At 65.0% G+C, this 52,359-nt stretch carries 50 protein-coding genes (1 of these 50 only partly in view); 16 read left to right on the top strand and 34 right to left on the bottom strand.

Going from position 1 to position 52,359, the window contains the following annotated elements:
• Positions 1 to 241 precede the first annotated feature (241 nt).
• On the bottom strand, positions 242 to 415 hold the full coding sequence (locus AC1DRO_RS04555; protein WP_476949988.1) for a hypothetical protein: 174 nt from the start codon (positions 413 to 415) through the stop codon (positions 242 to 244).
• A gap of 752 nt (positions 416 to 1,167) precedes the next feature.
• Between AC1DRO_RS04555 and AC1DRO_RS04550 the strand changes: the two genes are divergently transcribed.
• Both AC1DRO_RS04550 and AC1DRO_RS04545 read left to right on the top strand, forming a co-directional pair.
• The gene (locus AC1DRO_RS04550) at positions 1,168 to 1,608 is read left to right on the top strand and encodes a hypothetical protein (protein ID WP_476949987.1); all 441 of its coding nucleotides are present in this window, start codon (positions 1,168 to 1,170) and stop codon (positions 1,606 to 1,608) included.
• Positions 1,609 to 1,794 carry a hypothetical protein gene (locus AC1DRO_RS04545; RefSeq protein ID WP_476949986.1) on the top strand — a complete coding sequence of 62 codons (186 nt, stop codon included), beginning with the start codon at positions 1,609 to 1,611 and terminating at the stop codon, positions 1,792 to 1,794.
• Between the two features lie 39 nt (positions 1,795 to 1,833).
• Here AC1DRO_RS04545 and AC1DRO_RS04540 read toward each other — a convergent pair whose 3' ends face one another.
• The 7 genes from AC1DRO_RS04540 to AC1DRO_RS04510 form a co-directional block, all read right to left on the bottom strand.
• The gene (locus AC1DRO_RS04540; protein WP_476949985.1) at positions 1,834 to 2,220 is read right to left on the bottom strand and encodes a DUF6262 family protein; all 387 of its coding nucleotides are present in this window, start codon (positions 2,218 to 2,220) and stop codon (positions 1,834 to 1,836) included.
• The gene (locus AC1DRO_RS04535; protein WP_476949984.1) at positions 2,207 to 3,754 is read right to left on the bottom strand and encodes a tyrosine-type recombinase/integrase; all 1,548 of its coding nucleotides are present in this window, start codon (positions 3,752 to 3,754) and stop codon (positions 2,207 to 2,209) included. The genes AC1DRO_RS04540 and AC1DRO_RS04535 overlap by 14 nt, the downstream gene beginning before the upstream one ends.
• A complete protein-coding gene (locus AC1DRO_RS04530) occupies positions 3,751 to 4,701 on the bottom strand; it encodes a tyrosine-type recombinase/integrase (RefSeq protein WP_476949983.1) in 951 nt (316 codons plus the stop codon). Before AC1DRO_RS04530 ends, AC1DRO_RS04535 begins: the two co-directional genes overlap by 4 nt.
• A gap of 419 nt (positions 4,702 to 5,120) precedes the next feature.
• The gene (locus tag AC1DRO_RS04525; RefSeq protein ID WP_243181388.1) at positions 5,121 to 5,375 is read right to left on the bottom strand and encodes a hypothetical protein; all 255 of its coding nucleotides are present in this window, start codon (positions 5,373 to 5,375) and stop codon (positions 5,121 to 5,123) included.
• A gap of 177 nt (positions 5,376 to 5,552) precedes the next feature.
• The gene (locus AC1DRO_RS04520) at positions 5,553 to 6,224 is read right to left on the bottom strand and encodes an RraA family protein (RefSeq protein ID WP_243181389.1); all 672 of its coding nucleotides are present in this window, start codon (positions 6,222 to 6,224) and stop codon (positions 5,553 to 5,555) included.
• A gap of 127 nt (positions 6,225 to 6,351) precedes the next feature.
• On the bottom strand, positions 6,352 to 7,338 hold the full coding sequence (locus AC1DRO_RS04515) for a hydroxyacid dehydrogenase (RefSeq protein ID WP_476944505.1): 987 nt from the start codon (positions 7,336 to 7,338) through the stop codon (positions 6,352 to 6,354).
• 7 nt (positions 7,339 to 7,345) lie between these two features.
• Positions 7,346 to 8,671: an MFS transporter gene (locus AC1DRO_RS04510; RefSeq protein WP_243181391.1), complete on the bottom strand. Its 1,326-nt coding sequence runs from the start codon at positions 8,669 to 8,671 to the stop codon at positions 7,346 to 7,348.
• Positions 8,672 to 8,866: 195 nt separating this feature from the next.
• On the opposite strand from AC1DRO_RS04510, the gene AC1DRO_RS04505 reads away from it, so the two are divergent.
• Entirely contained in the window at positions 8,867 to 10,390 is a 1,524-nt protein-coding gene (locus AC1DRO_RS04505; RefSeq protein WP_476949982.1) for an IclR family transcriptional regulator, read from the top strand.
• A gap of 764 nt (positions 10,391 to 11,154) precedes the next feature.
• Here AC1DRO_RS04505 and AC1DRO_RS04500 read toward each other — a convergent pair.
• From AC1DRO_RS04500 to AC1DRO_RS04470, 7 genes are all read right to left on the bottom strand, one after another.
• Positions 11,155 to 11,565: a hypothetical protein gene (locus AC1DRO_RS04500; protein WP_476949981.1), complete on the bottom strand. Its 411-nt coding sequence runs from the start codon at positions 11,563 to 11,565 to the stop codon at positions 11,155 to 11,157.
• A 268-nt stretch (positions 11,566 to 11,833) separates the two neighbouring features.
• Positions 11,834 to 12,994: an alkaline phosphatase family protein gene (locus AC1DRO_RS04495; RefSeq protein WP_476949980.1), complete on the bottom strand. Its 1,161-nt coding sequence runs from the start codon at positions 12,992 to 12,994 to the stop codon at positions 11,834 to 11,836.
• A gap of 639 nt (positions 12,995 to 13,633) precedes the next feature.
• Positions 13,634 to 13,831, bottom strand: coding sequence for a hypothetical protein (locus AC1DRO_RS04490; RefSeq protein WP_476949979.1), 198 nt, complete (start codon positions 13,829 to 13,831; stop codon positions 13,634 to 13,636).
• 268 nt (positions 13,832 to 14,099) lie between these two features.
• The gene (locus AC1DRO_RS04485) at positions 14,100 to 14,486 is read right to left on the bottom strand and encodes an SHOCT domain-containing protein (protein WP_476949978.1); all 387 of its coding nucleotides are present in this window, start codon (positions 14,484 to 14,486) and stop codon (positions 14,100 to 14,102) included.
• A gap of 97 nt (positions 14,487 to 14,583) precedes the next feature.
• Positions 14,584 to 15,030, bottom strand: coding sequence for a hypothetical protein (locus AC1DRO_RS04480; RefSeq protein WP_476949977.1), 447 nt, complete (start codon positions 15,028 to 15,030; stop codon positions 14,584 to 14,586).
• A gap of 127 nt (positions 15,031 to 15,157) precedes the next feature.
• Positions 15,158 to 16,666 carry a CYTH and CHAD domain-containing protein gene (locus AC1DRO_RS04475; RefSeq protein ID WP_476949976.1) on the bottom strand — a complete coding sequence of 503 codons (1,509 nt, stop codon included), beginning with the start codon at positions 16,664 to 16,666 and terminating at the stop codon, positions 15,158 to 15,160.
• Positions 16,667 to 16,758: 92 nt separating this feature from the next.
• Positions 16,759 to 17,445 (bottom strand): TM2 domain-containing protein, encoded by a 687-nt coding sequence (locus AC1DRO_RS04470; RefSeq protein ID WP_476949975.1) that lies wholly within the window; start codon positions 17,443 to 17,445, stop codon positions 16,759 to 16,761.
• A 360-nt stretch (positions 17,446 to 17,805) separates the two neighbouring features.
• Between AC1DRO_RS04470 and AC1DRO_RS04465 the strand changes: the two genes are divergently transcribed.
• From AC1DRO_RS04465 to AC1DRO_RS04455, 3 genes are all read left to right on the top strand, one after another.
• On the top strand, positions 17,806 to 18,693 hold the full coding sequence (locus tag AC1DRO_RS04465) for a response regulator (RefSeq protein WP_476949974.1): 888 nt from the start codon (positions 17,806 to 17,808) through the stop codon (positions 18,691 to 18,693).
• 949 nt (positions 18,694 to 19,642) lie between these two features.
• Complete coding sequence (locus AC1DRO_RS04460) at positions 19,643 to 19,996, top strand: DUF6221 family protein (RefSeq protein ID WP_043434264.1); 354 nt, start codon at positions 19,643 to 19,645, stop codon at positions 19,994 to 19,996.
• Positions 19,997 to 20,059: 63 nt separating this feature from the next.
• Positions 20,060 to 20,407, top strand: coding sequence for a DUF3846 domain-containing protein (locus tag AC1DRO_RS04455; protein WP_476949973.1), 348 nt, complete (start codon positions 20,060 to 20,062; stop codon positions 20,405 to 20,407).
• A gap of 735 nt (positions 20,408 to 21,142) precedes the next feature.
• On the opposite strand, the gene AC1DRO_RS04450 is transcribed toward AC1DRO_RS04455, so the two are convergent.
• Positions 21,143 to 21,715 carry a recombinase family protein gene (locus AC1DRO_RS04450; protein WP_476949972.1) on the bottom strand — a complete coding sequence of 191 codons (573 nt, stop codon included), beginning with the start codon at positions 21,713 to 21,715 and terminating at the stop codon, positions 21,143 to 21,145.
• Between the two features lie 243 nt (positions 21,716 to 21,958).
• Here AC1DRO_RS04450 and AC1DRO_RS04445 point away from each other — a divergent pair, with 243 nt between their 5' ends.
• The gene (locus AC1DRO_RS04445) at positions 21,959 to 22,186 is read left to right on the top strand and encodes a DUF2188 domain-containing protein (RefSeq protein WP_409017299.1); all 228 of its coding nucleotides are present in this window, start codon (positions 21,959 to 21,961) and stop codon (positions 22,184 to 22,186) included.
• Between the two features lie 116 nt (positions 22,187 to 22,302).
• Here AC1DRO_RS04445 and AC1DRO_RS04440 read toward each other — a convergent pair whose 3' ends face one another.
• The 5 genes from AC1DRO_RS04440 to AC1DRO_RS04420 form a co-directional block, all read right to left on the bottom strand.
• Positions 22,303 to 23,355, bottom strand: a complete 1,053-nt coding sequence (locus AC1DRO_RS04440) for a DUF3039 domain-containing protein (RefSeq protein WP_476949971.1) — start codon at positions 23,353 to 23,355, stop codon at positions 22,303 to 22,305.
• Positions 23,356 to 23,431: 76 nt separating this feature from the next.
• A complete protein-coding gene (locus AC1DRO_RS04435; RefSeq protein ID WP_476949970.1) occupies positions 23,432 to 23,830 on the bottom strand; it encodes a helix-turn-helix domain-containing protein in 399 nt (132 codons plus the stop codon).
• Between the two features lie 301 nt (positions 23,831 to 24,131).
• Complete coding sequence (locus AC1DRO_RS04430; RefSeq protein ID WP_476949969.1) at positions 24,132 to 24,404, bottom strand: hypothetical protein; 273 nt, start codon at positions 24,402 to 24,404, stop codon at positions 24,132 to 24,134.
• A gap of 408 nt (positions 24,405 to 24,812) precedes the next feature.
• Positions 24,813 to 25,004: a YegP family protein gene (locus AC1DRO_RS04425; protein WP_476949968.1), complete on the bottom strand. Its 192-nt coding sequence runs from the start codon at positions 25,002 to 25,004 to the stop codon at positions 24,813 to 24,815.
• An 86-nt stretch (positions 25,005 to 25,090) separates the two neighbouring features.
• The gene (locus AC1DRO_RS04420; protein ID WP_476949967.1) at positions 25,091 to 25,591 is read right to left on the bottom strand and encodes a hypothetical protein; all 501 of its coding nucleotides are present in this window, start codon (positions 25,589 to 25,591) and stop codon (positions 25,091 to 25,093) included.
• Between the two features lie 186 nt (positions 25,592 to 25,777).
• Here AC1DRO_RS04420 and AC1DRO_RS04415 point away from each other — a divergent pair, with 186 nt between their 5' ends.
• From AC1DRO_RS04415 to AC1DRO_RS04405, 3 genes are all read left to right on the top strand, one after another.
• The gene (locus AC1DRO_RS04415; RefSeq protein ID WP_476949966.1) at positions 25,778 to 26,278 is read left to right on the top strand and encodes a hypothetical protein; all 501 of its coding nucleotides are present in this window, start codon (positions 25,778 to 25,780) and stop codon (positions 26,276 to 26,278) included.
• A gap of 287 nt (positions 26,279 to 26,565) precedes the next feature.
• Positions 26,566 to 27,150 carry a recombinase family protein gene (locus tag AC1DRO_RS04410; RefSeq protein ID WP_476949965.1) on the top strand — a complete coding sequence of 195 codons (585 nt, stop codon included), beginning with the start codon at positions 26,566 to 26,568 and terminating at the stop codon, positions 27,148 to 27,150.
• Between the two features lie 232 nt (positions 27,151 to 27,382).
• Positions 27,383 to 27,922, top strand: coding sequence for a recombinase family protein (locus AC1DRO_RS04405; RefSeq protein WP_476949964.1), 540 nt, complete (start codon positions 27,383 to 27,385; stop codon positions 27,920 to 27,922).
• A 445-nt stretch (positions 27,923 to 28,367) separates the two neighbouring features.
• Here AC1DRO_RS04405 and AC1DRO_RS04400 read toward each other — a convergent pair whose 3' ends face one another.
• Positions 28,368 to 29,528: an alkaline phosphatase family protein gene (locus AC1DRO_RS04400; protein WP_476949963.1), complete on the bottom strand. Its 1,161-nt coding sequence runs from the start codon at positions 29,526 to 29,528 to the stop codon at positions 28,368 to 28,370.
• Between the two features lie 1,150 nt (positions 29,529 to 30,678).
• Here AC1DRO_RS04400 and AC1DRO_RS04395 point away from each other — a divergent pair.
• From AC1DRO_RS04395 to AC1DRO_RS04380, 4 genes are all read left to right on the top strand, one after another.
• On the top strand, positions 30,679 to 31,395 hold the full coding sequence (locus AC1DRO_RS04395) for a DUF4397 domain-containing protein (protein WP_243181408.1): 717 nt from the start codon (positions 30,679 to 30,681) through the stop codon (positions 31,393 to 31,395).
• Between the two features lie 183 nt (positions 31,396 to 31,578).
• On the top strand, positions 31,579 to 32,151 hold the full coding sequence (locus AC1DRO_RS04390; RefSeq protein WP_243181409.1) for an RNA polymerase sigma factor: 573 nt from the start codon (positions 31,579 to 31,581) through the stop codon (positions 32,149 to 32,151).
• Entirely contained in the window at positions 32,138 to 32,992 is an 855-nt protein-coding gene (locus AC1DRO_RS04385; RefSeq protein WP_476949962.1) for an anti-sigma factor, read from the top strand. Before AC1DRO_RS04390 ends, AC1DRO_RS04385 begins: the two co-directional genes overlap by 14 nt.
• Positions 32,993 to 34,021: 1,029 nt before the next feature.
• Positions 34,022 to 34,189: a hypothetical protein gene (locus AC1DRO_RS04380; protein WP_476943359.1), complete on the top strand. Its 168-nt coding sequence runs from the start codon at positions 34,022 to 34,024 to the stop codon at positions 34,187 to 34,189.
• Between the two features lie 656 nt (positions 34,190 to 34,845).
• Here AC1DRO_RS04380 and AC1DRO_RS04375 read toward each other — a convergent pair.
• Together AC1DRO_RS04375 and AC1DRO_RS04370 are read right to left on the bottom strand one after the other, a co-directional pair.
• On the bottom strand, positions 34,846 to 35,352 hold the full coding sequence (locus AC1DRO_RS04375) for a MarR family winged helix-turn-helix transcriptional regulator (RefSeq protein WP_028277447.1): 507 nt from the start codon (positions 35,350 to 35,352) through the stop codon (positions 34,846 to 34,848).
• A gap of 2 nt (positions 35,353 to 35,354) precedes the next feature.
• Positions 35,355 to 37,100, bottom strand: coding sequence for an AMP-binding protein (locus tag AC1DRO_RS04370; protein WP_459383688.1), 1,746 nt, complete (start codon positions 37,098 to 37,100; stop codon positions 35,355 to 35,357).
• Between the two features lie 381 nt (positions 37,101 to 37,481).
• On the opposite strand from AC1DRO_RS04370, the gene AC1DRO_RS04365 reads away from it, so the two are divergent.
• Positions 37,482 to 38,615: an acyl-CoA dehydrogenase family protein gene (locus tag AC1DRO_RS04365; RefSeq protein WP_476949961.1), complete on the top strand. Its 1,134-nt coding sequence runs from the start codon at positions 37,482 to 37,484 to the stop codon at positions 38,613 to 38,615.
• 14 nt (positions 38,616 to 38,629) lie between these two features.
• On the opposite strand, the gene AC1DRO_RS04360 is transcribed toward AC1DRO_RS04365, so the two are convergent.
• Genes AC1DRO_RS04360 through AC1DRO_RS04330 form a run of 7 tightly spaced genes read right to left on the bottom strand, consistent with a single transcriptional unit; the run spans position 38,630 to position 48,428 of the window.
• Positions 38,630 to 40,477 carry a sensor domain-containing diguanylate cyclase gene (locus AC1DRO_RS04360; RefSeq protein ID WP_476949960.1) on the bottom strand — a complete coding sequence of 616 codons (1,848 nt, stop codon included), beginning with the start codon at positions 40,475 to 40,477 and terminating at the stop codon, positions 38,630 to 38,632.
• A gap of 40 nt (positions 40,478 to 40,517) precedes the next feature.
• Positions 40,518 to 41,192, bottom strand: coding sequence for a response regulator (locus tag AC1DRO_RS04355; RefSeq protein WP_476949959.1), 675 nt, complete (start codon positions 41,190 to 41,192; stop codon positions 40,518 to 40,520).
• On the bottom strand, positions 41,189 to 43,867 hold the full coding sequence (locus AC1DRO_RS04350) for a DUF4118 domain-containing protein (RefSeq protein WP_476949958.1): 2,679 nt from the start codon (positions 43,865 to 43,867) through the stop codon (positions 41,189 to 41,191). The genes AC1DRO_RS04355 and AC1DRO_RS04350 overlap by 4 nt, the downstream gene beginning before the upstream one ends.
• A gap of 12 nt (positions 43,868 to 43,879) precedes the next feature.
• Positions 43,880 to 44,509 carry a K(+)-transporting ATPase subunit C gene (kdpC, locus tag AC1DRO_RS04345; RefSeq protein WP_476949957.1) on the bottom strand — a complete coding sequence of 210 codons (630 nt, stop codon included), beginning with the start codon at positions 44,507 to 44,509 and terminating at the stop codon, positions 43,880 to 43,882.
• A gap of 10 nt (positions 44,510 to 44,519) precedes the next feature.
• The gene (gene kdpB, locus AC1DRO_RS04340) at positions 44,520 to 46,658 is read right to left on the bottom strand and encodes a potassium-transporting ATPase subunit KdpB (protein WP_476949956.1); all 2,139 of its coding nucleotides are present in this window, start codon (positions 46,656 to 46,658) and stop codon (positions 44,520 to 44,522) included.
• Complete coding sequence (kdpA, locus tag AC1DRO_RS04335) at positions 46,655 to 48,322, bottom strand: potassium-transporting ATPase subunit KdpA (RefSeq protein WP_476949955.1); 1,668 nt, start codon at positions 48,320 to 48,322, stop codon at positions 46,655 to 46,657. Before kdpA ends, kdpB begins: the two co-directional genes overlap by 4 nt.
• A gap of 7 nt (positions 48,323 to 48,329) precedes the next feature.
• The gene (locus tag AC1DRO_RS04330; protein ID WP_018775954.1) at positions 48,330 to 48,428 is read right to left on the bottom strand and encodes a potassium-transporting ATPase subunit F; all 99 of its coding nucleotides are present in this window, start codon (positions 48,426 to 48,428) and stop codon (positions 48,330 to 48,332) included.
• 416 nt (positions 48,429 to 48,844) lie between these two features.
• Here AC1DRO_RS04330 and AC1DRO_RS04325 point away from each other — a divergent pair, with 416 nt between their 5' ends.
• Entirely contained in the window at positions 48,845 to 50,821 is a 1,977-nt protein-coding gene (locus tag AC1DRO_RS04325; protein ID WP_476949954.1) for an APC family permease, read from the top strand.
• Positions 50,822 to 50,972: 151 nt separating this feature from the next.
• Here the strand turns inward: AC1DRO_RS04325 and AC1DRO_RS04320 are convergent, their stop codons facing one another.
• From AC1DRO_RS04320 to AC1DRO_RS04310, 3 genes are all read right to left on the bottom strand, one after another.
• Positions 50,973 to 51,176, bottom strand: coding sequence for a cold-shock protein (locus tag AC1DRO_RS04320; protein ID WP_009357211.1), 204 nt, complete (start codon positions 51,174 to 51,176; stop codon positions 50,973 to 50,975).
• Positions 51,177 to 51,323: 147 nt separating this feature from the next.
• Positions 51,324 to 52,271, bottom strand: a complete 948-nt coding sequence (locus tag AC1DRO_RS04315) for an alpha/beta fold hydrolase (RefSeq protein WP_476949953.1) — start codon at positions 52,269 to 52,271, stop codon at positions 51,324 to 51,326.
• An 87-nt stretch (positions 52,272 to 52,358) separates the two neighbouring features.
• On the bottom strand, position 52,359 holds a 1-nt sliver of the coding sequence (locus AC1DRO_RS04310) for a PEP/pyruvate-binding domain-containing protein (protein WP_476949952.1). 2,780 nt of this gene lie beyond the right edge of the window; just 1 of its 2,781 coding nucleotides falls inside the window; the start codon falls outside the window, past its right edge; its stop codon straddles the right edge of the window (only 1 of its three bases is visible, at position 52,359).

Below are 52,359 nucleotides of genomic sequence, written 5' to 3'. Positions count from 1 at the left end.
CTCTGGCGCAGAATTTCACCGGTTTCGCGGTCGATCGCGCAACCCTTGACACTGCGCGCATGGACATCCAAACCGACGTAGGTACGCTTGTTCATGGCTGGAACCTCCAGACGTTCAAATGTGGCTCTACCAGTCCACACCCGCACCAGAATGCGGAACAGACCGTGGGCCGGCAACCCACGAATCTCTTTGAACCCGGGGTTCCAGTCCTACTTCAGGCAACCACCACACTTCATATTGTCTAGGGGGCGGTATCGGCGAGAAGATCAGCGATGAACTCGGCATATCTCAGCTCACCCTCGGCGTCCTCCACGGTGAGAACCGGGCGGCGACGACCATTATCGCCACGTGGATCCGCGACCAGGTGCTGGACGACGGGAGCTTGCCTCTGGGCATTCGTTTCAAGAGCAAGCATGGCGGGGGAGATTGTTGGGCGTACTGGCTGCGCCGCAGGGATGACGGACTGGACGGCGACGATATGTCCTCCGATTCGGGCGCTGCGATCCATGCCCACAATCCGGCGCTGCTGACCGTGGCGGAACGCTTGGCATCAGGATCTGGTGAGCGGGAAAATCGCCCACTCAGCCGCCGTGGCCGCCGTCAAACGTCTCTGCACCAAACGGCAACCACTGCAGCGTCGAAGCCCAATCGGTTTCGGTCGTCTCCCTGGCATCTCAAATACGGTCGATATCTTTAGTCCGTCTCGGTCCGTGCCCAGATGACGCGGCGCATCCGTTCTGGAAACTGCCCACGACGCATCTCAGACCGGACTCCGCCTCTGAGGATCAGACGGAAAATCGTGATGCACTCGAGATGCTTCCCCGTGGGAGTACGTTCAATTTCAGAAGGTGTGGAAACCAGCGATTGCGAAGACGGCAGTGGAAATAGGATGACAGCTATCCACCGACTAAAAGGGACAGGCAGCGAGTACCCGCACTGGTTGTCACGCCCTTGAGGCACATCCAGTGCACCGGCACTGGACAGCCTTCCAAGAACTCTTGTTCGGGGTTTCGGCCGGCGATATGCTCCGCATACATTTTCGGGCAACCGACATGCGTGACCATTAAACGAGGGGACTAACTGAACATGAGTCGCCGTTACCGCTCCGCCGAGTCGTTCAGGGTCAACAGACGCCATGTCAGAGCAATCGCTTGGATGATCGTACTCATGGCTGTGCTTGTCGGCTGTGGCCCAGTCGGCGACACTCAACCACCCGTATCAGCTGCAAAGCAGGCAGCATCAACTACCACTGCAAACGTGCCTCGGACGACACCGGCGGGAGTTGGCGAAACGAACGGAACCGACTGCATCACCCGTGACGAGTCAGGCCAACAAGTATGGTTTGGCGAGGCGGATCCCAGAGTGAGCGCCCTGGGAAATGCGCTTCAGGCCATCGTTGATGAGCACAACGACCAGACAACGGGGGTTGCGCTGTGCTCGCATTACGAAGGAGCAGCGATCTTTGTTGTCTCGCCCAGTGATCAGGTGCGGCAAAGCATCGCAGAAGTAGCTTCAAAATTTCCCGATCTGCAAGTGATCACCCGTACAGCCGCAGCTTCTATTTCCCAGTTGTTCGCCGCAGGTGGCAAGGTGCTCAAAAGCCCATAAATGAAGGGCCTCGTTACGGGTGTCGCCCCAGACATGTACTCAGGCGGTCTGCGCATCACCGTCGCCCAGGACAAATGGCCATTATCGGAGGATGAAAAACGCCGAATCGACGATGCCGTAGAAGCCATAAATGGTTCACGTCTGCCTCTCACCTACGAGCAGGGAGGCACGGCGGTATTGGATTGATCGACTCAAACACGGCGATCTGTTCCGCATAGGGTTGCGTTAGCGAACATCGGGGTTCCGTCGCCGCGAGTGTCCCAAGGCGAGGGCCAGTTGGTGCCTGAGGTGTTCGATTTCCGTGGAGAGCTCGCGGTTACGTTCCAAGGATGCGTTGAGGCGGGCGCGCAGGGACTCCGTGCTGGCGTTGCTTCGGCTTGCGCGGGGCTGTCGGGGCGCGCCGTCATAGCGCAGTCCGATGATGACGGCGCGCAGGTCGGCCTGGGTGTAGAGCCAGGACCGGGATACCCCGGCGGCAGCCGCTACGGCTTCGAAGGTGACGGCTCCTCCTTGCTTTTCTAGTTCACGTAATGCCGCTACGGCTTTGGAGCGCGTGAGTTCGTGCCGGCGCTCCGCAGCCTGCCGGATGTGATGGCTGTTATCTGCCCGCACGGCTGGCCTCCTCGTGCAGATGGTCAGGGTTTGAGTGCGTTTCGTTGTCGAGAGTCTGGATGATGCGGTCCAGGTTCCCGAGTACCCGTGTGTTCATTTCGGCCAGCCGCTGCTGGCCCCGGGCTTCGGCGGCGGAGATGATCTGTACGACCTGGGTCCGGTGTTCGCGGTGTTGCGGGAGGAAGTCTGCCGTGGTGATGAACATGGGACAGGTCAGGCACGCGTTGGCATGCGGGCAGGTCTTCTGCACCGGGAGACCGCAGTAGCCGTTGGGGAGCGCCTGGGTCGCCCTGCCCAGACGCTGTTTGGACCAGGCGGCCTCGGCCAGAGGGCCGTCGGGATCCAGTTCGACGACGCTGCCGGATGCGTTGACTTTCCGTGCGGCTTCCCAGTGCCGCCGGATGGTTGTATCGCTGAGTCTGGCGTAGTGGGCGGTCATCTGGTGGGAGTCGTGGTCCAGGATCCGGCGTACGACCTCCTGCGGGACGTCGAGGTTGATCAGTCTGGTGCCCAGCGTGTGGCGGAAACGGTGCGGGCTGACCACTGCAGGGCTGCCGTTTTCATCGGTGACGTTGCAGTCTTTGACCCATCGCCGAAGAGCGGTGCTGTATGAGCCTGCGCTGATGTGTCCGGCGCCGTAAACGTCCACCATGTCATGGGCGAAAAGCAGGCGTGTCCCGGAATTGCCCGTGCCGTTGACGTAGATGATCTGCTCGGCGATGGCCCGTTCGAGTTCCTCATCGATGGGGACGAGCGCCTCGCGTTTCATCTTGTGGTTCAGATACCGCAGATACGGGGCGCCGTCTTTGTCCCGGGTGATGCAGTCCCGGGTCAGGGCCACGGTGTCGCTGATCCGCAGCCCGCAACGGATCAGAATCACGGTGATCAGCCGGTGATGCGGGCTGGCCATTTTGGCGAGATTTTCGGGGTTTTCCAGCTGGGCCATGACGTGTTCACTCAGTGCCCGGGGTTGCCGGACCGTCTCTTTGGGATAGTCCTCGGTGTAAATCTGGGCCGTACTGGGCAGATCGGACACCCATCCGTGACGGCGCATGGTGAGGAGGAAGGTGTTGAACTGGCCGATCCGGATCCGGTGCGATGGTGCTCCGGCGCTGTGGGTTTGCAGGTAAGCCAGAAACCCTTCGATCACCTCCCGGTCAATGTCGGCGGTGCCGGTGACCGGGATCCTCGTTGAATCCAGAAAGGCGTTGAAGCTTTCCACGGCTTTGGTTCCCAGCACCGCGGATTCAATCGTTAACCCGGTCGTCAGCCGCCAGCGGGCCCATTGTTTGGCTAACTGCTTTAACCAGGGCCGGGTGATGTTTTCGAAGTGAATTGTGACCTGGCTGCGGGCGTTGATACCGAGGGCTCTGGCATGCCAGACATCCTTGGGAAACTCGGTATCCCACGGCCCGGCGCCCGACCCGGTCTTCCCCATGGGGCCCATCCGGAGCGGCGGTGGGTCGAAGCTGCTGTCCGCGCCAGGGACCGCTGCCGGGTTTTTTCGTGAGGGCACGGGATGCAGGGTGGTCATATCGTCACCGTCCTGGAGACGAACCAGCCCGCATCGGTCAGCGCGCGGCGGGCGTCATCGCTGGAGATGTGGGCATAGGTGTTGACCGTCGTCGTCAGGCTCGCATGGCCCAACAGTTTGGAGACCACTTCGACCGGGACGTTCTCCCGGAGCATGCGGGTGGCATAGGTGTGTCGGAACCAGTGCGGGTCAAACGCTACGCCCGTCTGCCGCCGGAGCCGCCGCACCAGGTCGTGGACGGCGGCATATGTCATTGCCTGCCCGTAGGGCCGGCCCCACAGGTTGACGAAGACGTAGTCGGAATCCAGGTCACCGTATTCGACGTCAAGGTAGTCGGCATACAGCCGGATCAGTCCGGCGCTGACGGGGACAGCGCGCGAATGGGGCGATTTTGCGCGTGCACCATTGGTGTTGTCGCGCCGGCGGATCGTGATTTCGCGTTCGGCGACGGCGATGTCCTCATGCCGGAGGCCCAGGGCTTCACCGATCCGGACACCGGCGTCGTGCAGCAGCGCGAACAGCAGCCGGTCCCGGAGGTGTCCGCACGAATCCAGAATGCTTTGGATCTCGTCGGGGGCCAGCAGGCGGGGAATCCTTGCCATCACGGGAAGCTTCACCACCCGGCGCTGTTTCGCCGCCCCCTTGCTGATGTGGTGCAGGAAGGGTTTCCACCCTCCCTGGCGGGCGCCCGGGTCCCAGCACGTGATCAGCTCGCCCAGATCAAGGCCATGGCGGGCGGCGTGCTGATAGAAGACCGCCACGGTGGAAAGCTTGCGGTTCACCGTTGCCTCACCGCAATGGTGCCCGATCGCCGGAAGAACTGAAAAGACCTGGCCACGCATGTCCGGTGGTCGCCGCAGCCACCGGATGAACGCCCCCACGTCTTCCAGCTTCACCGACTGCCAGTTATGCCCGTATTCGTCCAGGAAGACGAACCAGTCCTTCAATCGTGGGCGTGGGCCTTGATCGTGTTCGGTGACCGCTCGGTATCGGCCAGATACCGCAGATACCGCTCCGCCGGCTCCACCACTCCGATCTGGCTTATCAGAGTGAAAGACACCGCGTTGCTTGCCGGATCTAGCACCTTTGTTACCCGCATTGCCGCTCCCGTCAGCTGCCTCGTGGACGGACAAGACGCTAACCCATCCACAACGAAGCAACCAGAGCCCCAAACCCTCGTGGGTTACATGGCGGACAGCAGCCGGAGGACTAAAGATATCGATCGTATTTGAGATGCTGGAGATAGCGCCGAAATCGACTTCAGTGGGCCTCAGCCGCTGTAGTAGCTGCCGTTTGATGCAGACGGCCGTTGACAAAATGCAGGACGGTGCACGATTTGCTGACCGCACTCCCGGCTCGAAGCGGTTTAGTCGTGAAGGGCGCCAGTGGTCATGCGGTAGGAGGAGATTCCTTCGAGTTGTCTGGGTTCAACCCAGACCTGGAAGCCTTGAGCGGCTTCGAAGAGTGTCCTGGTGGACTTTTCGTCGGATGCTATCCAGATCATGGAGGAGTCGGGCATCGCGTCGTCGACGATCCCTGTGCGGATGACGTCACCATGTTTCTGGATTTCGACCGGGGCGCCGATGAGGCGTGCCCATTCGTGATGGCGGTATCTGGTCATCTCTCGTTTTCCTCGGTCTTGGTGGGCGATGCGGAAGTGGACCTGATGCGGCGTGGCCGGGGGTGGCCTCTGGGCTTATGCCACAGAGGCCACCGGTGTTTCTGTCGATGACATCCCGGCCGGGAGTCGGGGAGGTGGTGATGGCGGCGGGTTGGACGATGAGCGCCGCTGGGGTTCTTAGTTGGTGCTTGCCATGGCCGGCGCTGCTGCATGTACGGCGGAGTTCCGTATTCTCACCCGGAGATCTTCCTCGAATTTGTCGATGTCTGCGAGCCTGGTGAGGATGCCCTGGGCGCGTTCGACGGGTATGACGGCGACCCCGTCATCGTCGGCTGTGATGAGGTCGCCGGGGTTGACGACGGTGCCGCCGCAGGCCACCGGCACGGAGACGGCGCCGGGCCCGTATTTGGCGGGTCCTGCCGGTGAGGCCCCGCGGGCCCAGACGGGCAGGCCAAGTTCCCTTATTGCCGCGCGGTCGCGGGTCAGTCCGTCGATGATGACACCGGCGATGCCTTTGGCGAGGCAGATTTCGGCCAGGAGATCGCCGAATACGGCCCGTGTTGTTCCTCCGAGGGCGTTGATGACCAGCACGTCACCGGGTTCGGCGTCGTCGAGGGCGCGGTGAATGGCCAGGTTGTCGCCCTCCCGGGTCAGCACGGTCAGTGCCGGACCCACACACCGGGCGTTGGCCCATTGTGATGCGATGCCGGTGTCCATGAGGTTGAGCCGGTCCATGGCGTCACCGACATTGGCTGTGGGGTACCTCTTCAGGCTTTTGATGAGCCCTGAGGGAGCGTTGGTTGGACGGGGGCTGACGGTGAGTGATTTGGTTGATGCGTCGATAAACATGGTGTCTCTCGCTAGCTCGATCGGTGCGAATTTGGGCCGCTGCGTCACGCAATGAAGCGGTTCTAGGGATTGGCTCGGGCCGGGCATGCGCGCCGGCTGGTGGGACGGCACGACGTTCTTCCCTCTGTTAGGCGTGGGCGGGGGCAGCGATGGTGTTCACTGCGTGTGCTGGCCGCTGGCCGGCGAGGGCCTGCCGGATGGCCTGCAGCGCGCCGCTTCCGGCGGCAAGAAAGGCCTCTTCGCTTTGGCCGGCGACATGCGGGGTCACGATCAGGTTCGGCACCCCTGCGATCTGGATCTTGGAGTGTGCGATGGGGTCCTTCATGTCCACGGACTCCCCTTCAAGGACATCGAGCCCGGCCCCGCCCAGATGGCCGTCCTGCAACGCCCGGGCCAGGGCTTGTTCATCAATGAGGCCGCCGCGGGAGGTGTTGATCAACACCGATCCTGGCTTCATTCGTGCCAGGGCCTCGGCATCAATGATTTGGGCGGTCTGTTCGGTCAGCGGCATGTGCAGGCTGAGAACGTCAGAGCCGGCGAGAACCTCATCGATAGTCGCCGGAGAGGCACCTGCGGCCTGGATGGCGGATTCTTCTACGAAGGGATCGTGGACCAGGACATGCATGCCGAATCCCTGCCCAATTCCGGCGACCATGCGGGCGATGTTGCCGAATCCGAGCAGTCCGAGGGTGCGGCCGTGCAGTTCGAAGCCGTTCATCTGGGGTTTGGCGGACGCCCATTGCCCGGAAGTGGTTTGGGCGGCCCCGTAGGGGACCTTCCTTGCCAGGGAGAGCAGGAGGGCGAAGACGTGCTCGGCGACGGCGCGGCTGTTGCTGCCCGGAGTGGTGGTCACCCAGATACCTGCGTCGGTGGCCGCCTCGATATCGACGTTGTCCGTTCCTACTCCGTGGCGGGCGATGATGCGCAGCCGGGGGGAACTGTCGATCTTTTCCCGGTCGAAGAGTTCGGCGCGCAGCAGGACGGCGTCAATACCGTCGCGGACGTCTTGGTAGCGGACGGCGTCCGGGCCGTAGCCCAGATGGACCTGGCCCAGCGCGCTGAGTTCTGCCAGCACATCGGTGTGGATCTCGTCAGAGACGTAAAAGGTCGGCACGGTGTTCCTAGCGGTAGAGATGGGAGGCAGGGGTCAGGGTGTTCTTGCGTACCGTGCCGAGCAGCACGGCCAGGCCCAGGGCGCCGAAGGCGATGAGCATGTAGGCCGGGATCATGCTGTTGCCCGTGCTGTCGATCAGCCAGGTAGCCACGTACGGGGCGCCGGCACCGCCGAGCACGGCCCCGACACTGTGGCCAAAGGCGACGCCGGTGTGGCGGACCTCGACGGGGAAGAACTCCGGCATGGCCGCGTAGGTGCCGGCCTGGCAGAGGGCGTAGGGCACCATGCCGAGGAGCAGTCCGAAGATCGCCAGCGACACCGAGCCGGCATTCATGAGCATGAAGGAGGGGAACGTGAGCGCGATGTAGGCGATGTAGGAGGCCGTCAGCAGGCGTTTGCTGCCGATGCGGCTGCCGAGTTGGCCGGCGAGGGGGATAAGAAGCGCCGCGGCGGTGACGGCGATCAGGACTATGGTCGCTGCCTCGGCTTTGGAGAAGTGCAGGACGGTGCTGAAGTAGACGGCCACGTAGACGGTGCCGAGGTAGGTGCCGATGTTCTGCACAAGGGAGATGAAGAAGACCTTCGTCAGGCGCGAGCGGTGGTTCCGGAACAATTCAGCGACGGGGGTCCGGGTCGTCTGGCCCTTGCCCGCGCTCTGGGTAAATTCAGGACTGTCCTCGATCTTGAGCCGCATGATCAGGCAGAGGATGCCCAGCGGGATCGCGAGCAGGAACGGGATCCGCCATCCCCACGACTCCATCTCCGCCGCGGGCACGAACGTGGCCGCCAGGGCGGCCAGTCCCGCAGCGCCGGCCTTGCCGAGGACACCAACACTGGGAATGAAGGAGATATAGAGGTTGCGGCGCTCGACCGGGGCCCACTCGCGGATATAGGTGGCCGCGCCGCCGATCTCACCGCCTGCGGACATACCCTGCAGCATCCGCAGCAGGCCCAGCAGGATCGGTGCCCAGATACCGATCTGCGCGTACGTCGGCAGCAGCGCAGTGAACCCGGCAGCTGCGCTCATCAGGATGACCGAGCCGATGAGGCTGGCACGCCGGCCGTAGCGGTCCCCGATGCGTCCGAAGAAGATCGCGCCCAGCGGCCGGACCAGAAAGGCCGTGCCAAAGACTAGGAAGGTATTGAGCAGGCCCGCCACCGGATCGCCGCTGGGGAAGAACACCACGGCGAGCGTCGCGGCGACATAGCCGAAGACACTGAAGTCGTAGTACTCGATGAAGGTGCCGAACGCCGCGACAGCGGTGGCCTTCTTCGCTTTTTTCAGATGAACGGCGTCCGCTACCGGGGGAACGGACTGACTAACCTGGGGCATCTTTGCTCCTATAAAAAATGGGACAGTGTCCTAATATGTATTTCAAGTGTGATGTGCGCCATGGTGTGCTGTCAAGCGCCCATGGCGGGGACGAATGCGTCTGTCCCTCCACGCTGCCGCCTTCGCTGACGGTAGCGTGGTGAAAGCAGATCCGGCCCCGAGGGGGACCCGGAGTATCAAGAGAGTGGTGGAACCGTGGTCAGCGAGAGTGGCGTAGCAGGGAACGAGCGCATTGTTGAGGTCCTGCACGCCTTGGTGACCCGCCCAGATGCGACCGGCGTACGTGAACTCGCACTGGCCTTGGGCGCGAGCCGCAGCACCGTTAACCGTGTCCTGCTCGGCCTGGAAGAACACGGGCTGGCGGCCGTCAGCGGCAACGGAAACTATCAGGTCGGACCGCGGCTGCGTGTCCTAGGTGCCGCACTGCACGCACGCCACCCGCTGCTGCGCAGCGCTGAAGCGATCATTGAACGCCTGGGCGAACAATCCGATGCGACTGTCCTTATCGCTGTTCACGACGCACCACGACCCAGCGCCGTTGTTGTCGCTTGCCGGCGGCGGCCCGGACCCATCAAGTATCTGCTCGAGCCCGGGACGGTCTTGCCCCTCCACGCCGGCGCAACCGGCCGCTCGATCCTGGGCCGACTGGGAATCGGCGCCCTGGGTGAACGGCAGCTGGAGGCGCACACTCCCGATACCGTCACCGAGCGCGCCGAACTGGAACGACTCCTCACCGAGGACCGCCGCGCCGGATACACGATCAGCGTCGGGCAGCAATTTCCCCTGGCCGCGGGTGCTGCAGCGTCATTTCAATGTCACGGACTGACCGGATCCGTCTCGATCACCCGTCCACGCTTTCTCACCGGCGACGAGGACCTTGCCCGCTTCGGCCCGATGGCGCGGCAAGCGGCCCGCGACATCGAAGCCACATGTGCCGGAAATCAAGCATCGGGGAATCTGACACCCATCACGTACCCTCCCGGTTCCACTGCCGTGGAACGCCTTGCCCGTCTGGTCACCGCGCTGGTTGCCGAACCCGACGGGCTGCCCACCGGCTACGAGCTCGCGCGCGGAATTGGAGCCAACATAGCCACCGCCAACCGCCTGGTCTCCACCGCCCTGACCACAGGACTGGCTCTGCAGCACCACGACACACTGCACCCCGGCCCCCGCCTGTTTCACTGGGCAGCCCATCTGGGTCCTTCGGTGGACACAGCTGTTGTCGCACATCCCATTCTCCGCGGACTTGCCAAGGAATCCGGTGAAACCATCGGACTCATCCAATTCCATGCCGACACCAGACAGGCCGTGATGACGACAGTGGTGGACGGCGTCCGGCCTCTGCACTACGGTCTTGCTTCAGGTGTGGCTATTCCCCTCTACGCCGGCGCAGGCGGGAAAGCCATTCTCGCCCACTGTCCCCCCGGTGATCTTGACGCGCTCACGCTCGAACCCCTCACCGAACGCACCCAAACAGACCGGCGAGCCCTCGAAAACGATCTCCAAACCATACGGGAGCGCGGATGGGCGACCGGCGAGGGTGAGCGCATTCCCGACGCCTTCGGCGTCAGTGCCCCCTACTTCGTCGACGGCACCATCGCTGGATCCATCACCGCCACCGTCACCAGACTCCGCCTGCCCGAACTCGACGTAGAGGCCCTCGCTCACATGGTCCAGCGTTCAGCCCAGCAGCTCACACGCACCCTTTCAGTCCCCTAAAACAGCGCCGGTCAGACGTCACGCCGGACTCCTCTGCTCGATGGCCGGCAGCCGACGCAGAACATCCTCGCCAGATGTTCGAGGTGTGCCGGGACCACGAAGTCCGGGTGACGCCACAGGAGCTCTCAGGCGACTTGCACTTCCGCACGACGACACAACAAATCTTCGGGAACCTCGTCAGGAGTGAAGCTCTGAAATGGCACTCGAAGTCCTCAGTCATGCATGCCACCGCCGGGCTGGCCGTACCGTCTTGAAAAGGATCGTCTGCGGAACGGCCGGCGGCACCGCGGGGCGTTCCTCATCGGCGGGTTGGTTTCGCCGCGTTGCCCCTCAGGCCGTCTCCATCATCAGCGGAGGATGGAGACGGTCTCTGGAGTGCTAATCGTCATTCTGAGGGAGAAATGACGCTGTGGCGTGCCCCTGCCTGGGCTGCTGTGCCACGACGCAACAGTAGGGCGCTGACCTGCAGGTTTCCTTGGCCTTTCCGGGCGCCCGTCTCAGGGTTAGCTGATCGGCTCAGGTCCTGAGTGCCCGTTCCGCCCGGTCCTGATGGCCCTTGAAGCCAGCCGCGAAAAGCAGCAGCATGGAGCGCCGCGCCAGGGACAGCGGTTCTTCACCCGCGCCGGGCCCCCAATACCGTCCGCCTCGGCAATCATATCTGCCAGGATTCCCCGGTTCTGCGCGAACACCGCGCGCAGGGCAGCAACAAGGGGGGCGACGGTACGCCCCGGATCTCAGGGCATTCGATGAGGGCATTCGGGCCGTTATCCTGCCAGAGTCTCCGGTGGCAGCGGCGGGGAGCCCGCTTGAAGCTGGTGTTCGGGTGGGCGCTTCAGGATCGGGGTTGCTGTTGTGTCGCTGTCTGGCTTATTCACCGCTGGCTCCAACGCGGCGCGGATCGTCCGGGCAGCTTCCCGGTACCCGTCGCCCAGACCCGCAGCCCGGATCGTGTGGTTGGAGCCGTTGCCGTCAAACTGCTCTTCGATCCGCTCGCCCCGCTCAGCGAAGTCGGATGCCACGGATTCCACCTTCTCGAGCCGGGCCAGTTGTTCCCGCACCATTGAAAGGAGGTAGCGCCGGTCCCGGACGTTCTGGTCGACGACCCCGTCCGCGTATTCGCTCTCGTCCGCGGCGAGCCGCGCTTGGATGGCGGCAAGTTCATCCGGGTCGCTCATTAGGCCCTCCTCTTTGAAGATCTTGCCAACAGGGTAATCCGAACGGAGAGGAATGGGACCGGTGCTTCAGGTTTTCCGTTCGGGCCCGAAGGTGGTCCCGGCGAGTGCCGCGGCCAGGGCGGCTGTGGCGCGCTGGCGAATGTCATAGCCCGAGATCTATCTTCCCGCCGGGCGGTCGCGCTGTGCTTCGGGCCCGGGCAGGGGGTTGTTGGCCGGAAGGCCCCGGATATGGGACCGGCAATGTGTGGAGATTCGGTGACGCGGGCGGTTACCGGGCGTTGAAGACGTCCGGGCCGAAGCTGTTCAGGCCGGCTGCCCCGGCGTATCCGAGCCGGGGTACTGAAAAGATGTCTTCGATGCTGGCAAGCAGGCTGTAGTGGTTGTACATCGTGTCCGACGTCGTTCCCCCCTTGGTGAACGGCGAGATCACCAGCGCCCCGACGCGCCCGCCCGCCGTGCCTCCGGCGACTCCCGACGGGCCGGAGGCCTTGGCTTCGGTTTCGTCGAAGGTGATCACCAGCATCCCGTCCTGTTTGTAGGCGGGGGAGTCCAGGATGGCGGGGACCTGCTGCTGCAGCCAGCCGTCGGCGCTTTCGAGACCGCCCGGGCTGCCGTCGACGCAGGGGCTGTCGTGCCCGTCGTTGCACAGGTTGGGTGTGATGTAGGAAAGGTTTGGTGTCGTGTCCGTGGACTTCAGGTCATCAGCGAAGTGGGTGTAGTCCACCACGTTGTTCTGGCAGTCCGGGGACGAGGTGATTTCCTCAAAATACACGAACGGGTTGTGGCGCGTTGCGTACTGGTCGCCCGCCGTCGCCTTATGGTGATCGTCCTTGGAGCCGGGTTCGGGATGTTGGCAGGGCGTGCCCATGTCCTCCATGTAGCCTTTCCAGGTCTTGCCGGCGGAACTGAGCTGGCCTGCAAGGGTGGGAACCGAGGCCGGGTACACACAGCCGGTACCCTGCACCTGGCCCGGCTCGGATGTCCCGGTTTGTTGGAACTCGGCATATACAGGGCAATCGGCGCGCGTCATGGCGTTCGAGCCCTGCCCGGAAATCTGGGCCAGGTAGTCGGGGAGGGAGTTGTGGTCTATCCCGTAGTACTGGGAGAGCAGCACGCCCTGTGCGCGCAGGGTCTTCGACAAGTAGGTGGCCGCCGACTCGGCGCCCCAGGCATCCTGGTAGTCGTGGTTTTCCAGGTTGATCACGAAAACGTGGCCGGGCTTCCCCGAGGCCTGTGTGGGTTGTGAGGAGGGGGTTGTCGTAGGAGTGCCGGGGGTGGCCGTTGTGTTGCCCGTTCCCGGCGGTGGTCCGCCCTCTGGCGGCGTGGGCTCACAGGCCGTGGCCGCCACGGCGAGGAGCGCAGCAAGAATCAGCGCCGCGGGTCGTGCCGCGCGGCCCAGCCCCAGAAATTTGAAGGTATTCCGGCTCATCGGTTCCGGCTTTCTCTCTGGCCCGGCTCCCGATGGGCCAGGTGCCAAGTGGCGTCTACCGTTCCACACCAGAATCAACATTGTGTCTGTAGCCCCTGAGTAGTCCCGGTGAAGCCCTTCGGGCGCCGGCCCCCGAGGTTCTCGGCCGCCGCCGAAGGGGGCTTCCTTTTCGGTGCTGGAGGTTTCGCTGCAGCTGGAGGACCGGACACGGGCTGGATTGACCCTCCACGCCGCCGGGCCCCTTCTGCGTTGGCACTGGCGGCATTGTGCAGGCCGGAGAGTTCTCCGTCGGGCGGCAAGGATGGCATCGGCCCAGCGCGTGCGCAGGGCGCGGCGGCGGTAATTGCAAAGCTGAATTATTTGTTTAGTGTGGTGCCGGGATGTGGCCCGCCTTGCGAACGTGGGCCTCCGACACACGCCTCTTGCCGACTTCGTGACGGACCGGCTCCGCGTCCAAGCGCGGAGCCGGTCTGGGCGGGAGCCTTCGCTGGATGTGGCACCAGCGACGAAGAAACCCCCGCGCGGGCCCGGGGGAGGTTCCGGCGCGAGGGCGCTCATTGGTATCCGTCGTCTCTGGTTCCCGTGCTTGGGGTCAGTGCCGGTCCGGCGGCCCGGGGTAGGGCGGGCTGATGTGGCGGGTTAGACGTCTGGAGATTTTTCCGTGGCCGGAGGGTGTTCTCCGGCCAGGTGGTGTGCTTCCTTGAGATGGCGAGCGAGCTTTTCCTCAGCGGCAGCGCGCCGTTGCCCGATAGTGCGCATCTGGTGTGTGGTCAGGTCCTCGCGGCGCGTCCGCGGGGCGGCACGTTGTGCCGGCCCGGGTTCGGTGTATTCGCTCATGACCGCATCGTCGCACACGATCTTTCTGGGCAAAAGGCACAATTTTGCAACGTCCCGGAAGCGACGGCATTCCCCGACAGGTCGGGGAATCGGCCAGGCTCTACGCAGCCGGAGCCGCTGCCGGGCCGTTTCCTTCCGCGGGTTTCCGGCCGATCGGGGTGATTCCGTCGTCGACGTTCCCTTGGATGTCCTGGGGGAGCGAGCACCACTTTCAGGGTCAATGCTTGGCCTTGGGCAATTTTTTCTGCCTCACGGGGCCGTGGCGGTCTCAAATGAGTGCTTTGCTCTTGATCCTTTCGTACTCGTCGGCGCTGATGGTTCCGGAGTCCAAAAGTGCCTTGGCTTTCGAGATCTCGTCGGTTGGACTGGGCGCGGTGACGCTGCGGATGTACGCGTCCGAGGCTTCCCTGTGGGACCTTGCCCGTTCCATCGACCGCTCGGCCATGCCTTTGCCGCGGGCGATCACGTACACCAGAACGCCCAGAATGGGCACGAAGACCAGGAAGAGGACCCAGACTACTTTCCACCATCCGCTCAGCGTGTGATCGCGGAACAGGTCACCGAAAACGGCGAACAACGCCCAGAGGAAGGCGATGAACGCGTAGAAGAAGAAAAACCACCAGAAAATCTCCCAAAAGTTTTCCCAGAAACTCATGTCCTCTTCCCTTCTTTCGGTAGGAACGGTGGTGTTAGGGACTGCAGCCGGGAGAGATCTGAGGCTGGCTGCGGATCTTCCGAAAGGGGCATGGGCGTCAGCATTTAGTTGCTGTCTGGAGGTCACTGACCGCGGCCTGGACGTTGGCTGCGTCGTCGCGCAGGGACGCGGCCGCCTGCGTCAGGGTGGCGTCATCCGGGACGGCTCTGACGGCTTGGTCGAACTTGTTGTCGGCCTTCTTGACGGCGTCCATCTCGTCTTTGGCTACGTCCTGGCTGGCTTTGACCAGGTCGTCGTAGGTCTTCGCGACCTGTTCCCGGGCCGATTTGATCTGTTCTATCGTGGCACCAGGTTTAAGTGTCTGTTTGAAATTTGTCAGGGATCCGGCGAAGGCACTGGCAGCCGCGCAGGCCTGCGAAACGTTTTTTTCCGCTCTGGCGCTGCTGACACTGGTGCCGGGGCTGGACGTGCCGCAGCCGGTGAGCAGTGCGATGGCTGCGCCGGCTGCGATAGATCCTGCAAGGATCGGGTGTGCTCTGGACACTGGAGGCTCCTCTCCGAAAGGGGTGCGGCAGGCGCTCCTGCCACTGGCAGGTACACCTATTCTCTGTCCGTACCGGGGTGCGGACCTCATCCCGGGAAGGTGATCCCGATGAGTATGCAGGGTCTGCTCAGAGCGGGGTGGCCGGGAATTTCTTCCAGTCGCGGTGGAATTGTGCCTCGGCTTCGAGTGCAACGGTTTGTTCCAACGCGTGCAGCCGTCCGTAGCTGAATCCGTTCTCGCCCAGGGTGAAGGCCTCGGCGCCGAGCCTGCGCAGAAGCTGGCGGGTGACGACGCTGTCCTGGTGGTCACCGAGAATTTTCTGGACGCCGTGGGCGGCGTCGGCGAGGCGGGCGGCCTGCTTGGGGTTGACGGGGGCGGCTGCTTCGGCTGCGTACCGCAGGCGTTTTCCGTCTTTCCGTGCCTCGTGCAGGGCCGGATGGTCACCGGTGCCGGCAGGATGCCGCTTGGTTTCCTTGACCGCGGTGCGCAGTCGTTTGACGTCGCGTTGGACCATGCCGGGGATGACCTTGTGCGCCGGTTCGGAGGCCAGCGCGGAGAGGTGCGGTGCGGTGATGAGGGCATCGAGGGAATCGAGCAGCCGGAAGTAGCGCTTTCCGTCCAATGCTTTCAGTGCCTTCTCATGGGCTTTTTGGTAGGCCCCGCCGAGTTCAAGATCAACCCGGCGGGTGACCGGTCCCATGACCAGCTCGCTGGGTTCCTGGCCAACCATCTCCTTCAGGCGTGCGTGCATGACCTCGGCGTCGCGGGCCTCACCGAGCAGGCCGGCGAGCCACTTTAGTTCGTTGCGCAGGGTTTTCACCGTCTCGGCGTCGTCCAGCAGTTTCCGGTAGGTGGCCAGCACTGAACGCATGCGTCTGGTGGCTACCCTCATTTTGTGGACCGCATCGTGGGCGTCCTGGCGCACCATCGGGTCCTGTTGCTTGAGCTCTTTCACCTGGTCCCTGAGGTAGGCGAGCATGACATCGCCGGCGGGTCCTTTCCGCTTCGGCACCGGCAGCGGCCCGGGTGCCGGGTCCCGGTTCAGGGCGCGGGCGAGTTTTGAATCATGGGTGGACGGACTGGCTCCGGCGCTGGCGAGCCGGTCCTGTCCGGCCTCGAGCAGGGTCCGGGGGGCCGCGGTGATTTCTATTTCCCATTCCCTCCAGTGCCGTGTGCCATGGGTGGGGGCCAGTACCTCAGCCTGGACCCGGTCATCGCTGATGTCTGCGAGAACGGCGTCCTTTTTGTTCCTGAGCCGGTATACGGTGCGCGTAGTCATCAGCCGTGCCACCGGGACCAGGGCGTCCCCCCTGGTGTGCGCGCGGACCAGCCGGAGGAGGGTTTCGGGGACGCCGTCGGCCTGCTCTCCAAGGAGTTCGCGGAATTCCGTCCGGTCGTCCGGTCCCTTGGGCAGTTTCAGGTGCCATCCGCCGTCTTCACCGCCGCTCCCGCGGTGCAGGGTGATCGCTGCGGAGGCCAGGCGCAGGTCTTTGGTGTCGAAGTACTCGGCCTCCAGCCGGTGTTCCACGGGCTGGTCTATCCGGGCAACACCGGGCAAATCCTGCAGCGAAGGAAGGAGGGTCTCTTCCTCGACATCAAATTTCCGTTCGATCTCAACGACACGTCTCGCGGCCATACCGGAAGTGTACGTCCGGCGCCCCTGGTAAGGCAGTACCAAAGCCGGTGGTCGCCTGGCCGTTGCCGTACAGGACGGCACGTACCGTGACGCTACCCGGGGAGCCGGTATTCCTGGACCGTGAGGTGCCAGACGGCTCCGGTTGTGCTGACTATCAGCGCGTATGTCCCCGGAGCCAGGCTGATGCCGATCGCCCCGGCGCCGGCCTTGGCCAGGGACAACACGGTGAGGGCCGGTCCATTCACGGGYTGGAGATAGGCAATGGCGGCCCCGGTGAAGGTGTACTCGATGTGRAGCCTGCCGGTGAKGGTTACGAGTGGGCCCGGGGGTTTCGTGCCGGAGGCCTCCGCGACGGTGRCCCATTCTTTCACCGGGGGCGGCGGGGCCGGATGCAGCACTGCGTTTATCGCGGCAACTGTGGCGGTGACAGTCCCGGTGACGGGGGCGGCGCTGACGCAGACCACCGCACCGGCGAGGGTGACGACCAGGRCAGTCGAGGCCAGGCGCAGGCCGCGTCGCAGGGAGTTGGTCCCGGCCAACGGCATGGATGCCCCGTCGGCGGCGTACTCATTGGTGATCCGGAATAGGTCAATGAGCCACCAGATGCCGGCGCCGCCCAGCGTCAGCAGCTTCAGGGTGCCGGTACCCGGCTTGTGGAGGTAGAACCTGTCCGCGCCGCTGAAGCCCAGGAACAATGCCAGCAGCCACGCCGTGCGCAGGGAACGCATCGGCGGCAGTTCACCGTCGAAGACAAGCCCGTACTGCTCGGTCCTGGGCACATTCCCGATTCTGGAACAGCCACGTCCGGATGTCCACAGGCATCCGGTGTGCGCTTGCGACATGCACCGGTCCGCGGAACGAGGAAGGGGAACCGGGGTTAGAAGCACGCCACCATTGGCCGCCGGAAGGGAGGACCCGGCTGCGGGACCCGGGCGTGGAGATCCCGGCTTCCGGGTGTGGGCGCTTTTGTCCGGGTGTTGATTGGTCTACCGTGGGGATCCTCAGGTCAGCGGGCAGGAACGCGCGGAGACTGGGACACCGGGTGGGGCGGTGGGTTTCGGCTTCGCGGCTGCGGAGCCGGACTCAAACCTCCAGTACCAACGCCTTCTGGGTCTCAAAGGCGAAGGAACGGAGCAGCAATGATGGCAGATCCGGAAGTCCCCCCGCAGCACCCGTGGGCCGGCCGGGGCGTGTACTTGCTGGATGACCACGAGGTCGTCAGGCGGGGCCTGCGCCACGTATTGGAATCCGAAGGTTTCAGTATCGTCGGGGAATCAGCGTCCGCGCGCGAAGCTATCCGGAGGATCCCCGATCTTTGCCCGGAGCTGGCCGTCATTGACGATGATCTCCCCGACGGGTCCGGTGCGGAGGTATGCCGGGCCGTCGCCGCGGCCGGTCTTGCTACCCGGTGTGTTCTCCTGACCGGGGACGCCGACGAAAAGGTGCTGATCGACTCCATCCTGGCCGGCGCGTGGGGGTGCCTGTCCAAACAGGATGACAGCAGCGAACAGCTACGGCTCATCCGCCGCGCACTGGCCGGGCACACCGCTTACAGCGCCCGGTTCCAGCCGGCGCTCCTCGGCGAGGTTCCCCGCCCCAGACTCAGTACCCCGGATGAGCGGCTCCTTAACCTCACGAGACAGGAAATGAATGTCGCCGTCCGTCTGGGCCGAGGGCTGACCAACCGTCAGATCAGCCAGGAGATGGGGCTCTCAGAAAAGACGATAAAGAACATGGTCTCGGCCCTGCTGACGAAACTCGGCATGGGGCGCAGGACACAGGTCGCCGTGTTGATCGTTGGGGCGCTGGATCACGTCGAGGACTCCGGCTATGGCAGCTACCGGCTCAGCCTGTTCCCGGACCGGGTCGCGGAGGTCACGGCGGCGCTGCTGAACTGCACCAGCGAGACCCGCACCGTCCCGCCCACGGACGCCGAACGGGCAGAGGACGCCCGCCGGCTTGCCGAGGCACTTGCCGCAACCTGGACCGGCCCGATGGGCCGCCGCCCACGGCTCAGCCGGGCGTAGCCGCTATGGCCCTGGCAACACGGGGTGCCGCATCCCGGAAGACCCAGCCGGGCGTCAGGTCTTGGCGCCGGTCGTCGACCCGGGCGCACAGGATCTTTTACGGCAGCTGTTTACGGGAGCCTGAGAGCATGCGGCGATGTGGAGACTGGCCGAGGAGCTCGGCGCGCTTCCTGACCGCGTTGACGATGTCGTTGAGTTCGTAGCGCTGAAGGGAGAACGGATGAGCCGGCCAGCGGGCCTTTGGTCTCGGCCCAGACCGGCAGCCGTGTCATGCCGTCGTGACGAGGCAATCCCCGACCAGTTGTCCCGGAGTAAGTTCCCCTCTTTGACACGGTGGATGGAACGGGATGCTCACGGCGGTGGGTTCGTGGGGCAGCGTCCTGGATGTGCCATTTTCCGCAGCCAAACACACTAAAAGGGCTGGAGCCCCGCACCGATGAGAAGAATCGACCTGCGGGAGAACCAGGGAGATCCGCATCGCCGGGCGCGGTTGGTGCCTGGACCTGTTCTTTCGGTGGCCTGTTGCCGGGTCGATTGACTCTGGCAGTGCTAAGGGCCCGGGCCTAACATCCGGCTATTATTCCGTTCGAACAAAGGACAGTCTCATGTTCGAAGACCTGTAAAGGTCCATGCGCGTGCGGTGTGGTGGTCGCAGACGAATTCACTGGGGAGTGTGTCAGGAACACGGCGCCGGCGCGGCATGCTCCCGGAAATCGTCCCCGGCACGAACCAGGCACTCATCGACTTCGTCGGCGCCGTGCGCGGGCCGCCGTAATTATTGGCGGAAACCCGCGGGCCACGGGACGTTGGCGGCGCAGAAGCCCCCGAAGCATCTGCTGGGAGGGCCGCCCCCGATTCTGACGGCCCGGGGGACTGTCTTCCAGGACCGGCAGCGGCCACACCATAGCTATTGCCACGAGAACACTTTGGGGTCGAAAGGACAAGGGCCATGGCGGACGTCATTGGTTTCCTGAAGGCACGGATCGCCGAGGACGAATCCGCCGCCCGCGCAACGGCCCCGGACACGCCGGGAACCGACGACACGGCAGGGTCCCCGGGATGGCCCCTGTCGGCCGGGCGCGTCCTGTCGGAGTGCGCGGCAAAACGGAAGATTCTGGACAACGTCCCGCTCGTGACTGACATTTCATCACAAACAGGCGGAACCAGCGGGTATGTGCTCATGTGCCTCGCATCGGTCTACAGCCATCATCCGGACTACCAGGAGGGCTGGCGGGTGGACGGGCTGGACGAAGCGCCCCAGACGGATACACAACGGATGAGCACACGCAGCGCACAGCTCTGATGCCGGTCCACTTCGGCAGGAACAGCGCGAAACGCACCATTGTTATTAACAACGGGATTGAAAATGAGAACCATCTGCACAGCACTGATAGTTCCGGTCAGGACCAGCGAACCTGTCCGGGTCCAGAACATTGTCGTTGGCCGGAGGGCCCTGGAGGATCTGGTCGGCGGGGAGATTGAAACCGTAACCCGGGGCGACTGGGATGTCTGCCTCAATGCCGACGGGGTGATCGCCAGCCTTCCGCCGAACCTGCGCGCCGCGGAGCTGATGCGCGACTGCGGCCTGGACCTTGCCGATGCGGCCCGGGGTACTGTCGTCTTCCTCGGACGCGGCAGCCACGGCGAGCCAGCCGACGCGCCCGGCCACCTGGTCAAACGGGCCGAAGACCTCTACGGCGGACTCGCCGCGTAGCGGTCCGGCAAATGTTCCTCGCCCGCCTGGCGCCAAGAAGGGCTACGTTTTCGGTCACCGCGGCGGGGCGGCCCCGGGTCCTCCCCGCCCGTCACCCGGAACCGCGTCGTCCAGGAGCCTGACCTTCACGGCATCCGGATCACCCGGGACGCTGGTATGGATCCACACCCCGAGGGCCTGCTCACGCTCCCACGCGCAGTCCTTGTGGCCCGCCCAGTCATTGCTTTCCCCGGTAGGCCGCGAGCTTGGGCGGCGCAGCGGGCTTCGTCCTAGGATTTCCTGCGGTCGCCGGACCACTCTGGCATCTGGGCCAGCAGCTGACTATTGATTGGGCGTTTAGGCTGAAAAATGCAAGGCGATGGGAAGCCTCAGAAGCACCGGACCGTTGCCCGACTCTCCGGATCCGACATCCCCTGTGCCGGGGCCGGGGTCTCCCGACCCGACTTTCCCTGGCGCTTCACCTCGCCTTCCCGACCTCACAGCGTAGGCCTACGTCATCGTCGGCGAGACTATTGCGTGCTTCGCGCGCGTGTCGTCGTCACCTAACTAAGTCGACTTGGGAGCCGCCTGGCTCGGCGGCCACGAGCGAACGAAGGGCGGACTGGGCGGGCCATTCTCATCGAGGTCCGGGTCTGCTGAATGATCGTGCAATTCCCCGGATGATGCACGCCGTCAGCCAAGTGATGCCGGCAAGAACCAGAAGAATCCCCGCCGCGGTCAACTGCCCAATAAACATCAGCAATGCCACAACCAGCGAAGGTGCCGATACAGGGTGGTACGTTTCAGCCCCGTCTTGGCGGTGATCTCCTTCATGGACAAGCCTTTGTCCCGCAGCAGAACCGCGTGTTCCAGCTTGTCCGCGTCGATCACGGAAGGCCGTCCCGTACGCCGCCCGTTGGCCGAGGCTACCGCCCTGGCATGCGAGGCGCGTTCGGCCGCATAAGTACGTTCCATTTCCGCGAAGAGTGCCAGCATGACCACCGCCAGCTGCGCCATGGGATTGTCAGGGTTGGATGTGTCGATAGGCAGGGGGTCAGCCAGCGTTCGAACGCCAACGCCGCGTTCCTTTAGTTCGTGGACCAGATTCAGTGTGTCGCGCACGGTCCGTCCCAGCCGGTCGAGGGTGTGGACCACAAGCACGTCACCGGCCCTGGCATGACGCAAAGCGTCCTGGAGTCCCACGCGGTCCGTGGTGGCCCCGGACTTCTTATCCGAGAAGACCGTCTCGATGCCAGCGGACGTTAAGGCGTCCAGCTGCCGGGTGAGGTCCTGCTTCACCGTTGACACGCGGGCGTAACCAATTTCCATGCCTAAACCGTACCGAAAGTTATCCCTGTGACGGGCGAATGAGTCGGGAGTTTTGGAACAACATCCGGGACGCTCGGATTGCGCGGTCTGCTGCGGATCCAGATCTGTGAGGGAGTGTCCCGTCAAGGGTGTCCCAGTTCCAAGGAACTGGGACACGCCATGCCGTTGCCTGTAACCACAAGCCTGCGCTGTACGTTAACGCTCAACGCCGGGATCGGCCTGGGGCTGGATAGGGGAGCGCTAATGGCAAAGACAGGAATTGAAACCTACAACGAAGACGGGCAGTGGAAGAGCCGCAGGGTTGGTAGGGATAAAGCATTCTCCGCAGGTGGCACAAAGGCCGAACAGCAGGCCGCGGGCAGAGACGCTGCCAAGCGGGATGCGGTAGAGCACACGATCAAGAAGCTCGACGGGACCATTGGCGAGAAGAACTCCTACGGCAACGACCCGAATCCTCCCAAGGACAAGTAGCCGCTGATTTTGAGGTGGCCCGCTCATGGGCGGGCCACCTCGTCTGCACAGGATTAGCATTGTTCCCCTGCCGTCCTGGAAGCCGACTGAGCCCGGGCGGCAGTGCCGCGATGAGGTTAGACCACACCCATCTGGTCATGCCGTTGGGAGCATTCGCTGCAGGTCTCGAGATCCGTGTGATCGACCGTGGGTACGAACCAGTAGCCACAGAGACTGAGAACCGATGATCCTTCAACCTGGGCGTCAACCAGCCCATGTTTCCGGGCGTAGTGGGCGCGGAGGCCAATGCGGAGGCCCCCCGGAACCGATTCCGCGGGAAGGTTTCCTGAGCGGGCGAGTTCCTCTGAATGTGCCCGGGCGATGGGGTCGATCAGAGCTGAAAATGCATAGGAGTCGTCTGTGTAAGTCGTCGAATGCCATACTTCCGCGTCGCTCTGCAGAGCCGCGCGAGCGATCTGAACGGCAAGGTCAACTGCTTGTATTTGCTTGCGGTTGAGGATCGAGGCAAGGAGGAAGACTTCCCCTAACTCAACGCCGTCGACGTCCACTGATTCGATACTCATTGATATTTGCCCGATAGCGGCTTTCGAGGAAGCGCGGGATGGCGCTGGAAATTCCAGCGTGGACGTCTCGCCGGGGCTCTGGACTGCCTCGGCTAGCAGTGCCAGGGCGCCGCAATGTATCTGAAGTTTCCAAGCATCCAAGGCCAGAATTTTGTCGTCGACCTTTCCAGCCAGGAGATCTTCTGCTGAGGGTAACCAGGGATGTGGACCCGAGCGGGTTACGTCACGCATAAAGGCAGCGTAAAAATCATCGGCGTCGCCTTGGCGGCGGATTCCGGCGGCGCACAGCCAAACGGCGCTCGGGCCAACGACTGAATGGTCTGTAGCGGCACCCCTCCAACGGGAGGTCTTCTGCTTCCACCAATGCGGTGCTGAAAGGCCGGAGATGCTTTCCCGCGACTCCGAACGCTGGTCGCGGCCAAAAGAGGCGTCGAAGTGCCTGACCAGCGGGTGATCGAGGGCGTTGAGGCGTGGCATGTTTCGGAGCTGGGCAGCTACTGAGGATTCCGGAACTTCGCCGGCGATACATTTGCTGAGAAGTGCACGGAGAGTCTTTGCGTGACGGTGATGGTTCGCATCATCCCAATCGGCAGTAAGGTCCTCCACCAAACACCTCAGGGTAACTCGTCTATCCAGCAGCATCCGCCCAGCTTAGCTGGAGATCGAAACGCCGGCCGCCGACCTACTCCATCGAGTCAAGCAGGTCGTCTTCAAGCTGCTGACGCTTGGCGATGGACTGCGCATCTGCCGCACGGAACGCCATCGTGCGGGTCAGGTATTCGCGGACATCGACCATCAATATCCTGCGGTCACGCTCACCCACAATGTGGAAGGGGAGCAGCCCGGCATCCAGAATCTTATAGAGGTGTGTACGGCTGATCCCCAGCATCGCTGCAGCCCGGGCGGGGGTCAACTGGTCATCGTCACGTGCGACAGTGACGCCAACACCGCTACGTAAGCCATCGCTCATCGCTCCCAGGACCTTGCCCAATTCCGAACCATCCGGAAGTGATGCCCGCAGTCTGCTCAGCGCATCAATTTCATTTTCGGGCACGACGGAAGCGGACAAAGTGGTAGTCATGTTGAGTTCGCCTTCATAAGAGAACGCACTGCGTTCCTGGTCCAGGAAAATAATTTCTAGGTGTCACAAGTGTCACAGCCGTCGTGTCGCACGTCAAGTCGACGAGAACTGAATTCTTTTTCATTGCGTTTCATTTTCATGAGCGGCGGAAAAATGCTGAGCAGGGAAATCTTCCCTGCTCAGATGAATCTGGGCACGGGTGCCCCACATAAATTCGGATGCGCCTATGCCGGAGCGGCCAGGCAGTTGAGCTCGTGAGCTCGTGAGCGCGTTGGGCACGCCCGACCGGGGGGCCCAGAACCTACAAGGCCTCCAGCGCGTCCATCTCGGCGGCGTCCAGTAGCGCTGCGGAGTCTGCGCCGGTGGCCCGGGCCAGATCGTCCAGGGATTTGAAATGGACCCGGGCGAGGGTGATGGCCACCAGCTCCAGGTAGGCGGTGCCGTTGCGTTGCTCCAGCTCGCCCAGATAGTCACGCATGCGCCTCTCCAGGGCGCCGGGTCCTTCGGATTCTTCCGCGGCGAGCCGCGTCAGCGTGAGGGCCGCCAGGTCCGGGTCGTCGTAGATGAGTCCCATGGACCACGCTACGCACCCCGCCGGCGTGGTCAACGGCCAGTTCTAGCGCCAGCGGTAGGATTCCAGTGCCCGGAGCAGGGGAGCGGGCTCGCTTTCCAGGTGGCCTCCGCCGCGGCGCTGGTCTCAGACCGCCCTAACCACGCTCATATGCGAAGTGCCACTAAAATGCGCACCCAACCCAAAAACCGGGCTGCATGACCTTTCGGCACGCCCTTTCCGCGCGCGCCCTTGAAGATGGAGAGCCGGAGCCAGGCTGAGGTCGTAGTCGAACTCGTCCAGAAGCCCGGCGCGGCCGATGACCTCCGGTGGGTGGCTCCGGGGGTCGGGCGGAACGGGTTCTCCATCTCAGTTACGCCAGCTACCCCAAAGCAGGAGGGCCGGGCTTCGTCGTGGCCGCGGGTCGACCGGTCAGGTCTCCTCGGTGAGGTCCACGACCTCGGAGCCGGCGTTCTTCTTCACGGACTCGACCCCGTTCATCGCGCTGGCCTTGGTCTTATAGCTTTCCGAAGACGCGATCGTTTCACCGTTGCCGGCCTTGAGCCGGAACCGGTAGCCGCCGGACTTGTCCTTGTAGACCTCAAACTTGCCTGCGATGAGCACTCCTTTGTATCGGGTGGATCATCGGGCCGGACGGCCGCTGGGCCTCACACTACCGGCGGCCCGGGCCGGGAAGTGTAACAGCGCGACTAAGGCGCCAGCAGCGCACAGACGTCCGTTACTTGGCCCGGCCCGGTGAGCCCACCATTCGGATACACCGGACCGAGCTGAGTCCACGTCACCTTGCCCACTGACAGGAAAATGCCCGGAATGCCGTAACTTGCCTGGACCACCAGCAGATTTCTTCCGGTGGCCGTAAAGACCAAGTCAACGGGGTCGAGCTGAAGTGCCGTCTTCCTGCTCCCGTTGATTGAGTAACTGACAGTCTTCGGTGTCGACGTCAGGGCCGTCAGAGTGACAGTGGAAGCGACCCCCGTTTCGGTCCAGAGCATGTAGGGCTTCGAATCGTGAAGGTGATGGAGCTGAAGTATGAACTTGTAAGAGCCCGAGAACGTGGCCTCGACCTTGAACCCAGGGCAGTCGAGTATTTCCGTTGACGTGCCCTCTGGAATCGGTGGCGCGGCGGCGGCCGGACCAGATCCTGCGAAAAGGGCGAGCAGGAGGGTGATGGGTATGAGGGCGCGTTTCATGGGGTGCTCCTTGGTGGCTTGCGAAAAAGTCCCCCCACGGCACGGGAAAATCCCTGACGGATGTCCGCGCATCATAGGCCCGCCCCACGTGGCCGACAAGCGTAGTACGTACTTGCTGGAGAGCAGCAGGTACGTGCCGGCAGACCAGTGATGAGCCCGGAGGGACCGGCCGCACACATCAGGCCCATGACGACACTTCGCCAGGAAGCCCAGAACCCGGCCACGGCGCCCGAGCGCCTTCACGAGCTGATCCACCTCGCGGGCAACCGCGGCAACGGAGACGAGGACGCCGGCTGGTGCCGCGAAGATTTGGCCGCCAACCCCGGCGCGGCATTGGACACTCTCCGGGAGCTCGCCGGCGACCAGGACGACACCATGGCCCGGTTCAACGCGGCCCGGAACCCGTCTCTGGACGACGCCACCTTGCAGATGCTTGCCGAGGACCGTCTCGATTTCATCGCCAACGCTGCCAAGGAACGCCTCGGGATGCCGCTGCGGCCCCGTCCCGGATTCCGCATCCCCGGCGTGCCCTCCTTCGACCCGAGAACCGGGCGGATGACCCCGGCAGCATCCAGACCATCGAGGGCCGCCAGGGTCTCTTTTGGTATTGGTTTGCTTGGTCGCTACCAATTCAAAGAGGCCCTGACCTCTTTCCCGCCGCACCATGCCGCACCGGAAACGGCCTAACCCGCGGGCCAGTCTCAGACCGCCTAACCACGCTCATATGCGGAAGGGCCGCTAAACGGCTCCGGTTTCGGGAGCCTCGGTGTTCCCAGCTGGAGCACCCGGCAGTCTCGTAACCCTTGGGATATGAGGCGTCTCATCGACTGAACGACCGCGACAACCGGTAGGACTAAATTTTCGTGGAAACGAACGTGTTCGTGAACGGCCGGCGAGTCTCGTAACTATGTATCGAAAGCTTCTGATTGAATCGGTGTATTCACCGTTAGTTACGAGACACGTCGGAGCATCCCATGACGAAACTGATCGGCTACGCACGTGTTTCGACGAGGCAACAGTCCACCGACCGGCAGCAGGTGGATCTTATGGCCGCCGGCGTCCGACGCGATGACCTCTACGTTGATCACGGTGTGTCCGGGGCGCGAGCATCACGACCCCAGTTCGATCGGGCACTCGACGCGCTGATCGATGGCGACACCCTCGTCATCACGACACTGGACCGGCTTGGACGATCCACACAGAACATGCTTGCCTTCGCCGACGAACTCCGCGGCAGAGGCGCGGGCCTGCGCGTACTGAACCTCGGCGGCGGCGGCGACGTCGATACTGCGACACCCATGGGTTCGATGTTGTTCACGATTATGGCCGCTCTCGCGCAGATGGAACACGAAATCAAGCGCGAACGCGTTACCGATTCCATCAGCAAACGGCGCGAAGCGGGAAAGGACCTGGGTGGCCGACCCCGTCGGCTTACTGACAGTCAGATTAGAAGCGCTGTCCGCCTGGTTGAAGGCGGCGACCCCGCTGCGCAGGTTGCCCGCGATCTCGGAATGTCCCGAGCAACATTCTATAGACGGTCGCGAGCACTCAAGGACTAGCCGCATCGCATCATCCTCCCTGAAGGGGAGACCAAGCGATCACGGAACGCCGCCAAGGAGCGATTAGATCCACCAGGCCAACTGCGAAAACCGCCAAACCGAGCTGTGAAAAAACCGCCATTCCCGGTTAACAGTCACACGACACGTTGCTGGCTGTCTCGAAATGCCGTCCAACAACAGGTAGTCGCACAACTGCGAATTGTTCGGGATTAAGAGAATAGTGAGGGCGGCCATGGCCGTGATCGGGTACGCGAGGGTCTCCACCACGGAACAGAACCTTGATCTGCAGCTCACGGCACTCCAGGCCGCCGGCGCGGACCGGACCTTTGCCGACAACGGAGTCAGCGGATCCACGCTGGAGCGTCCTCAGCTGGCCAAGGCCCTGGACCGGCTTGAAGCTCGCGACGTGCTCACCGTGTGGAAGCTCGACCGTCTGGGACGCAACACCCGGCACGTCCTGGACGTAATCGAGAACATCAGAGAACAGGGCGCAGGTTTCCGGTCCTTGACTGAGGGACTGGACACAACCGGGCCCATGGGCACCGCCATGCTCACGATCATGGCCGCATTCGCACAACTGGAGCGCGACACGATGATCGAACGCACCAGGGCGGGACTCGCCGCGGCCGCGGCCAACAACGGCCACGGCGGCAGACCACGCAAAGTCGTCTACGCTGCCGCCGACAGGGCCAAAGAACTCAAAGGCAAAGGAATCAACGCCTCCGACATCGGCAAGATGGTCGGAGTCTCCCGCGCCACGGTCTACCGATAGCTCATATAGGCGACGCGCAGACATCTGGCACAGCAGGCATGGCGGTGAGTAGGTCAGCAGCCGAATCCTCGCTGGAGCCGGAGGGAAACTTTTTGTGGGTCTCTCCGGGAGACAAACGTTCTACTTCGCTGGCACGTGCGGACCCAATTCAGCACCTTCATTGAGAGCCCGTGCTGCCGTTGAGCGAAGTCGATCGCTAACTGCGGGGCATCGCTGCGCGCGTTTCTCCATGGGCGGCTCAGGCCGGCTCCATCTTTAAGGAAGGTGGAGCCGGTCTCTGGGGTGCGCTTCGTCATTCTGAGGGAGAAATGACGTTGTGGCGTGCCCCTGACTGGGCTGCTGTGCCACAACGCAACAGTAGGTTCTGAAGCTGCGGTTTTTCTTGCCGTGTGGGAGCCCCGGGTCGGGGGAGCGGCGATGCTTGGAGATTCGGTGCCACGGGCGATTACAGGGCGTTGAAGACGTCCGGGCCGAAGCTGTTCAGCCCCGGCGCGCCTGCGTAGCCGAGCCGGGGTACTGAAAAGATGTCCTCGATGCTGGCAAGCAGGCTGTAGTGGTTGTACATCCTGTCCGACGTCGTGCCCCCCTTGGTGAACGGCGAGATCACCAGCGCCCCGACCCGGCCGCCGGCCGTGCCCCCGGGGATGCCCGACGGGCCGGGGGTCTTGGCTTCGGTTTCGTCGAAGGTGATCACCAGCATCCCGTCCTTTTTGTAGGCCGGGGAGTCGAGGATGACCGGAACCTGCTGCTGCAGCCAGCCGTCGGCGCTTTCGAGACCGCCCGGGTTCCCGTCGACGCAGGGGCTGTCGTGCCCGTCATTGCACAGGTTGGGTGTGATGTAGGAAAGGTTCGGTGTCGCGTCCGTGGACTTCAGGTCATCGGCGAAGTGGGTGTAATCCACCACGTTTTTCTGGCAGTCCGGGGACGATGTTATTTCCTCAAAATACACGAACGGGTTGTGGCGCGTTGCGTATTGGTCGCCCTCCTTCGCCTTGTGGTGATCGTCCTTAGAGCCGGGCTCGGGATGCTGGCAGGGAGTGCCCATGTCCTCCATGTAGCCTTTCCAGGTCTTGCCGGCGGAACTGAGCTGGCCTGCAAGTGTCGGAACCGAGGCCGGGTACACACAGCCGGTACCCTGCACCTGGCTAAGTTCGGATGTTCCGGTTTGTTTGAACCCGGCATACACCGGGCAATCGGCGCGCGTCATGGCGTTCGAGCCCTGCCCCGAAATCTGGGCCAGGTAGTCCGGGAGGGAATTGTGGTCTATCCCGTAGTACCGGGAGAGCAGCACACCCTCGGCGCGCAGGGTCTTCGACAAGTAAGGGGCCGCCGAACCAGCACCCCAGACATCGTTGTAATCGTGGTTCTCCAGGTTGATCACGAAGACGTGGCCGGGCTTCCCCTGGGCCTGTGTGGGTTCTGCAGAGGGGGTTGTCGCAGGAGTTCCGGGGGCGGCCGTTGTCTTGTCCTGCCCCGGCGATGGCCCGCCTCCTGGCGGGGTGGGCTCACAGGCCGTGGCCGCGACCGCGAGGGTCGCAGCGAGAATCAGCGCCGCGGGTCGCGCCGCGCTGTCCAGCACCAGAATTTTGAAGGTATTTCGGCTCATCCGTTCCGGCTTCTCTCTGGCCCAGCCCCCGGCGGACCGATTACCAAGTGGCGTTTGATGCCCACGCTAGAATCAACATTTTGTCTGTACGCGCTGAGTAATACCTGTGGAGCCCTGCGGGCCCACGTTGCATAGGTGTAAATGATGTCGAAGAAGACTGGTCGACTCTCGTTCGTGAACGTCACGCATGTGACTACCGTCCAACCCGTCTCGGTGGGCTCCGTTCAGAACGACATCTTCAGCTCCCGCTGGCCTAGACGATATGAACTGTGGTGCTCGCTGACGTAGGACTGGAACCCCGGGTTCATATCGTCTAGGACCAGGAATCCGGAACGATCTCGCCGGGAATCACCCCCAGGCCGTCCCGGATCCCATCAAGGGCAAAACGGGCCTCGCTGCGCTCGGACAGCACAAGCATTTTCATTCTTTTTGCTGCTGTCCGTTGGATCATATGTGCCCGCTACACGGGCGCAACCGTCCTGCGGACGACCGCGCACCGGATGCGTTGTGGTCGGCGCTGCGCTTATTTCCTCCCCGCAATCCATCAGGTGCTTGCCCTTCGGGTTGCGCGGGCTCCGTCGGGCACAGCTCCGCGATGCTCCGCCAGCAGGCAAAAGAACATGGTGGGGGAGAAGGAGCTGCTGATGGAATACCCGGGAACGTCGTGCGCAAGGCCGAAATCGTGAACCACGTCTGGCCCTGAAAACCCCGACCGGCGCGGCAACAACGTCGAGCTCTACATCTCCTATCTCCGGCGGAAGACCAACGCCGCCGGCCCCCCACGTTCCACACCCTGCGCGGCATCGGCTAGCTGATCAAACCGGCCCCAACTGGCCCGGATTTCGTCGCATCAAGCAACTAGAACACCGCTGGCACCGCCTCCTCCACCCAAATTCCCCCGTCCTGACGGCCCGCACCCTCCGCGCCGCGTGCGATGCAAGGTCCGATCGTAGAAGCGGACGTGGGCAGGGTGCCCCCGCGTGGTAAATCAGCCCGGTTACGCTGTGGACCGCGGAACCATGCCCCTGCGCCAGGCAGCCGGTCCGTTAAAAAACTTCCATGCGGGTGCATCCGGGTACGGGCTTTGGCCGGTAGTAAGGGTGTAAGCACAACCACCGCCCCCATGCGGGCACCTTATGAGGAGTTGGAAATGCGCAAGACACTTACTGCAGCCGCCGGAGCGATGACGCTGCTGGCAGCACTGACCCTGGCTGCCCCCGCCCAGGCCGGCACCTGGCACCACCACGACGAAGGCACAGCGAAACTGTCCGTCCTCCATGGCGTCCCGGGCCTGACCGTGGACGTCTGGGTCGACGGCAAGCGCGCCCTGGACAACTTCACGCCGGGGAAGGTGGCCGGGCCGTTGAACGTCCCCGATGGAGACCACAAGATTGCCATCACCGGGGCGAACGCCACCAGCGCGGCCAACCCCGTCATTGGCCCCGTCACGGTCGACCTGGAAGCAGGCCAGGACTACACCGCGGTCGCGCACCTGGCCGCCAACGGCAAACCGACGGCCACACTTTTCACCAATGACACCTCGACCAGCCCGGATGGAAAGGGCAAGCTGACCGTCCGGCACGTTGCCGCCGCCCCGGCCGTCGACGTCCTCGCCGGAAGGACCGCCGTCGTCAAAGAACTCACCAACCCGCATCAAAAGACCCTCACCCTTAAGGCCGGTACTGTCTCCGCGTCGGTCGCAGCGGCCGGAACCACGTCCCCGCTGATCGGCCCGGCCAACGTCCGGATCACCGAGGGGAAAAACACTATCGTCTACGCCTGGGGCAGCCTCGCCGCCAAGAACCTCAAAGTCGCCGTACAGGTTGTGGACTCCGCCTCGCAAGGAGACGAGTGCGACGACGAGTAGGCTCCTAGGGCTCGTGCCGCCATCACGTCCTCTTGCCCGGTGGGACCGCTTCGACTGCGGCCCCACCGGCAGGCGTGCGAAATGACGTCCCGGACCACCGCCGCCATTCGACCGTGGCGGAGCTCCCGCGCGAGCGGCATAATGTGGGTCAACAGGGCCGCTTATCGCTCAAAGGAGCGCCCGATGGAGGCTGCCGCAACGCATGACTGGGACCCCGGTCTCGATCGCGCATTTGTCGGCGGCGACGAACGCGCCCTCGCGGAGGCATACCGACGGTTTGGTCCGCTGGTCTACACGCTGGCGCTGAGATCCCTAGGAGAGCGTGCCGCTGCCGACGACGTCACCCAGGAGGTCTTCATCCGCGCTTGGAAATCACGGACCACTTACCGGCCTGAGGCGGCACGGCTGCCAGCCTGGCTGATCGGGATCACGCGCAATGCCATCTCCGACGCGTTGTCCGCCCGCGCCCGCCAGCGTCATCTCGAACAAGCGGCCACGCTCCTGGTCGTTGACCCCGCCGCCCAGCCAGATGCGGGGGACGTCGACGAGGTCGCCGACCGCCTAACCCTGGACGAAGAACTGGAAAAATTAGGGGACCCACAGCAAGCAATAATGCGGCTGGCATTCTATGAAGACCTGACCCACGACCAAATCTCGTCGCGCCTCAACCTGCCGCTCGGCACCGTCAAAAGCCACATCCGGCGCAGCCTCGCCCGTTTGCGCACCCGCCTGGAGGTGGAACATGGAACACCTTGACGCGGACCTTCTCAGTCTGCTGGCCCTGGGCGAGCCCGTAGGCACAGACGCCGACGCCGCCCACCTCGCCGGCTGCCCCACGTGCAGCGATACCCTGCGAGGGCTGCGGCACGCCGTGCACATTGCCACCCTCGACCCGGGAGGCGTTGAACTCGAAAAACCCGGCAGCCAGAACTGGACCGCCATCCATCAGGCCCTCGGGCTCTCCCCGGCGCTGGCGACGGATCCCCTGAGCCAGCACTCCGTACCGCGCGGTGCACCTCCGGAGCGGTCGGCCATCGACCCGGCCACGGCGCAAGCGCCCCTGAACCATGGCAGCAAGACAGCGTCGGCACCGGCTCCCATTCGGCCCAGCGCCAAAAACCGGGCCGCCCGTCCCGGACTCTGGATGATGGCGGCCGCGGCCGGCATCATTCTCGGCACGGCCGCCGGATGGGTCGCCGCCGGAGTCATCGGACACACCGGCACGCCGTCCCCTTCCTCCACCCAGACGGCTCCAGCATCCATTGTCCTCGCCCAAACGTCCCTGTCCCCCCTGCCCGCGCACACCGGCAGCGGAGACGCGCGGGTGGAGCAACTCCCGGATGGAACCCGCCAACTGATGATCCGGCTCTCCAACGACCACATCACCGGATTCCGGGGAGTGTGGGTCGGTTCCGCCGACCTGACCAAAATGGTCAGCCTCGGCGTCCTCGCCAACGAATCCGGCAACTTCACCATCCCTGCCGGCATCGACCTGGCCCAGTACCCCATCGTCGACATCTCCAATCAGCCGTACAACGGGGATCCCGCCCACTCCGCCGACAGCATCGCCCGCGGAAAGCTCAACCTGAAAAACTGACCCTGCGGGGGCCGGACCGTCCGCCCCGGAAGAATCTTTACCCTGGGCTTCTCGCCGTCCCAGCGTTCAGAACCGTTGTCGGCCACTTGTAGTCTGGCCTCAGTATCTTCGAAGAGGATTCCATGCACGAACCCCTGCTGGTCCTGTCCGGCGCATCGCTCTTGGCATTGGCTGTGGCAGGCGGGTTCTAGCGGAGCGCTCCTCCTTGCGGTGGGGCCACACTAATTGGCGTCCCCGGCACCGGCAGCTAAGTCTCGCAGTGTGCGCGCTCCTGGGTTCCGTTGGCCTATACATCGTATTGGTACCCGGGACAGGGATCGATTCAACGGGAACGGGAAACAGTGTGGACCTTGGAGTTGGGATGCTGCTGTTGGCGGGGATCTGGTTCATCTTCCGGCGGGAGGTAGTCCGCTACCAGCTCTGGGTGACGCCGAGGACCGCTAACCGGGCGAATTCGGAGGCTATTCGTTGAGAAGCTACTCAACGGATTACCGATACTTCTCAGCCGCTGGATTCAGTATGGGGGAGGGCTCCGACAATCAACTGGTTGCACGCCAATGGGGACAGCCTGAGCTGCGCGGAGGGCTCCACCTGACCCCAGTGGGCACAACCCCTGCGGGCCTTGCTGCGGCTCTCCTTCAGGGTTGTGGACTGCCCCACGGCTCCGTGCGGGCAGGCCTGGCTCGCTCCGGAAAATCTGGTTGACAGTGGGGATTGGTGCTTCTAGATTTTTTAGTGTTTCTGGGTTGGTCATGCTTCACATTCATGCTGTTGCTGTTTCATTTGAGCGGCTTTGCCGCCAGGATGCAGGAGGCCACGATGACGAAGACACCACTGGAAGATTTCCTCACTGAGTGCGTCGCACCGGATCCGGACGGCGGTCTCAGCGTGGAGGAACTGTATGGCTTGTATCTGAGCTGGTGCGGGCTTGGAGGGTTTGCACCAGTTAGTGGCAGGGCGTTCAGAGCAGGTTTGCGCGCAGCCGATGTCCACATTGAATACCGTGGACGCAGGTGCCCGGGCCTGAGGATGACCGGCCCGGCCGCGTGCGATTACCTGGTCCACCGCGAACTCCCGCTCGCCGTGCTCGAGGCACCTGCCGGTCCTCAACTCATCTCACACCAGGGCCCGGAAAAGGTCACGCCGCTTCCCGGCCGGCCGGCCGCGGGAGTCCGCGGCGCCGTGCCGGCCGCCTGACGTGCGCCGGCCCGGCCCTTGATGGCACTTTGAGCGCGGTCTTGGTCGGGAGTATGAGGAAAGCCTCCGCGCGAATCCAGGGACTCAAGCGCGGAGGCTCCCGGTTCTCCAAGCTGGGGGGACTGGAGAACCACTCTAAGGGTACTAGCCGGCGTGACGTCCTGGCCGCTGGCCCCCCGGGAAGCGCGGCCTTCCAGGTCACCGCCGGGGCGGGCGGCCCCCGGTCCTCCCGGCCTGCCAACCGGGAGCGGCAGCGTCCAGGAGTTTGACCTTCACCGGGTCCAGTTCATTGCGGCGGTTTTTGTACCGCTGGGTGTGGATCCACACCCCGAGAGTGTGCTCACGCTCTGAGTCACAGTCCTCATGGCGGGGCCAGTCGTATGCCGTTCTGGCGTTATTCGACGAGGCTGTCGCCTGGCTGGCGGATGACGAGACCAAGCGCTTGGGTGTGCCGCTCCTGCGGGTTGACTGCTAGGGGGGAGGCCAGGGCGACCTGGTCCGCTTCTACGAATCCGCCGGCTACCGGCGCACCGAAACGTTCAAGGTCAAGGAATGGCCCGGGCAGATCCTCGAACGCCGGTTCGTCTCAAGCTGACGCCGGGCAGGCAGAAGGAATACCGCCGAAGGAACGCTCCCGATCGCCCGGCACCCGGGCGTCAGCCGCTGAAATCACCGGCGTTCCGGCGGAATGTGCCCAGGATCCGGATCAGCTGGTCCACGTCCTGGTCCGCGAAGCCGGACTGGCCAAAGACCTCGGAGTTCAGCACCGCCGTCGCCCGTTTGGCCAGGGTGCGGCCTTCCGGGGTGAGCTCGATCAGGGTGGTGCGGCCGTCCGTGGGGTGCGGCGAGCGGATCACCAGCCCGGCCTCCTGGAGCCGGTCCACAGCGTTGGTCACGGAGGTGGGATGGACCTGCAGCAGCGCGCTCGCCTTGTTCATGGGCAGCGCCCCGCTGCGGGCGAAGCTGAGCAACGCGAGCAGCTCGTACCGGGCAAACGTGAGCCCGAACGGCTTGAGCACCGCCTCGATCCGGCCGAGCAGGATCTGCTGGGTCCGCATGATGGCGGTGATGGCGGCCATCGGGGCGGCGACGTCGGACCAGCCGTGGCGCTCCCAGTTCAGCCGGGCGTCGGCAATCGGATCTCGCGGCAGCGGTGTTCCCATGTTCAGCCCTGCCCCTTGAGCCCGGGGAAATCGGAGTCGGAGTACTCGATGCCGAGGCCTTCCGGGACGGGCCCGCCGCCGTGGCGCACTTCCTCGCTGTGCCGCAGCTCCACGCGCCTGATCTTGCCAGAGATCGTCTTGGGGAGCTCGGCAAACTCCAGCCGGCGGATCCTTTTGAACGGCGCCAGGTGCTCCCGGCAGTACCGCAGGATGTCTTCGGCCAGCTCGGGGCCCGGCTGGTGGCCAGCGGCCAGGACCACAAACGCCTTCGGCACTGACAGCTTGAGCGGGTCAGGGGAGGGGACGACGGCGGCCTCCGCCACTGCGGGGTGCTCAATCAGCACGCTCTCCAGTTCGAACGGGGACAGCCGGTAGTCGGAGGACTTGAAGACGTCGTCGCCGCGGCCCACATACGTGATGATGCCGCGCTCGTCCCGGCTCGCCATGTCCCCCGTGTGGTAGTAGCCGTCACGGAAAGCCTCCGCCGTCTTGTCCGGGTCGCCGTAGTACGCCTTCATGAGCCCCACGGGGCGGGGGTCGAGGCGCAGGCAGAGCTCGCCGTCGTCGGCCTCCTCACCCGTGGCGGGGTCCACAAGCACGACGTCGTAGCCGGGCAGCGGCTTGCCCATGGCGCCGATCTTGATCGGCTGGCCCGGCGTGTTCGCGATCTGCACGGTGGATTCGGTTTGGCCGAAGCCGTCCCGGATGGTTTGCCCCCATGCGCGGTGGACCTGGTCGATCACCTCGGCGTTGAGCGGTTCGCCGGCGGACACCACCTTGGTGGGCGGATTCTTGAGCAGTGTGAGATCGGCCTGGATCAGCATCCGCCAGACCGTCGGCGGGGCGCAGAAGCTGGTCACGGATTCGCGGTCCATCTGCTCCATGAGCGCCCTGGCGTCGAAGCGTTCGTAGTTATAAATGAACACGCACGCCTCGGCGATCCAGGGGGTGAACACATTGGACCAGGCATGCTTGGCCCAGCCCGGCGAGGCCACGTTGAGGTGCACGTCGCCCGGTTCCATACCGATCCAGAACATCGTGGACAGATGTCCCACCGGGTAGGAGGTGTGCGTGTGTTCGACGAGTTTGGCCTTGGACGTGGTGCCCGAGGTGAAGTACAGCAGGAGCGTCTCGTCGGCCGGGGTGGGGGCGTCCGGGGTGAAATCCGCACCGGCCGCGGCAGCATCTGCCCCGTAGTACTGCAGGGCATTGGCCTGGGCAGCAGCGGGGTCCCCGGCGCTGGCGCCAACTTCAATCAGCGTGTACTGGCCGGCGACGTCGGCGAACTTCGCGATGTTGGCACTGCCGACGGCGGCCCAGGCCGCACCGCCGCGTTCCACCCGGTCCTGGAGGTCGGCCGGTCCCATCAGTGTGGTGGTGGGAATCATGACGATCCCCAGCTTGATGCCGGCCAGCATCAGTTCCCAGAGCTCCACCTGGTTGCCGAGCATGATGATCATCCGGTCCCCGCGCCGCACACCTGCCCCGCGCAGCCAGTTGGCCACCTGGGACGAGCGCCGGGAGAGGTCAGCGAAGCTGCGCCGGGTCGCGGACCCGTCCTGTTCAACGATCACCAGCGCAGGCTTGTCCGCCTTGGCCGGGTCCGCGGCGAGCTGGTCGAACCAGTCCAGTGCGAAGTTGAACTCCTCAAAGCGGGGCCACTGGAATTCGTTGCGGGCGCCGTCGTAGTCCCCGCGCAGGGCAAGCAGCCGGTCTCGCGCGGCCCGGAATTCCTCAGTCACGGTCATGGTGCACCTTTCGAAGTCCTCTGGCGCTGCCGTTCCGGGCGGTCGGTGGCACGGCGCCGTTGCCTGGGATCCACCGGCCCGGCACGGTGCCTGCCTAGTGATCCCCGTCACTGTGCAATATACTAGGACATCCAAGGGTTTGGAAGGGCGGCGCTGCTCCGCAGGCGTTGCATGACGAAGGGATACGTGCCCGTGCAGCCACAAGGACGTGCCAGCGGACCGTCGGCGCCAGCCGAAAACACAGCGGAAGACAGAGCCGAATCAAATAGAACCGAAAACACAGCGGGATCAGACACGGCGGGATCAGAGACAGCCGAATCCGCTACCGCGGGCGCCGCCCCCGAAGCCGCGGCGGAGCCGCCGTTTCCCGACGCCGACCTCATGTACATCGTTGACCTGTTGCCGCCGGACGAACAGCTCCGCTACCAGGAGGTCCGGGAATTCCTGCAGTCCCGGATCCGGGCCGCATCAATCGACTACTGGAACCGCGAGGAGTTTCCCTTCGGGCTGCTCGCCGAACTCGGCAAATACGGTTTGGGCGGGCTGCAGACGGACGGCACGTCCAAGCTCTTCAAGGGGCTCATGTATGTCGAGGTGGCGCGCGCCGACGTGTCCCTCTCGGCGCTCGTCGGGATCCACAACGAGCTGATCGTCGGCATGATCGACGAGCTGGGCTCGGCGGAACAGAAGGCGCGCTGGCTCCCTGGCCTCACCGCGTTCACCCAGCTCGGGGCGTTCGCCCTGACGGAGCCGGACCACGGCTCGGACATCGCCGGCGGCCTGGAAACCACCGCCCGGCTGGACGGCGACGAGTGGGTCCTCAACGGCGCCAAGCGTTGGATCGGCGCCGGCACCATCGCGGACTTCGCCCTCGTTTGGGCCCGGGACGTCGCTGACCAGCACATCAAGGGCTTCATCGTGGAGACGGACCGTCCGGGCTACACCGCAACGAAGATCGCCAACAAGATCGGCCTGCGCATCATGCAGAACGCGGACATCGTCCTCGACGAGGTCCGGATCCCGGCGGCCAACCTGCTGCCCGGCGCCACCAGCTTCTCCAAGGCCAACGAGCTCCTGCGCGATTCGCGGGCCTGGGTGGGCTGGCAGGGTGCCGGCATCCAGCTGGCCGCGTTCGACGTCGCGCGCGCGTATTCGCTGCGGCGCCGCCAGTTCGGCAAGGAACTGGCCCGCTTTCAGCTCATCCAGCAGCAGCTCGCCGAGATCCTGGGCAACGCGACCGCCTCCCTGGCCCTGATGGCCCAGCTGGCGCGGATCCAGGAAGAGGGCAAGCTCGAGATGGTCCAGGCCGCCATGGCCAAAGCGACCACCACGCGGCTGGCGCGTGCCTCGGTGGCGATGGGACGGTCCCTCATGGGCGGCAACGGCATCAGCAGCGACTATGAGATGGGCAAGCTCTTCGGCGACGCCGAAATTCTCTATACCTATGAGGGCAGCTACGAAATCAATTCACTGATCGTGGCGCGGGCCGTGACGGGAAAGTCCGCTTTCGTCTAGGCTCCCCGCGGGATCTAGGCTCCGAGTGTGTCAGTGCCGTCCCGCGCCTCGCCGTCCCGCGCCTGGCCGGCTCGCGCCCGCCCGGCCGGGGCAGGCTGAACCGCCGGGCTGGCGTGGCCGTAGCGGGACGTGCGGTTGCGGCCCCCGTTCTTGGCCTCGTACAGGGCCCGGTCCGCGCAGTCCAGGAGCGAGCCGGCCGCGGCGTCGCTTTGCTCGCAGACTCCGGCGGAGATCGTCAGGAAACCTACTTCCCCGAACGGTTCGGACGCGATGGCCTTGCGGGCGCGTTCGGCGGCGCGCAGGGCCTCGGCGCCGTCCGTCTCCGGGAGCAGCCACACGAACTCCTCGCCGCCGAACCGGGCCACGATCTCCTCGGCGCGGGCGACCGTCCGGAGCCTGGCCGCGACCTCCGCCAGGACCACGTCGCCCGTCAGGTGGCCGTGGGTGTCGTTGACCCTCTTGAAGTGGTCGATATCAAGGACGACGGCACTCAGGCTTGTCCCGCGGCTGCGGGCCTGTGCAACGTGCTCGGTGAGGTGCCGTTCCAGGGCCCGCCGGTTGGGCAGGCCACTGAGGGCATCGGTAGTGGCCTGTTGTTCGAGGTCGGTCCGGGCCTCCGTGTTGCCGATGGCGATCTCGACGAGCTCCGCGAACTGGGCCAGCCGCTCCATCATCGCCTCCGTGACCCCGGTGCGCGACTTCGACGTCAGGCTCACGGCGCCCCACAGGCTGCCGCGGACCCGGATCGGCGCCGCCGCCGCGGACTGGAAGCCGCCGGCGCGCATCTGCTCCGCTGCCTGTCCACCTTCCGCCCGGTAGCGAACCAGGGCCGGCTTGCCGGTCACGGCCACCCGGACAGTGGCCGACTCGTCCGTCGGGGCGAAGATCTGCCGCCGGCTCAGCGTCGGCGGGAGCGTCGGCGCCATGGCGACGATTTCCGCCGAGGATGCGCCCGTGAAACGGACGACGGCGGCGGAATCGACGTTGAACAGGTCGCGGACAATCGCGGCGACCCGCTCAGAGATGGCTGCGGGGGCCGCGTTGCGGGCAACTTCGGTGGCTATCTCGTGCAAAGCCTCCCAAACCTTTTGTTGCTGCAGGCGCTCGGTGATATCGACCGCCACCACCATGCCGGCCGCGGCCTCGTCGTCGGAGTAGACCGGCCCGGCGTTCAGCCGGTACGTGCGGTGGCCGATCTGCCGGCTCCAGGACACGTCGCGGCCGGCGAGGGCCGCACGGTAGCGCGGCTCGAGCTCGCTGGCGAGATCGCCCTTGAGCACATCCTGGATGCGCTGGCCTTCGAGCTCTTCCCTGCGGTAGCCGAAGGTCTCCAGCTCCTGGCCTTCGGCGATCAGGTAGCGCAGCTCGGCGTCGAAGAGGAGGACGAAGACACCGGGAACGCTCCGCGCCAGGGCGCGGTACCGGTCCATGTCCCGTTGCCGGCGCCGGTCGGCCAGCACACGCTCGGTGATGTCCGTGACCAGGACGAAGAAGCCCTGCACCGCGCCGTCCTGGGTATCGGGGGTGTAGGTCACCTCGGTGAAGCGGGACTGGCCCGCGGCATCCACCAGGGTCCGGTCGAACTGCTGCCGTTTCCCGGCGAGCGCTCCCTCGATGTGCGGCAGGTTGGCCTCCAGGACGGTCTCGCCGAGCACGTCCCGGACATGCATGCCGTGAAGCTGCTGGGGTGCGAAACCGAACCACTCGCAGTAGGCGTCGTTGGCCAGGCGGTTGCGGAGTCCCGTGTCCCAATAGCCGACGAGTGCCGGGATTCCGTTCAGGACGGCCCGCAGCTGCGCCGGGATCTCAGGCAGTGGCGACGGACCGGCATCGTCCCTGTTGAGTGGGCTGCGATTAGTCATTGCCTTAGTATCCATTGCCGGCGGCGGCATCGGAAAACCATCAGGGCATGAACCTGTAGCCGATGCCGGCCTCGGTGAGCAGGTGGCGCGGGCTGGCGGTATCCGGCTCCAGCTTGCGCCGCAGCTGCGCCATGTATACCCGGAGGTAGTTGGTCTCCTTGGCGTAGGCCGGACCCCAGACCCTGGAGAGCAGCTGCTGCTGGGTGATGAGCATTTCCGGATTGCGGACCAGAACCTCCAGAATCTTCCATTCCGTGGGGGTCAGCCGGACGTCCGCGTCGTCCCTGGTCACCCGGTGCTTGGCCAGGTCCACGGTGAAGGCGTCGGTCCTGACCACTGCTTCGCGCTCCGGTTCGACGCTGCGGCGCAGCAGCGCCCGGAGCCGGGCCAGGAGCTCGTCGAGGCCGAACGGTTTGGTGATGTAGTCATCCGCGCCGGCGTCGAGAGCCTCGACTTTGTCTTCGGAGCCGTGCCTGGCGGAGAGCACCAGGACCGGCGCGCTGCTGAACCCGCGCAGCTCCTTGAGGACACGGGTCCCGTCAATATCAGGCAGGCCGAGGTCCAGGATGATGAGTGAGAGCGGGTTCTGGGTGGCGGCCAGCAGCGCCGAGGTCCCGTCCACGGCGGTGGTGACGGTGTAGCCGTGGGCCTGCAGGGTAATGCGCAGGGCCCGCAACAGGTGCGGGTCGTCGTCGACGACCAGGACGGCCGTCATGCGGTGTCCGGTCCGGACGTAAGGGGCAACGCATGACCGCGGCGCGCCACCAGCGACCGGGGCTCGAACGGGGCCTGGGCGCGGTGCCCGTCATATGGGGTTCCCGTGGACAACGGAAGCCGGATAATCATCGTCAGCCCTCCGCCCGGTGTGGCTTCTGCGGTCAGGCTGCCACCCATGGCATCCGTGAACCCCTTCGCCACCGCAAGCCCGAGCCCGATCCCGGTGGTTTGCGGGGTGTCGTCGAGCCGCTGGAAGGGCCGGAACATTTCCAGGACGCTCTCCGCCGGGATTCCCCGGCCGTGATCGATGACCCGAAGCTCCCCGGCAGGGCGCCCCTCGAGAGTCGCAGGGCTGAGGCCGCCAGCCGCCCCAACAAGGACGATGTCCGAATCTGGAGCGTATTTCACGGCATTCTCGACGATGTTCGCAATCACCCGTTCCAGCATGCCGGGGTCGGCGTCGACCTCCGGCATGTTCGGAGGCAGGTCCACGCGCACCCGGCCCGCGGGGACGGCGCTCAGGGAACCCGGTATGACCTCGTACCACCGCACGGGTTTGAGCAGGGGATTGACGGCATCCGAGGTGATCCGGGACATGTCCAGCAGATTGCCCACCAGCGCGTCCAACCGGTCCGAACACTCCTCGATCGTTGCCAGCAGTTCGTGTTCCTCTTCCTTGGTGTAATGGACGTCGTCGTGGCGCAGCCCGCCGACGGCAAGCTTGATCCCGGCCAAGGGGGTGCGCAAGTCGTGGGAGACTGCGCGGAGGATGGAGGTCCGCATCGTGTTGCTTTCGGCCAATCGCAGCATCTCCCGCCGGCTGGTCACCAACTGTTGGCGTTCCAGCTGGGCCGCCAGATGAACACCGAACGCGCCGAGGAGACGTCGGTCGCTGGCCGGCAGAATCCGTCCGAAGAGCACCAGGCGCGTGGAAGCGTCGATTTCTTCGACGTTGTCGCCGGTGGCATCGTCCCCTGGCGCGCCGGCGGGCAGGGCCGGAATTTCTCCCACGGCGGCCTGAAGTTGCCATCGCCGGTCTGGTCCTGCGCCGCTGTCGCCGTCCGCGAGGCCGTAGCCAAGGCTGAAAACAGCAGCACCGCGCACCTGGAAGACGCTCAGGGCTTGCTCCAGCAATGCCTGAACCGTGTCATCCGAGCCGACGGCACTGCGCGTCAGGTCACCGAGCGTCGTGGCTTCGGCGCGGGCCCGCGCGGCCTCTTTGGAGCGGCGGGCCGATAGGTCGACCACAACGGCAACGGCGGCTGAGACGCCCACAAACACCAGCAGGGCCAGGAAGTTCTGGGGATCGCTGATGGTGAGGTTGCCCAACGGCGGGGTTGAAAAGTAGTTCACCAGAAGGCTGCTCCACAGTGCGGCCAGGATGGCCGGCCACAATCCGCCGATCAGCGCCACCGCCACTGAACCGGTGAGCTGGACCAGCATGGCCGCGGCCACGTTCCGCTCCGGGTTCAGGAGCGACAGCAAGAGTTGCAGGACCACCGGGAGCAGCACCGCAAAGCCGAACCCGACGGCGACCCGGACCCGGCCCAAGTCGCGCTGCCGTGACGGGCGGGTTCCGCGGCCGCCGAGGGGGTGGGAGACCATATGGACATCGATGTCGCCTGAATCGCGGACTACCCGGGTGCCTACTCCGCCGCCGAGGAGGTTTCCGATCAGCCCGGCGATCTTCTTGTGCCGGGAGATGCCAACGACGATTTGGGTCGCGTTGACGCTGCGGGCGAAGTCCAGCAGGGCGGCGGCCGGATCCTCCCCGGTCACGATGTGGTAGCTGCCGCCCAGGTCCAGGATGAGGTGGCGCTGGGCCTCAAGCGCCTGGGGGGATTCGCCGGCAACGCCGTCAGCGGCACGGACGTGGACCGCCAGCAGGTCCCCGCCGTTGACCCGGTTGAGGATGCGGGCCCCCCGGCGGATCAGGACTTCCCCTTCCGGGCCGCCGGTCAGCCCGACGACGATCCGCTCCCGGGCTGGCCAGCTTTCATCGATGCCCTGTTCGGCCCGGTACTTGGCGAGGCCCTCGTCCACCCGGTCGGCCAGCCACAGCAAGGCAAGTTCGCGCAGCGCCGTGAGGTTGCCCAGCCGGAAGTAGTTCGAGAGGGCCGCGTCGATCTTGTCGGCCGCGTAGATCTTGCCGTCGCCCAGGCGCTGGCGGAGCAGCTCGGGGGAGATGTCCACGAGGTGGATCTGATCCGCTCGGCGGACAACGTCGTCGGGCACCGTCTCCGCCTGGCGGACGTCGGTGATGGCGCTGACGACGTCCCCCAAGGACGCCAGATGCTGGATGTTGACCGTGGAGAGAACATTGATGCCGGCGTCGAGGAGCACGGCAACGTCCTGCCAACGCTTGGGATTCCGGCTACCCGGGACATTGGAATGGGCGTATTCGTCCACAACCGCGGTCCCTGGCGCCCGGGCCAGGACCGCGTCAAGGTCCATCTCCTCAAACTCCGTGTCCCGGTAGGGCAGCCTCCTGGGCGGGATGACTTCGAGTCCCTCCAGCAGCGCCCGCGTCTCGCTGCGGCCGTGGTCCATGGCGAACGCGACGACGACGTCCTCGCCGCGCTTGCCGAGCCGGTGGGCTTCTTCGAGCATCTCGTAGGTCTTGCCCACACCCGGCGCGGCGCCCAGGAAGATCCGCAGCGTTCCACGTGCCATGCCGTCATTCTCTCACTTGGATTGTGCCGGCTGCGACGGCCGTGCGGCCGCCGCCACGGCGAGGTTGAGGGCAGTCACGTTGACTGACGGCTGGCCGAGAAACGCGACTAACCCACTGCTGGTGTGCTGCTCCACCAGGGAGGCAACGGCGTCGGCGCCCAGGCCGTTCGCTGCCGCCACCCGCGCCGTCTGAACCCTGGCGTACTCGGGTGAAATGTCCGGGTCCAGTCCGGAACCGCTGGCGGTCACGGCGTCGGCGGGCACCGTTGCCGGATCCACGCCTTCAGCCGCGGCGACGGCGGACCGGTTGGCGGTCACGCCGTCGAGCAGTTTCGAATCGTTGGGCCCCAGATTGCTGGCGGAGGACGACGCCGGATCCCACTTCGCAGCCGAAGGGCGGGCGTGGAACCAGCGGGGGTCCTGGACACCGGAATCGTTGGCCGCGGCCTGGACAATCAGGGCGGACGCGGCCGGGGCGCCGGCGCTGTCTTTGAGGATGGAGCCGTTGGCCTGGTACGGGGCGATCAGTTGTCCGGTTCCGAAGACGGCGAGCGGGTACGCAAGGCCGAGGACCAGGGTGGCGAAGAGCAAGAACCGAAGGGCCGTGCCTGCCTGCCGGAGGTAGCCAGTGAGAGTGTTCATAGGGATTTTCCTAGCCGATTCCTGGGATGAGGGAGATCAACATGTCGATGATCTTGATGCCGATGAAGGGTGCAATCAGGCCGCCGAGCCCGTAGATCAGCAGGTTCCGGGCCAGTGCCTGGTTGGCGGAGACGGCACGGTATTTGACCCCCCGAAGCGCGAGCGGAACCAACGCGATGATGATCAGGGCGTTGAAGATCACCGCGGACAGGATGGCTGAAGACGGGGTGGCCAGGCCCATGATGTTCAGCAGCCCTAGCCCCGGGAAGGCGGCGGCAAAAAGGGCCGGGACGATCGCGAAGTACTTGGCGACGTCGTTGGCGACCGAGAAGGTGGTCAGGGCGCCGCGGGTGATGAGCAGTTGCTTGCCGATGCCGACGATGTTGATGAGTTTGGTGGGGTCGGAGTCGAGGTCCACCATGTTGGCAGCGTCCTTCGCGGCGGGGGTTCCGGAGTTCATGGCGACGCCCACGTCCGCGGCGGCCAGCGCCGGGGCGTCGTTGGTGCCGTCCCCGGTCATGGCCACGAGCCGGCCTGCGGCCTGCTCCTTCTTGATGACCGCGAGCTTGTCCTCCGGGGTTGCTTCGGCCAGAAAGTCATCGACGCCGGCCTCGGCGGCGATCGCCTTGGCGGTGATGGGGTTGTCGCCGGTGATCATGACGGTCCGGATGCCCATTTGCCGCAGTTCGGCGAAGCGGGCATGCATGCCGGGTTTGACGACGTCGGCGAGGTGGATGGTTCCAAGGACGTCGGCGCTGCCGTCCTTGCCCACCTGGGCGACCAGGAGAGGTGTGCCGCCCTGGGCCGAGATTTCCGTGACCCGGTGCTCGACCTCCGCCGGGGAGTGCCCGCCGTACTCGGCAACGAAGGCCGCAACCGTGGAGGCGGCGCCCTTGCGGATCTGCCGGCCGTCAAGGTCCAACCCGCTCATGCGCGTGCTGGCGCTGAAGGGGACGACGGCAAAGTCGCTGGCGCTATGTTCAAGGGTGGTCAGATCGGCCCCGGTCACGCCCTTGTCCGCGGCGAGGTCCACGATGGAGCGCCCCTCGGGGGTTTCGTCGGCCAGGCTGCAGACCCGGGCCGCTTCGATGAGTTGGGTCCGGTCCACGTGGTTGGCGGGGAAGAAATTGACGGCGCGGCGGTTGCCGTAGGTGATGGTTCCGGTCTTGTCCAGCAGCAGGGTGGTGATGTCTCCGGCGGTTTCCACGGCACGGCCGGAGGTGGCGAGCACGTTGTGCTGGACCAGCCGGTCCATGCCGGCGATGCCAATGGCCGGGACCAGGGCCCCGATGGTGGTGGGGATCAGGCAGACCAGCAGTGCGACCAGCACGATCGGGGACGGCGTGGCGCCGGCGAGGGCGGCGAACGGTGCCAGTGACATGGTGACGGCCAGGAAGACGATGGTCAGGGACACCAGCAGTACGTGGAGCGCGATTTCGTTGGGAGTCTTCTGCCGCACGGCGCCCTCGACAAGCCTGATCATCCGGTCGATGAAGGTTTGGCCCGGCTCTGCGGTGATGCGGATGACGATCCGGTCCGAGAGGACCTTCGTGCCGCCGGTGACGGAGGACCGGTCTCCGCCGGATTCGCGGATGACCGGGGCTGATTCGCCCGTGATGGTGGATTCGTCGACGCTGGCCAGGCCTTCGATGATTTCGCCGTCCGAGGGAATGACGTCCCCGGCCTCGCAAACCACGACGTCTCCGCGCCGCAACTCCGTCCCCGGCAGGTCCCGGGTGGCGCCGTCGGGCTGCCGGAGCCGGGCCTGGACGCCCTTGCGGCTGGCGCGCAGGCTGTCGGCCTGGGCCTTGCCCCGGCCCTCGGCGATGGATTCGGACAGGGTGCCGAAGAGGACGGTGAGCCACAGCCAGGCCGTCACGGCGATGCCGAACACGGACGGCCGGTACACCGAGATCGCGGTGCACAGGCCGGCCCCGACCAGCACGATGAACATGACCGGGGAATGGATCATCTGCCGCGGGGAGAGTTTCCTGACCGCGAGGGGCAGGGCGGCTATGACGGACGTGAGTGTCAGTTTTGCCGGGGCTTTGGTGTGGTGCTTGTGCTCGCCGGGGGTGCCAAGGGGGTTTCCGTCGGCGTAGGTCAGGGCTTCGGTGTCCGTGGCTAACGCCGTGTGGGACCGGGTCATTTGAGGAGTCCTTCTGCGAGGGGGCCCAGGGCAAGGGCCGGGAAGTAGCTCAGGGCGGTCAGGATTACCGTCACGCCGACCAGCAGCGAGCCGAACAGCGGGCCGTGGGTGGGGACGGTGCCGGCGGACGTGGGAACCTTGCCCTGACGGGCGAGGGAGCCGGCCAGGGCGATCACCAGGACGATCGGGAGAAAGCGGCCCAGCAGCATCGCCAGGCCCATCATGACCGAGAGGTATGGGCCCGACGTGGTGATGCCGCCGAACGCGGAGCCGTTGTTGTTGGCCCCGGAGGTGAAGGCGTAAAGCGCTTCGCTGAACTGGTGCGGGCCGGTGGCTGGGGCGTTGGCCATGGCGTCCGGCAGCAGGACGGTGATGCCGGCGAGGGCCAGCACCAGGCTCGGGGTGACGAGGATGTACATGGCGGCGAGTTTCATTTCCGTCGGTCCGATCTTCTTGCCCAGGTACTCCGGGGTGCGCCCGACCATGAGGCCGGCGATGAAGACGGAAATGATGGACAGGATCAGCAGGCCGTAGAGCCCGGACCCGGTTCCGCCGGGGGCGACTTCGCCGAGCATCATGTTCACCATGGCCACTCCGCCGGCCAGCGGCGGCAGGGAATCGTGGGCGGTGTTGACGGCGCCGGTGGAGGTCAGGGTGGTGGACGTCGCGAAGATCGCGCTGGGCACGGGGCCGAAGCGCTGTTCGAAGCCTTCGCCGAGGCCACCGGCGGCGGCCGTCGCGGTTCCCTGGCCGGCAGCGACGGCCCAGCCCATCAGCGAAATCGAAGCCAGCCACAGGGTGCCCATCACGGCGACGACCGTGTAGCCCTGCCGCTGGTCGCCCACCATCCGGCCGAAGGCATACGGGAGGGCGGAGGGGATGAGCAGGAGCAGGAACACCTCAAAGAGGCTGATGAAGGCGTTGGGGTTTTCAAACGGGTGGGCGGAGTTCGCGTTAAAGTAGCCGCCGCCGTTGGTCCCGAGCTCCTTGATGGCTTCCTGGGAGGCGACGGGGCCGCCGGGAATGCTCTGCGAAAGGCCCGTGGCCTGGTTGGTGACCTCGGTGGACCAGAAATTCTGCACCACTCCGCCGAGGACCATCACCACTGCCGCGACGAACGCCAGCGGCAGCAGGACCCGGAACGTCGTCCGGGTCAGGTCCACCCAGAAGTTGCCCAGCCGCTGTGTCCGTGTGCGGGCAATGCCCCGGATCAGGGCGACGGCGACCACGATGCCGACGGCGGCGGAGAGGAAGTTCTGCACCGCCAGCAGACACATCTGCACGAAGATGCCTACCGTGGTCTCGGGGACGTAGGTCTGCCAGTTCGTGTTGGTCACAAAGGAAATAGCGGTGTTCATGGCCACCCACGGGTCGACGCCGGGCAGCGAACCGCTGCCGGGCAGGACGCCCTGCAGCCGTTGGAGGCCGAACACGGCCAGGATCGAGACGGCCGAGAACGCTAGAACGCTGCGCAGGTAGACCGGCCAGGTCTGCTCGGTGCCGGCGTCGACCCCGGCCAGCCGGTAGAAGAGGCGCTCGGCCCGGGCTGACGTCGTGCCCTCGAAAACCCGGGCCAGGTAGATGCCCAGAGGCTTGTGCATGGCCGCCAGGACAATGAGTAGCGCCGCCACCTGGACAGCAAAGGACGCAGGGTTGAAGGTCATGATCCGTTCACCACTTTTCCGGATGGATCAGGACGGCCAGCAGGTAGCCGAAGAGGCACAGCCCTGCCAGCAACAGAACGAGCCACATCACCGCATCGGCGCTCACTTGCCACCCTCCGGCCGGTCATCGGCACTGCCGACCATCCCGGCCAGGACGTGGCCGATCCACATTACGAATCCCATCGACAGCATCAGGATTCCGATCACAGCCAAATCAGCCATTGGGCATTCCTTTCCTCGGTGTCCCCGTTGGGAGACAGCTCCAGTCAAACCCCGTCGCCGGCCCGAACCGGCGGTTTTAACGCTTCCTTGATGGTTGCGGCCTGGATCTTGATGCCGCATTAGCGGTGGCGGGTCCGGCGAGGCCGGCGACGCGCGGGAACCCGGACGGGCACCCGAAGCGCCGGTTTGAGGGCCGCGTTAAGGAACCATCAGGATTGTTCGCCGGACGGTAGCGGCGGCCTCCGGGGCTGGTAGCGTCTCGGACGGAAGCGGCGCGGTGTGCCGCGTGGAAAGGACATCATGACCACCCTCAGCCGGCCCCCGGCAGACCCCTCCGCGCCGCGGCCCGGCGCCGGGGAACACTTCAGGAACTGGCTGCTGTTCGGCCTCCAAGACGCCAAGGGAATCCACCAGGGGCCCGGGGCCGTGAGCGACAGCCACCTGAAAAAGCACTCGTGGTGGCAGGTCATGTGCCTGACCGGCGTGGACTACTTCTCCACCCTGGGCTACCAGCCCGCCATCGCCGCGCTCGCGGCCGGCGTGATTTCGCCGCTGGCCACCCTGGTCCTGGTGGCCGTGACCTTGCTGGGCGCACTGCCCGTGTACCGCCGGGTGGCCGGCGAAAGCCCGCGCGGTGAAGGGTCCATCGCCATGCTGGAGCGGCTGCTGCCACGTTGGGGCGGGAAACTCCTGGTCCTGGTCCTGCTCGGCTTCGCCGCCACCGACTTCATGATCACCATGACGCTTTCCGCCGCGGACGCGACCGCCCACGCCATCGAGAACCCCCTCGCCCCCGAGTGGATGCAGGGCCAGAACGTCGCCGTCACGCTGTTCCTGCTGGCTCTGCTCTCCGCGGTGTTCCTGCGCGGTTTCAAGGAGGCGATCGGCGTCGCCGTCGTCCTGGTGGGCATTTACCTCGGGCTGAACGTCGTCGTGGTCATCACAACGATCATCGAGGTCCTGCAGCACCCGGTGGCGGTCGACAACTGGTGGCTGGCCCTGACCACCCAGCACGGGAGCCCGCTGATGGTGGTGGGCATCGCGCTGCTCGTGTTCCCCAAGCTGGCCCTGGGCCTGTCCGGCTTCGAGACCGGCGTCGCCGTGATGCCGCAGATCCGCGGCCACGCCAAGGACACCGAGGAGAACCCCCAGGGCCGGATCAAGGGTGCACGCCGGCTGCTGACGACGGCGGCCCTGATCATGAGCGCGTTCCTCGTCACCACGAGCTTCACCACAGTGGTCCTGATCCCGGCGCAGGAGTTCCAGCCCGGCGGGCAGGCGAACGGCCGCGCCCTGGCTTATCTGGCGCACGAATACCTGGGAAACGGATTCGGCACCGTCTACGATCTGAGCACCATCGCCATCCTGTGGTTCGCCGGCGCCTCCGCCATGGCCGGGCTGCTGAACCTCGTGCCGCGCTATCTGCCCCGGTACGGCATGGCTCCGGAATGGGCCCGGGCGGTCAGGCCGCTGGTTTTGGTGTTCACCCTGGTGGGGTTCCTGATCACCTGGCTGTTCGACGCCGACGTCGATGCCCAGGGCGGCGCCTACGCCACCGGCGTCCTGGTCCTGATGACGTCGGCGGCGATTGCCGTGACGCTGTCCGCGCGCAGCCACCAGCAGCGTAAGCGCAGCATCGGCTTCGGCATCATCGCCGTCGTGTTCATCTACACCACGGTGGCGAACATCTTCGAGCGGCCCGAAGGCATCCGGATCGCGGCCTTCTTCATCCTCGGGATCATCGTGATCTCCCTGCTCTCGCGCATCCGGCGCTCCTTCGAGCTCCACGCCACGCATGTGCGCATGGACACCCCGGCTCTGGAATTCCTGGCCGCCAATGAATCCGGCCCCATCGCGATCATCGCCCACGAACCGCTGCGGCTCACTGCCCAGGCGTACCTGGACAAGCTCACGTCCGCCATCGAGGTCAGCCACCTCCCGCTGGACTCCCAGGCGCTGTTCCTGGAAGTAGTGGTGGACGACTCCTCGGACTTCGAGACCGCGCTCGAGGTCCGCGGGGTCACCCGGCACGGATACCAGATCCTGGAGGTCCACGGGCCCGTTGTTCCGAACACGATCGCCTCCGTGCTGCTGCACATCCGCGACGTCACCGGGCTGATGCCGCACATCTACTTCCGCTGGACGGAGGGAAACCCGTTCACCAACCTCCTGCGGTTCCTGGCCTTCGGCGAAGGCGAGATCGCCCCGGTGACGCGCGAAGTGTTGCGCGAGGCCGAGCCGGACGTCACCCGGCGTCCGTGGGTCCACGTCGGCTGAGACCGCGCCCGGCGGCAGGCGCAAGGCCACAAGCGCCTCGAACACAAGCGCCTCGAACACAAGCGCCCCTCCGGAGGAATCCTCCGGAGGGGCGTTTGTGGTCTTCGGGGAAAGTGTCCCGGCCAGGCGGCCGGGGCTTTTTCCGGAGTACTTAGAGCGGGCGGATGTTCTCAGCCTGCGGGCCCTTCGGGCCCTGCGTGACGTCGAATTCAACCTTCTGGTTCTCGTCCAGCGAACGGTAGCCGCTGGTAGCGATTGCCGAGTAGTGGGCGAAAACGTCGGCCGACCCGTCATCCGGGGCAATGAAGCCAAAACCCTTTTCGGCGTTGAACCATTTAACTGTGCCTGTAGCCATGCCTTTATCCTTCTGAAATGCTGCTGATCTCCGGCGGCCATAAGGCCAACGGCTGCGGAGACATTCGTCCGCTGTCCCCAACGTACGGTGCGACGGGCCGCGGTGCAAGGGTCTGACGGGGGTCTTCGTCCCGGCCGGCCGCTTTCGTCAGGCCGAGACGGTGGCGTCGAAGAGCGCAATCAGGTCCCGGCTGATCTGGTACGGCGAGGTCTCGGACGGGCTGTGGCCCGCGCGGTAGACCGAAATCCGCGCACCGATCGACTGCGCGAAGCTGCGGTGCAACGCCAGCGGCCAGAGGTCGTGTTCGCCGACTGCGACAAGCTTTGGCAGCGTCGCGGCCGCCAGCACCCGCCGCAGATCCGGGGTGTGCTTCATAAGGCCGATGATGTCGACCACCGAGGCGCGGCGCGTGAACGCGAACCGGCTCCTGACGAACCGCAGCCGCTGCGGCGCCACCCGGGCAATATTGCTGCGGATGCCCCAAATCATTAATGCGGTGCCGACCCTGGAGGTGACCCAGCAGCTGACCCAGCCAGCCAGGCGCACATAACGGAGGCTCTGCCCCGGCTCCGGCGGGCAGCTGATGAGGGTCAGGCTGCGGAACTTTTCTGGCTGCTGGACGAACGCCAGTTGGGCAACCACCGCCGCGAAGGAATACCCCACGACGTGCACCGAGCCTTGGTCGGTGTCCAGCATGGCCAGGAGGTCGTCGCGGAACAGCTCGTAGTCGTAGCAGTTCCGGGGCGGAACGAGGTTTTCGGGCCCGGCCTGGGCGGATTCATACTGCCCGGCGATGTCGCAGCTGAGGACGAAGTAGCCGGCCGCGGCGAGCTCAGGCAGCATGAGGATGAAGTCTTCCTTGGAGCCGGTTGCGCCCGGGACCAGCAGGACGCGCGGCTTCCCAGGATCTCCGGCAGCGATCGTCGCCAAGGTCCCGCTCGGTGCCTCGAACTCACCGCGCATCACGCCTGCCGGAAGGACGGCCCAGTCGAAGTCGGGCAACGCGGCGTCCCGGCGGGCGGCATCGTCCACCAGCCCCGAACCAAAGCCTTCGGGAACCGGGCCGCCCTGTGCGTTACTGCCGGCAGACGCCATCTATCTAACATAGCCCCCGGCTGGCGGCGTGGCGGAGGTCCCGCTGCAATTCGACGGCCCGGCGCCGGCCGGTCCGGAGGTCCACGCT

Source organism: Arthrobacter sp. P4_F11, from assembly GCF_056401395.1.
Note: the sequence above shows the minus strand (reverse complement) of the source record. Positions and strands in the feature narration are given on the sequence as shown.

Bases quoted from the DNA above. Each gene is read 5' to 3' on its own strand.
- AC1DRO_RS04510 (WP_243181391.1), bottom strand. From the start codon at position 8,671: ATGCCCCAGGTTAGTCAGTCCGTTCCCCCGGTAGCGGACGCCGTTCAT.
- AC1DRO_RS04395 (WP_243181408.1), top strand. From the start codon at position 30,679: ATGCGCAAGACACTTACTGCAGCCGCCGGAGCGATGACGCTGCTGGCA.
- AC1DRO_RS04495 (WP_476949980.1), bottom strand. From the start codon at position 12,994: ATGAGCCGGAATACCTTCAAATTTCTGGGGCTGGGCCGCGCGGCACGA.
- AC1DRO_RS04455 (WP_476949973.1), top strand. From the start codon at position 20,060: ATGAGAACCATCTGCACAGCACTGATAGTTCCGGTCAGGACCAGCGAA.
- AC1DRO_RS04400 (WP_476949963.1), bottom strand. From the start codon at position 29,528: ATGAGCCGAAATACCTTCAAAATTCTGGTGCTGGACAGCGCGGCGCGA.
- AC1DRO_RS04445 (WP_409017299.1), top strand. From the start codon at position 21,959: ATGGCAAAGACAGGAATTGAAACCTACAACGAAGACGGGCAGTGGAAG.
- AC1DRO_RS04520 (WP_243181389.1), bottom strand. From the start codon at position 6,224: ATGTTTATCGACGCATCAACCAAATCACTCACCGTCAGCCCCCGTCCA.
- kdpA (WP_476949955.1), bottom strand. From the start codon at position 48,322: ATGACCTTCAACCCTGCGTCCTTTGCTGTCCAGGTGGCGGCGCTACTC.
- AC1DRO_RS04545 (WP_476949986.1), top strand. From the start codon at position 1,609: ATGAAGGGCCTCGTTACGGGTGTCGCCCCAGACATGTACTCAGGCGGT.
- AC1DRO_RS04475 (WP_476949976.1), bottom strand. From the start codon at position 16,666: ATGGCCGCGAGACGTGTCGTTGAGATCGAACGGAAATTTGATGTCGAG.
- AC1DRO_RS04355 (WP_476949959.1), bottom strand. From the start codon at position 41,192: ATGACGGCCGTCCTGGTCGTCGACGACGACCCGCACCTGTTGCGGGCC.
- AC1DRO_RS04535 (WP_476949984.1), bottom strand. From the start codon at position 3,754: ATGACCACCCTGCATCCCGTGCCCTCACGAAAAAACCCGGCAGCGGTC.
- AC1DRO_RS04465 (WP_476949974.1), top strand. From the start codon at position 17,806: ATGATGGCAGATCCGGAAGTCCCCCCGCAGCACCCGTGGGCCGGCCGG.
- AC1DRO_RS04315 (WP_476949953.1), bottom strand. From the start codon at position 52,271: ATGGCGTCTGCCGGCAGTAACGCACAGGGCGGCCCGGTTCCCGAAGGC.
- AC1DRO_RS04490 (WP_476949979.1), bottom strand. From the start codon at position 13,831: ATGAGCGAATACACCGAACCCGGGCCGGCACAACGTGCCGCCCCGCGG.
- AC1DRO_RS04430 (WP_476949969.1), bottom strand. From the start codon at position 24,404: ATGGGACTCATCTACGACGACCCGGACCTGGCGGCCCTCACGCTGACG.
- AC1DRO_RS04370 (WP_459383688.1), bottom strand. From the start codon at position 37,100: ATGACCGTGACTGAGGAATTCCGGGCCGCGCGAGACCGGCTGCTTGCC.
- AC1DRO_RS04360 (WP_476949960.1), bottom strand. From the start codon at position 40,477: ATGACTAATCGCAGCCCACTCAACAGGGACGATGCCGGTCCGTCGCCA.
- AC1DRO_RS04320 (WP_009357211.1), bottom strand. From the start codon at position 51,176: ATGGCTACAGGCACAGTTAAATGGTTCAACGCCGAAAAGGGTTTTGGC.
- AC1DRO_RS04460 (WP_043434264.1), top strand. From the start codon at position 19,643: ATGGCGGACGTCATTGGTTTCCTGAAGGCACGGATCGCCGAGGACGAA.
- AC1DRO_RS04550 (WP_476949987.1), top strand. From the start codon at position 1,168: ATGGCTGTGCTTGTCGGCTGTGGCCCAGTCGGCGACACTCAACCACCC.
- AC1DRO_RS04500 (WP_476949981.1), bottom strand. From the start codon at position 11,565: ATGAGCGACCCGGATGAACTTGCCGCCATCCAAGCGCGGCTCGCCGCG.
- AC1DRO_RS04375 (WP_028277447.1), bottom strand. From the start codon at position 35,352: ATGGGAACACCGCTGCCGCGAGATCCGATTGCCGACGCCCGGCTGAAC.
- AC1DRO_RS04390 (WP_243181409.1), top strand. From the start codon at position 31,579: ATGGAGGCTGCCGCAACGCATGACTGGGACCCCGGTCTCGATCGCGCA.
- AC1DRO_RS04450 (WP_476949972.1), bottom strand. From the start codon at position 21,715: ATGGAAATTGGTTACGCCCGCGTGTCAACGGTGAAGCAGGACCTCACC.
- AC1DRO_RS04525 (WP_243181388.1), bottom strand. From the start codon at position 5,375: ATGACCAGATACCGCCATCACGAATGGGCACGCCTCATCGGCGCCCCG.
- AC1DRO_RS04385 (WP_476949962.1), top strand. From the start codon at position 32,138: ATGGAACACCTTGACGCGGACCTTCTCAGTCTGCTGGCCCTGGGCGAG.
- AC1DRO_RS04405 (WP_476949964.1), top strand. From the start codon at position 27,383: ATGGCCGTGATCGGGTACGCGAGGGTCTCCACCACGGAACAGAACCTT.
- AC1DRO_RS04410 (WP_476949965.1), top strand. From the start codon at position 26,566: ATGACGAAACTGATCGGCTACGCACGTGTTTCGACGAGGCAACAGTCC.
- kdpC (WP_476949957.1), bottom strand. From the start codon at position 44,509: ATGAACACTCTCACTGGCTACCTCCGGCAGGCAGGCACGGCCCTTCGG.
- kdpB (WP_476949956.1), bottom strand. From the start codon at position 46,658: ATGACCCGGTCCCACACGGCGTTAGCCACGGACACCGAAGCCCTGACC.
- AC1DRO_RS04435 (WP_476949970.1), bottom strand. From the start codon at position 23,830: ATGACTACCACTTTGTCCGCTTCCGTCGTGCCCGAAAATGAAATTGAT.
- AC1DRO_RS04415 (WP_476949966.1), top strand. From the start codon at position 25,778: ATGACGACACTTCGCCAGGAAGCCCAGAACCCGGCCACGGCGCCCGAG.
- AC1DRO_RS04485 (WP_476949978.1), bottom strand. From the start codon at position 14,486: ATGAGTTTCTGGGAAAACTTTTGGGAGATTTTCTGGTGGTTTTTCTTC.
- AC1DRO_RS04420 (WP_476949967.1), bottom strand. From the start codon at position 25,591: ATGAAACGCGCCCTCATACCCATCACCCTCCTGCTCGCCCTTTTCGCA.
- AC1DRO_RS04380 (WP_476943359.1), top strand. From the start codon at position 34,022: ATGACCGGCCCGGCCGCGTGCGATTACCTGGTCCACCGCGAACTCCCG.
- AC1DRO_RS04325 (WP_476949954.1), top strand. From the start codon at position 48,845: ATGACCACCCTCAGCCGGCCCCCGGCAGACCCCTCCGCGCCGCGGCCC.
- AC1DRO_RS04350 (WP_476949958.1), bottom strand. From the start codon at position 43,867: ATGGCACGTGGAACGCTGCGGATCTTCCTGGGCGCCGCGCCGGGTGTG.
- AC1DRO_RS04365 (WP_476949961.1), top strand. From the start codon at position 37,482: ATGTACATCGTTGACCTGTTGCCGCCGGACGAACAGCTCCGCTACCAG.
- AC1DRO_RS04555 (WP_476949988.1), bottom strand. From the start codon at position 415: ATGCTTGCTCTTGAAACGAATGCCCAGAGGCAAGCTCCCGTCGTCCAG.